The following is a 57671-nucleotide window of genomic DNA, read 5'->3' on the forward strand; positions in this document are numbered from 1 at the left end:
AAAGTTAAATTATAAATTTCGACACGCTGGTAGACTGTTGAGAAATGGAGCTGAATTTCGCATTCTTGCGAGTGGGAGCTGTACGATGGTACTGCCCCCGAGCAAAAGGCGAAAAACGCCAAAAACAGATTGAACTCGATGTTCAATCTGTTTTTATATCCCCTCAGTCACCTGCGGTGACAGCTCCCCTTTATTGCATAAAAGGGGCGCCAAATATATCTTCTTTTGGCGTGTTTCAGCCCACTTTATCGACAGTCTGACGGCACAGTCAATGGACTGTGCCGTTTTATAATTTGATGCAATAAAATAAGCTCTCTGCCTACATTCAGGAAGAGAGCTTTACTGTTATTCTATTCTGTTCTAAGTGCTTCGATAGGACTTAACTGTGCTGCCTTTCTTGCCGGATAAATACCGAAGAACAAGCCTACACCTGATGAGAACAGGAGTGCAAGAAGTATCAGCCAAATGCTTATCTTTGGCGTTATATCAATAATAGCACACGCGCCAAACGCACCGACGACGCCAAGGACGACGCCTATAAATCCGCCTATCAGGCAAAGGATTATCGATTCGGTTAGGAATTGCATTGTAATAACCCTTGTTTTTGCGCCGAGAGATTTACGAATACCTATTTCCCTTGTACGCTCTGTTACCGACACAAGCATAATGTTCATTACACCGATACCGCCAACAATAAGAGAAATTGCACCTACACCGGCAATGAAGATTGTAAGAACCTTCATAATAATATCCACAATTTCAATGTATGTTGCCATATTTTGAGCAGTATACATTCCGTTTTCATAATTACCGTGAACAGCCTTGAGATAGTTTACCGTTGCATTACCTACGGCGTCATAATCCTTGCCCTCCTCTGCAATTACAAAAACACTGGAGAGGTTGGCACTTGCACCTGTAATTTGAGTAAGAGTGGTACAAGGCATAAACAATGCAATAACAGGCTTGTCAGAGCCGTTTTGGAACATCTGTCCGATATTTCCGCCACCGCCGAGAGAGTTTGCCATTGCGTCAATATTTGCAACACCGCAAACCTTAATCTTCATAGATTTACCCGATGATGACACGGTTATGCTTTGACCTGTTGCATCCTCATATCCAAATACATTTCTCGCTGATTCAATACCCATAACAGCGCACGGAGCATTTGCAGCATATTCCTCGTCTGTAAAAAATCGTCCGTATTCACAGGTATTTGTCATTGCAAACTGAACATCACTGTTTACGCCAACCATCATTACGGTTGCCTCTGTTGCAGTTGCATCAATTGTAGCATTACCAAAGCCCATTAGCATTGGCGAGCAACGTTCAACACCCGACACCTTGGTTTTGATATTATCAACATCGTCAAGTGTAATATAGTCGTTATCAGTTGCCTGTGTTGCATCGACTGACACAAGCACCGCATTTGAGCCCATATCCTCAATAAGTCCAACGATATAGTCACGCACGCCGGTACCTGCACCGACTATCATAATAACAGAGGTGATACCGATAATAATTCCAAGCATGGTAAGAACGGAACGCAGCCAGTTTGCTTTTATACACTTTACAGCGATTTTTAAGCTTTCTGTAAAATTCACCTATATTACCTCTTATTTAATTTTATTTGTCACAACTCTTACCTTGAAGGTTTCTTCCTCATAATCGGTTTGAGGTGTAGCGACAATTTGCTGACCCACCGTCAAGCCTGATACAATCTCGTATGAGGTATCGGAGGTTGCGCCTGTTTGAATCTGTGTCTTTGTAACAGTTTCTTCCTCAGGGTCATAAACGTAAACGAATGTACCCTGCTTTTCAAGAACAATAGATTCAATAGGAACTGCCGGAACGTTGTTGAATGTACCTGTAACGATTTCTACATCGGCATCAAAGCCTACAATAATGTTTTCGTCAGGGTGGTCAACTATAATTTTACACTCAACACCTGCACCTGAATTTGTAAGTGATGACAAACCACTGATGCCTGCCATAGAGCCTACAGAATCAAGCATTGAAGTTTCAGAGCCTCCTGTTGCAGTTGGAGCAATAGATGCTACAAGACCGTCATATGTACCGTATGCAGTTTTAACGGTTGCGGTCATGCCCTCCTTAACCTTGTGAACATCATATTCACCAAGAGAAATTGTAACAACTCTTGTATTCATATTTTCAAGGGTTATACCTGTTTGAAGAGCAGTTGTCTGTGCACCGGAGGTAATATCACAGGTTGTAATAACGCCATTGAATTCTGCCTTCCAACCATCTGCAAGCTCGTCTCTTGCGTCCCTAACGGTTTCGTACGCATTTTTCGCAGCATTTGTTGCCTGTCTTTGAGCATTTACTGTTGAAGCAGACGCAGTAACGGTGTACACCTCTCTTTGAGCATAAAGAGCAGCAAGTTGAATTTGAGCAAATGCCTTGATGAATCCGTCCGACTCTGCAATGCCTTTGCCGACCTTTTTCCAATCAACAGACTTAACAGCGGCTTCTATCATCTGTACTGCCGCACCGCTGTCAATAAATTCTATCATACCCTGCTTGAACGCCTCGGTTACAGCCTTGCCGACAGCCTCCGCAATCTTATCTGCGCTGAGGTTGCCCACTGATATTTCGTACATAATTACATTGGCAACAATAGTAATCGTGTTTGTTAAAGAATCAACATCTTTTGCGATTTGGCTAAGGTCGTTTGCCAAGCCTGTTAAAAGAACTACGATTTGCTTTGAAGCTTCACCGAGATCCTTAAGTGAATCAAATACAGGTTGAAGCTGTTCAAGGGCTACCTCGAGCTTTGCCTCCGATTCATTAAAGCCTGCCTCGCGTTTTGCACCGCACACTGTACACGGTGTGTTCAACGCACTTGATTCAAAATTATGTACTTCCTTTAATACATAATGACACTTTGAACATTTATAGGTGTGCACACTGTTATCAAGCTTTTTAGGATTTTCATAAAGGTGTGATTCCTGAACCATTGCACCACACTTTTGGCAGGTTGCATAGTGATACGAAATACCGCTTTGACTATATGGTCCGCCGGGTACATGGTTGCATTTTTCTGTTACTGTGGTTGTGGTTGTAGTGGTTGTAAAAATGCCTCCCGAATTACTTGTTGTAGAGGTTGTGGTTGGAGCAGTTGTGGTTTGCTTCTTTGTGGTTTTTGTGGTGGAGGCCTTCTTTTTCTCTTCCTTTTCTATTTTCTTCAAGGTTTTTTCTGCCTTGGCTATACTTGAATTAATACTTTTAAGTTGCTTTGCCGCCTCTGCCTGATGTTGAACTGCCTCTTGATAAGAAGCATTGGAGCTTGTATATGCGGCATTGAGGCTTGCAACCTGCTGGTCAAGAGCACTTGTATCAAATGATGCAAGCAAATCTCCCTTCTTTACCTCATCGCCTACCTCGACATAAACCTTTTTTACCGTAGCAACAGAGCCGGGCTTGTATTCCTTTTTTACACCGGAGCTAACCTTACCTGTTGAAGAAACGGTTTGAACAATATTGTCGGTAGAAATGGTGTAAAGTGTTACATCAGTCCTCTTTCCCCTGCTTCCGATAACAATACCTGTTACGGCAATAGCTACTACGAGTATTACAGCAATTACTGCAGAAACAATTTTTTTGGTTTTACTCTTTTTTACAGTCGCCATAATCTAACCCCCCAAAATTAATTTGATACAAAAATGAGCGCACTGATACAGCTCATATTATTATTTCCAAATTAAGTATATTTCCATTTTGTATAATTGTCAATAACAAATTGTATTTTTTGTCAAAATTGATAAATTGTTCATAATTAGTTCAAGGCTTTCAAAGCTTTTTTGCCAATATCTTTTCTGTAATGAGCACCGTCAAACTTGATTTTTTCAACGCCTGCGTATGATTTTTCAAGTGCTTCCTGCAGGCTGTCGCCAAGAGCAGTAACACCCAACACTCTGCCGCCTGCGGTAACAAGCTTATCACCATCGAGCCTTGTGCCTGCGTGATATACGGTAACACCGTCAAGCTGACCTTCGGTTAAGCCTGTAATCTCTATCCCCTTTGGGTATGATTTTGGATAACCGCCCGAAGCCATAATAACGCATGAGCAGGCTCTGTCATCCCATTCGATATCCAAATCGGCAAGTGTTTCATCATTAATTGCCTCAAATATATCAACAATATCTGTCTTAAGTCTCGGAAGAACTACCTGTGTTTCAGGGTCACCGAAGCGACAGTTGTATTCAATTACCTTTGGACCCTTAGGAGTAATCATCAAGCCAAAATACAGGCAACCCTTAAAGGTTCTGCCCTCGCTGTTCATCGCCTCAATGGTAGGGACAAAAATCTTTTCCATACATTCCTCGGCAACAGCGTCTGTATAATACGGGTTTGGAGAAACCGTACCCATACCGCCTGTATTAAGTCCCTTATCACCGTCAAGAGCACGCTTATGGTCCATAGATGTAACCATAGGCTTTACGCACTTACCGTCGGTAAAGGCAAGAACGGAAACCTCCGGGCCTGTGAGAAATTCCTCAACAACAACATTGTTACCGGAGTCGCCGAAAATTTTATCCTCCATAATTTCCTTAACACCCGCAATAGCCTCGTCAAGCGTTTCGGGAATAATAACGCCCTTACCGAGAGCAAGACCGTCAGCCTTGATAACGGTAGGAAATTCATTCTTTTCCTTAATATAATCAATTACATCGGCAGGGTTGTTAAACACCTTGTATTCGGCAGTAGGGATATTATACTTTTCCATAAGATCCTTGGAAAACACCTTTGAGCCCTCAATAATTGCCGCATTTGCTCTCGGACCGAAGGTTGCAAAGCCTGCATCGTTGAGCGCATCTACCATACCGAGCACCAACGGGTCGTCAGGAGCAACCACAACAAAGTCTGCCTTGATTTCTCTTGCAAGATTTACAACGCCGTCGATATCCGTTGCACCTATATTAAAGCACTCTGCATCATATGAAATACCGCCGTTACCCGGACAGCATGCAATATAATCTACCTTTTCGGACTGCTTGATTTTCTTAATCAAAGCATGCTCTCTTCCGCCCGATCCTACTACCAATACTCTCATAACGTCCTCCGTATACGAATAATTAATTGTTCTTGTTTATAATTCTTGTTTCTTCCTCGCCTGTTGCAAGGTCAATATATCTTGTAAAAAGCGAAACCTTGTTGTCATCATTCAGATTTTCCCAAATCATAGAGGTGAATTCGTCAATACTCTCGTTGCCGATAGCAACAGGAGTGGGCTCACCCTCAAATGAAGGAATAGGATTGCCGTCGCACTTGTAGGTGTGAATAAAGTGGCCGAGCCCTGCCCTTGCGGGATATTCAAAGAAATATCTTACGCACTGCGGCTCACCGTTATTTGATTTGAGAATTGACATATTGTAATCGCCGTTTGCCGCAACCACACCGGAAATTCTCGGAGTGTAGTTTGGCTCATCAGGCTCAAATTCACGAGTTCTCAGTGCTTCAATATAAGTCTTGCCCTGTGCAAGAAAATCGTAAATTGTATCTGTTTGGTCGCCGTTTGTTACGATAGTTGTATCGTCAAGCTTTAGAACAGGGTTATAAATAATGAGGCTCGGGTCCTCCATTTTGCTTTCATCAAATGCCTTTGTTCGAATACCGCCCCTGTCATTAACCTCAAATATTCTGTTACGGGAATTAACCGAACGGCCCATAATAAAATATGCAATAACAGCTTTTTTGCCATCGGCAGTTTTACCCAAAACTATTCCGCGGCCGGGGTATGTATTTGTGTTAAGCTCGGTTGCTAAAGACTCTGTTTTCATATTACACCTCAAATAATCTCTGTTTTATTTCCGTTAATTTTTATTCTGCCCTCGCAAAACAGCGAAACGGCTTTTGGTAAAATTTCCCATTCTGCCTGACGCATAACACGGTATTGAAGGATGTCCTCATTATCGCCCTGCTCTACGGGAACGGCCTTTTGCAGAATAATAGCACCGCCGTCTGTGATTTCGTTTACAAAATGAGCAGTTGCACCCGTAACCTTTACACCGCTGTTAAGCACCGCAGTATGCACCCTTTTGCCGTAAAATCCGTCACCGCAAAACAAAGGGATAAGGCTCGGATGAATATTAATAATTCTGTTTTTATATTCGTTAATCAAATCCTCACCGAGGATTGACAAAAAGCCTGCAAGAACAATAAGGTCAATGTTTCTGCCCTCAAGTGCATCAAGCACTGCCCTGTCGTACTCTGCCTTACTGCCATAAGCCTTACGGCTGACAACGGTGCTTTCTATGCCCGCTTTTTTTGCTCTTTCAAGAGCATATGCTCCCTCGTTTGATGCAAGCACAAAGGTAATTTTTCCGTTTTTGATTTCGCCTCTGTCCTGCGCGTCAATAAGAGCCTGGAGGTTTGTTCCGCCACCGGAAACAAATACTGCTATATTTAGCATATTTCTACTCCCTTTTCGCCATCCTTAATTTCGCCGATAACTGTTGCCTGCTCGCCGTTTGCATTAAGAATTCTTACAGCCTCGTCAGCCTTGTCGGCATCAACTGCAAGCATAAGACCTGTACCCATATTAAAGGTGTTGTACATATCGTGCTCCGGAATATTGCCTGTTTTTTGGATAAGGTCAAAAATAGGAAGCTTGAAGCACTTGTCCTTTTCAATAACAGCAAGGGTGTTATCGTTGAGCATTCTCGGTACATTTTCGTAAAAGCCGCCGCCCGTAATGTGAGAGATAGCATTTACCCTAACGCTGTCCATAAGAGTGAGAAGAGGCTTAACATAAATTCTTGTAGGAGTAAGCAATGTCTCGCCGAGAGTTGTGCCAAGCTCATCATACTTAACGGCGATTGTCTGTGAATTAATATTAAAAACCTTACGGATAAGTGAAAAACCGTTTGAGTGAATGCCTGAAGAAGCGACACCGATAATTGCATCGCCTGCCTTAAGATGCTCGCCCGAAACAAGCTTGTCCTTCTCGCCTATACCTACTGTAAAGCCTGCAAGGTCATATTCCTCATCAGGCATCATACCCGGATGCTCTGCCGTTTCACCGCCGACAAGTGCACAGCCCGACTGAACACAGCCGTCCGCAACACCCTTGACGATTTGCTCAATCTTTTCAGGATAATTCTTGCCACAGGCAATGTAATCGAGGAAGAAAAGCGGCTTTGCACCTGAGCAGGCAACGTCGTTTACGCACATAGCAACACAGTCGATACCGATTGTGTCGTGCTTGTCCATAAGAAATGCAAGCTTAATTTTTGTGCCTACACCGTCTGTACCTGAAACAAGAACAGGATTTTTATATTCATTGGCAGGAATTTCGAACATTCCTCCGAAGCCGCCGATTCCGCCGAGAACACCTGCAATATTTGTTCTCTTTACGTGTGACTTAATGAGTTCTACCGATTTGTAGCCGGCTGTAACATCTACACCTGCTGCAGCATAGCTGTCGCTAAAGCTTTTTTCCATAACAATATCCTCCTAAACGGTTATATTTCCTTTAATTTTTCCTGAAGCGCCCTGTCCTTTTCCTCAACCTGCTTTGCCATATCCTTGCGCATTGCAACAAGCTTATCCATAAGCTCATCATCACCGACTGCCAAAATCTCCGCTGCGAGCAGAGCCGCATTTTTGGCAGCATTTACGCCGACTGTGGCAACAGGTATTCCGGGAGGCATCATAACGGTTGCAAGCATTGCATCCATACCGTCAAGCACCTTTGCAGAGCATGGGATGCCGATAACCGGAAGAGTTGTTGAAGCGGCCAAAACACCGCCGAGGTGAGCAGCCATACCCGCTGCTGCAATAATAACACCAAAGCCGTTATCTATTGCATTTTTTGAAAACTCGTGAGCAGCCTCGGGAGTACGGTGAGCAGACATAACTCTAACCTCTGTTTCTATTCCCAAATCCTTAAGCTGTTTTATGGCAGGGGTAACGATTGGCAAATCGCTGTCCGAGCCCATAATGATTGCAACCTTTTTCATAAAAATGTCCTTTCCGTATGTCGAATTTGGCTTACGACATATTTTTCCATATTAAATATTTATATTATAATATGTTCACCTTATTATTTCAAGTATTATATATTATAATATAAAAAATATTACGGAACATCAAAAATGCTCCGTAATACTATTAATGTATCAAAAATTATTTTTCTTCCTCTATATGCTCAAGCCCCATTGCAATTATCGTTCGCACATGCTCGTCGGCAAGAGAATAAAAAATCGACTTTCCCTCTCTCCTATTTTTTACAAGCTTGCTTTGCTTAAGTATCTTCAGCTGATGAGATATTGCCGATTGAGTCATATTTAGAGTTTCTGCAAGGTCGCAAACACAAACCTCTGCCTCAAACAGAACAAACAAAATCCTTATTCTTGTTGAATCGCCAAACACCTTAAAGAGCTCCGACAAATCGTACAGCTCTGTTTCGTCAGGCATATGAGCATTTACCTTTTCAAGCAGATTTTTATGTATGCAGGCTTCCTCACAGCACTCCGAAAGTCTGTCGTTTTTCTGCGTCATTATATCACTTCCGCATAAATGTATTATCTGTATTATACATAAAAAGCAAAGCAGAGTCAACAGCATCAATGTCTTGTGTCATCATCAAAGCACTCACAAAACCGTGCAGCAAACGCCGGCTCCTCATCTGCCGCATACAAATGGCTGATGTCGCCAAACTGCTGTGTACGGAATATTGCCGTGCCCTGCTCGCGTTCCTCTGTGATAAGTGTAGTTACAGATGTGGGCAGTGCTACAAAATTGTGCCACAGCACCATCGGAGAGCATCCGAAAATATGCGAAAGAATAACACATTCAACACCAAAATGGCAAAACAAAACTATCGTATCGTGGTTTGAATTAACAACCTCAAAATGATTGTTTTTATGTACATAGCCGTGCTTTTCAAGAAGCTTGTCAACTCCTTTGCAAACCTTTTTGTATCGTTTTTCAACATTTCCGCTTTGCATCAAATCGGTTTTCAGCCAAGCATTCGGTATGTAAAAATCAGGGTTATCGGTCCACTCTCGAGGCAGCTTATCCCATGCTCCCTTTAGCTTTCCGCCCTCCTTAACCTTGCCATCAAATTCCCTCGCCCACGTTAACGTCTTTGCCTTGCGGTCAAGCTTTTCAAGGGTTTTCGAAGCGGTGTCCTTTGCTCTGCCGAGCGGTGAGCAATAAAACTCCTTTACATCAAGCTTGATTAGCCTTTGTGACAAAAGCTCTGCCTCTCGCCAGCCCTTTTCGGTAAGAGAATCTATTGAATAATCAGGGTCGCCGTGACGCACAATAATAAACCTCAAAGCTCATCACCTCTTGGGGTGATTATATAACATTATTGAGTAATTGTAAATATCAAATTGCCCTACTGCTTCGCATTGAAAGCTTAATTCTGTCGGAAATCATTGCAATAAACTCACTGTTAGTCGGCTTACCTCTGTCGGACTGAATGGTATAGCCAAAGTATGATGAAAGCACATCAACATCGCCTCTGTCCCAAGCAACCTCAATAGCGTGACGAATTGCTCTTTCAACCCTTGATGATGTTGTTGAATACATCTTTGCTATTGTGGGATAAAGAAGCTTTGTAACCGACTCAAGCATTTCTCTGTCATTTATGCAAAGCTCAATCGCCGTACGCAGATACTGATAGCCCTTAATGTGAGCAGGAACTCCTATCTGTCGCATAATATCTGAAATTACAACATCCATATCTCTTGTAATAGTGCCTGATTTATTATCTCGCTTTATTCTCCACCTTGCAAGAGCCTCTACCCTCTTCGCAACAAGAGTCGGGCTGACAGGCTTGATAAAATAATAATCCGCTCCGGCATTGATAATTTGCTTTTCAAATTCCTCGCTGTCAATAGGTGAAAGCACAACAACAACCGGCTTTTGCGACACATTTTCGTTAATATGCTCAAGCACCTCAATGCCGTCAACTCCACTCATAAATATGTCCATAATTACAACATCAAAATGTTGCCCCTCGACAAGCTCCAAAACCCGTCTGCCATCTTTTTTGGCAAGGATTGATTCAAAGCCATACTGCTTTAATTCCTTTTGACACTCTACACCAAAGGACGCTGTATCGTCAGCAATCAAAACCTTCATTACATCATTCATTACATTTGCTCCTATCGTATTAAAGTTTTCTACAAGATGTGAATATTTTTCACATTCATTTTTCCAAATATTAGCATAAATGCAGATATAATGCAAGTATTTTTTGAAAATTAATGTGAAAATTTTTCACATTCGATTTCATTCGACAGTATGCAAAATAAAAGGACACCGTTTTTACTCAGTGTCCTCAGCGTGTTTCAGCCCACTTTATCAATAGCCTGATGCTTCTTCGTTTCTTATTTTTTCAACAATCTCCTTTTCCGTGTTTGCCGACCTTGCTTTTTTAAGATAGTACCTGTAATTCCGTACAACAAGGAAAATGCCGACGGCCAAAATCAACACCCCGATACCCATATTAATTTTCAAAATATCATTAAGGGTATCTGCAATAGCCATATTGTAAATATCAACATCGGTAAATCTTAAATAGCTTGTATATTTCATAAGCAAAGCAAACAACGGCAGAACCGTCAGCACTTCGCCGGATATAATAAGACTGATGCCTATATATTCATATTTTTTTCGTCTGCGGTATGAAATAAAATCAATGACAAATATTCCCGCAAAAAACGCGACAAACGACACAGCCATTGTTATTATTGGCTTGTTGGTATAGGCAATTGCAACAATGATGATGTACCTTGTGCTTTCGTCCCCGAGTGTGTTATTAAAAGCGTCTGCCGCAAGACAGGAATATTTATTCAGTTCATCGTCCGTTAGCTCAATTCCGCTTTTTGTGCAATAATCATCAAGGGCATTTCTGCAATACTTATACAGAAAATACGACTCCGAAAAATCGGTAGCGAAGCCCTTAACGGTATTATTTGCGGCAATATGCAGTACACTTTGCATATGCTTGTCCTTAAAGGCAGATGTAAACGCCTTTTTAGGCAAGCCTGTTTGCCGTGCAACATCACCCAAATCATTATATAATTCCTTTAACAGCTGACTGCTGTACTTTTCGTATCGAGCCTGAACAAAGCTGTTTGTTCTGAGCAGGCTCGTTGTGATTCCGACGGAAACAAACAGCACAACCGACACAGCCATCAGCACAGCAATAACATAGCAGATAATATCCGTTTTACGAACTCTATTAACCTTTGGTTTATTGTTCATATCCGTAATTACTCCTCAATTTGCTTTGCAATATAAAGTGTATAAATATACTCGTCACCGCCACCGAAATTTTTGTACGGGAGGCACATAATAAGAGAATTTTTCTTTTTATGCCGGGCTATTTCGTCATATTCCGACACGTATACTATATCTGCAATTCTGTACTTATAGCTTGGATTTTTATAAAACTCGATATTTACGGTATCACCAATCTCCGCCTTGTGAAGATTTCTAAACAATGCGTCGGTGTTTTTGCCCACAATAATCACGCACCCGTCATTCCAAGGCTCTGTTGAGGACGGAAGAAGCGATACACATTCGGTATTTTCCTTTTCGGAATCATAGGTTACGGCACAGCCAAGCGCAACATCCTCGGAGCTTATCCAGCCTACAAAGCGATTTAGAGTCAGTTCATCAAAGCTTTTATACTCCCTCAAATACAAGTCATAATCCTCCGGATTATACTTTGTAACAGCATGGGTTTTGTCAGTGCTGACAGGCATTGAAGCTATAATTTTAGGTACTGCGATTGTAGCCGCAACAATAAGAACAGCCAAAATCAATAGCGGTATTACCAAGGCTCTTTTGATATATGAACGCTTTAGCTTATTCATAGCAAACTCCAATCACAAATTTTTCAAAACAATTATACAATACCTTTGAAAAACAATCAAGTATAATAAAACAGCTCCCCTTTATTTACAAGGGGAGCCGAGTTTAACGACACTTTATTTTACTCTGCGTCGGGAGCATAGTAATCAACGAGCTTTGCAAGCTTGTTGTACTTTTCAATAGAATTCTCTGCAGCGATAGCGAAGAGCTCTTCTGCCTTGCCGGGGAACGATCTCTTAAGAGCAGAGTATCTTGTTTCACCCTCGATGAATTCTATATAGTTTGCAGACGGAGCCTTTGAATCCAAGCTGAACGGATTCTTGCCCTCTGCGATAAGAGCAGGATTGTAACGGAACAAGTTCCAATAGCCTGCTGCAACTGCCTTCTTCTGTTCCATCTGATTGAATGGCATCTTGATACCGTGGTTGATACAAGGAGCGTAGCAGATAACGATTGAAGGACCGTTGTATGCAGCTGCCTCCTGGAATGCCTTCAAGCACTGGTTAGCATTTGCACCCATAGCAACCTGTGCTACGTATACATAACCATAGGACATAGCGATTTGTGCCAAATCCTTCTTCTTAACTACCTTACCTGATGCAGCAAACTTTGCAACAGCACCTGTTGGAGTAGCCTTTGAAGCCTGTCCGCCTGTGTTTGAATAAACCTCTGTATCAAATACTACGATATTAACATCCTCGTGAGAAGCGATAACGTGGTCAAGACCGCCGAAGCCGATGTCGTATGCCCAACCGTCACCACCGAAGATGAACTGATATTTCTTTGCAGCATAATCTGCATCCTTGAGGAAGTCTGCGGCTGCATCTGCTGCTTCGCCTGTAAGGCTTGCTGACTTAAGTGCAGCGATAAGAGCCTTTGCATCAGCCTCATTCTTTTCTGCATCCTCGTAGGTTGCAAGCCAAGCATCAGCCTCGGCAATACCTGCCTTTGAAAGAATTTCTGCATCGGCAGCAAGTCTTTCTCTGATCTGCTTTTGAGCAAGGTACATACCGTAGCCGAACTCTGCATTATCCTCAAACAATGAGTTAGACCAAGCAGGACCGTGACCGTTCTTGTCTACTGTATATGGAGTAGAAGGTGCAGAACCGCCCCAGATTGATGAACAGCCTGTTGCGTTTGCAATGTACATCTTGTCACCGTAAAGCTGGGTAACAAGCTTTGCATAAGGTGTTTCACCACAGCCTGCACAAGCACCTGAGAACTCAAGATACGGCTTCTTGAACTGAACGCCGATAGTATTAGGAGTGAGAACCTCAGGCTTAACAGGGGTGTCAACAAGAGCATCAAATGACTTTTGAACACCAAGCTGTGAAGCGATTGGCTTCATTGTAAGTGACTTTGTAGGACAAACATTTGCACAAGAGCCACAGCCTGTACAGTCAAGAACTGATACGATAAGAGCATACTGATAATCAGTTCTCTTATGCTTAATCATAGTTGTTCCTTCAGGAGCAGCCTTTGCCTCATCCTCTGTCATAACGATAGGTCTGATAACTGCGTGAGGACAAACCATTGAGCAAAGGTTACACTGTGCACACCTTTCAGGGTTCCATTCAGGAACAGAGATAGCAATACCTCTCTTTTCAAATGCAGCAGAGCCCTGTGGATATACACCGTCTGCAGAATCAACAAATGCAGAAACAGGAAGATCGTCACCGTGAAGTCTGCCGACAGGATCAAGAATTTCCCTAACAAACTTCTTCATTTCAGGTCTGTCTGTGTCAACATTAAGCTTTCTTTCTTCATCAACAGCATCCTTCCATGAAGCAGGAACGTCAATCTTAACAACCTCCTTTGAGCCTCTGTCGATACCGTTGCAGTTTGCATTTACAATAGCCTCGCCCTTCTTTGAGAACTTTGCAACAACCTTTTCCTTCATATATCCGATTGCTTCATCAACAGGAAGAATTCCGCTGATTGTGAAGAATGCAGACTGAAGAATTGTAGAAGCTCTACCCGGAAGTCCAACCTCTTCTGCAATCTTGATACCGTTGATTGTGTAAAGGTTGATATTGTTTTCTGCAATATATCTCTTCATAGATGCAGGAAGCTGAGCATCAAGCTCCTCAGGTGACCAAATGCAGTTGAGAAGGAATGTACCGCCCGGCAAAAGATCCTGTACCATATCGTACTTTGTAACATATGAAGGATTATGGCAGGCAACAAAGTTAGCCTTATTAATCAAGTATGTTGATGTAATCGGTGAAGAACCGAAACGAAGGTGAGATACTGTGATACCGCCTGATTTCTTACTGTCGTAGAAGAAATAACCCTGTGCGTACATATCTGTATGGTCACCGATAATTTTGATAGAATCCTTATTAGCACCAACTGTACCGTCAGAGCCGAGACCCCAGAACTTACATGATGTAGTGCCGGCAGGAGTGGTATCCGGTGTTTCTGTAACAGGCAATGAAAGGTTTGTTACGTCATCCTCGATAGAAAGAACAAATGTCTTCTTTGGCTCAGGAGCTATCATATTAGCATAAACAGCGATAATGTGAGCAGGAAGAGTATCCTTTGAACCAAGACCGTAACGACCGCCGTATACAGGAACTGCATCAAACTTTGAGCCCTTAAGAGCAGCAACAACGTCAAGATACAAAGGCTCACCGAGAGCACCCGGCTCCTTTGTTCTGTCGATAACGGAAATGCTCTTAACGGTTTCAGGCAACGCGCCGATAAGGTGCTTAACAGAGAACGGTCTGTAAAGGTGAACGGAAATCATACCCACCTTTTCGCCTCTTGCGTTGAGGTAGTCAACTGTTTCCTTAATAGTGTCGCAAACAGAGCCCATTGCGATAAGTACACGCTCTGCATCCTCGGCACCGTAATAATTAAAGAGCTGATAGTTTGTGCCGATTTTTTCGTTTACCTTGTTCATATATGCCTCTGTTGCGGCAACAGCGTCGGCATAGTATTTGTTACAAGCCTCTCTGTGTTGGAAGAAAATATCGGAATTTTCTGCCGAACCGCGAAGAACAGGGCGTTCAGGATTCAAGGCTCTTGCTCTGAAATCTGCAACATCCTGCATATCAAGCATATCTCTGAGATCCTCATAATCCCAAATTTCAATCTTTTGTACCTCGTGTGATGTACGGAAGCCATCAAAGAAGTGCAAAAACGGAACACGGCACTTGAGTGTTGAAAGGTGAGCAACTGCACCGAGGTCCATAACCTCCTGAACATTTGCAGAGCAAAGCATTGCATAACCTGTCTGACGGCAAGCCATAACGTCTGAATGGTCACCGAAAATGTTAAGTGCGTGAGTTGATACGCAACGAGCAGAAACGTGAATTACGCTTGGAATAAGCTCACCTGCGATTTTGTACATATTGGGGATCATAAGAAGAAGACCCTGTGACGCTGTATAGGTTGTGGTTAAAGCACCTGCTGAAAGTGAGCCGTGTACCGCACCGGCAGCACCTGCCTCTGATTCAAGCTCTGCAACCTTTACAGTTTGACCGAATAGGTTTTTCACACCTCTTGCAGCCATTGCATCTGTTTCCTCAGCCATTGGTGAAGAAGGTGTAATAGGATAGATACCTGCAACCTCTGTGAACGCATAGCTCACGTGAGCAGCTGCACTGTTACCATCCATGGTTTTTTTAGCTCTTGCCATTGGAAATTCCCTCCATATAAAAAATTATATAATAGCAATTTGGGCATAGTTTACCCAAGTTATCTATATGATTATAACACTCATACTTTTCAAATTCAACACATATATTAAAAATTTATATTATATTTATTTAATTAGTTATCTTTTGCTTTCAGTCTTTGCTTAAATTCATTATCAATATCGTCAAGTGTTTTTTTTGATGTGAGTCCAAGCTCAACGGTAACAACACTGTCGTCATCAAGATATAGAATAACACGCGAATATCTGTCAACAAAATTCTTTTTTAGGCTCGCCTTGGTATCTCTGACGGCTTCAACCCTGCTAATGCGAGAATACTCAAACACGTTATTATCATCAACACCTGTAAACTCTACCCGATCATCACCAAAGCAAACACCTGTTTTGATTATCTCTTTAATCATAAGCACAACGATAGCTACCGCAACAAGCTCTACAAAAAGATACACGGCGGTTTTCCAATCGGGGTTCTGTATTATTTTGGTTACGGAATAATATCCGTTAAATGCAACTGCTATCAGCATTGCAAGGGTAACACCTGCCGTAATCGGCGACAGGCACCTAACAAACTTATTTTTCATCAGTAAACTCTTTTCGCAAATTTTTCTGCAATATTGCAGGATTTTGACACAAATTCTCTGCCGTTAAGATATTCCAATGCACCGGCATCGGTTGTAAAATTGAACCTCAGCTTATATGAATAAAGCTCCTGCTTAAGCCTGCCGTGCTTTGAACCGTATTTGCCGTCATTAACAAGCGGATGACCGATTGAAGCAAGGTGTGCCCTTATTTGATGTGTTCTGCCGGTCAACAGTTCAATTTCCACAAGCGATACATTATCGTAGCTGTCAAGCACTGTATACTTGGTTTTTACAAGCTTACTGCCGTCTGTTTGTGACTTAACAACACGTACCATATTTTTCTTGGTATCCTTAATCAAGTATCCCGTCAGCAAATCGCTTTTTTTATCAAAAAACCCTTCGGCAACGGTGATATAAATCTTGTCAATCTCTCTGTCCTTAATCTTTTGATTGAGGATTTTCAACGCCTGATAATTCTTTGCACCTATAACAATACCGCCGGTATTTCTGTCTATTCTGTTTGCAAGCGACGGAGTAAAGCTGTTTTCCTCATCCGGATTATACTCGCCCTTTTCGTACAGGTAGCGTTTCATAGAAGCAACAAGGGTATTTACATACTCCCTGCCGTCCGGATGGCATAGCTCCCCCTGTCTTTTATCCATAAGAATGATGTTTTCGTCCTCATATATAACAGACAAATTCTTTGGTGCAGACAAAAAATCATAATGTGTTTTTTTCTCTGAAAGCACATCGTCAGGCAGGTACAAGTCAACAACATCATTTTCATTCAGCACCTGCTCCGGTGCACAACGCTTACGGTTGACCTTAATATTCTTTTTTCTGATTTGCTTAAACATCATCGACTTTGGCAGAGTATCAAAATGCTTTTGCAAAAATTTATCAAGCCTTTGCCCTGCGTCGTTAGAATTAATGGTTACACTTTTCATACAAGGATTATATTATATTTGAAGCCCATAGTCAAATGTACAATCAAAAAATGTGCCGTAATGAAAGCAATCATCACGACACATAATTGTTTATTTATTGAATTATGCCATAAAGCTGCGGATAACAGCCTCACAATCCTTTTCGTCCATAATCTTAGGAACAGGATAAAGCGGATTACCCTCCTTAAGCGCACGCTTAACGAGAATAGGCATATCCTCCTCCTTAATCATATCGAACTTATCAGGGATATTCATAGCGGCGTTCATTCTGCGGATTTCGGCAATAAATGCCTTGCCCTTTTCTTCAACAGACATAGATGCATCCGTGATACCGATAATGTCGGCAAGCTTTGCAAGCTGAGGATATGCAGCATCTGCGTAGAAATCAAGAACATAAGGCAGGATTACGGCATTTGCCAAGCCGTGAGGTGTGCCGTACAATCCGCCGAGGTTATGTGCAATAGCATGAACATAGCCTACATAAGCATGGGTAAAGGCACGACCTGCATAATAAGAGCCCTTAAGCATATTGCCTCTTGCCTCAAGGTCCTTGCCGTTTGTGTAAGCCTTTTCAAGATTTTCATGAATAAGCTTAGCAGCAATTTCGGCCTCTCTGATAGTATCCTTTGTGTTGCTGTGGCCGATATAAGCCTCAACAGCATGAGTCATAGCATCCATACCTGTTGTCGAAGTGATGTGTGGTGGCAGACCTACGGTAAGTTCCGGGTCAAGCACAGCATACTTAGGACGAATACAAGTATCGTTGATTGCATTCTTCTCATGAGTTTCGGGATCGGTTACAACAGCAGCAACTGTTGTTTCTGAGCCTGTACCTGCAGTAGTCGGTACTGCAAAAAATGGTGGTAGCTTTTTATGTACCTTAAGCTGTCCGCGCATATCTCTTACCGACTGATTAGGCTTTACAACTCTTGCGCCGGCAGCCTTTGCGCAGTCCATAGGAGAACCGCCGCCGAATGCAATAATACCCTGACAGCCGTTTTGGATATACATATCCTTACATTCTTCAATGTTTGGAATAGTAGGATTTGGCTGAACACCGTCATAAACAACGTATTCTATGCCAACCTCATCAAGCTTGGCAAACATAGGGTCAAGCAGATGAAGCCCCATAAGACCCTTATCTGTTACAACAAGAACCTTATTAATGCCCTTGCCCTTGATGAATTCAGGCAATTTCAAAATAGAACCTGCAGCCTCAAGAAGCTCCGGCTCGGACCAATCCATAAAGCACATTGCAACCTTAAAAACATTTTGGTAAATTCTGTACCAAATTTTTTTCAAAGTCCAGAGCATTCCATTACCTCCTTATAAAAATTTACAAATATATTTTACAAAATATTAAAACAAATTGCAATAGCAAATGCTAAAAATATCCAACATACTTTTATTCTATTTCTATACCTCTGCGTTTTCGCTGTTCGGCAAGCTCTTGCTCCATCTTAACCTTTGCCTTACCGCTGATTTTATAGAAGAACATAGGAATAGCACAAAGAAGCAGGCTGACACCCGGGACGATTGAAACAAGCGAGAACATTGCAAAGCGCTGATTAAGTGCCAAATCCGTTGCAGCCATTATGACATCGTTTGACAGCATTTTTTCAGGCTGAATGCCGATAATCATATACATAACAACTATTCCCGATGTTGCAAAGGCATTGCCAAGCTTATTTACAAAGCCCTGGCACGCAGAGCCAAGTGCATTATCTCTAAAGCCTGTTTTAAGCTCCATATAATCAAGGCAGTCGCCTATCATTGCGTAGCTGATAACGTTAAGCACACCGAGCGGAATACATGACACAAGAATAAACGGTATGCAAACATACAAATTCATTGTAAACCAACCGATAAGGGTTGTGCCGATGCTTGCAACAAAGCCTGCAAGACAGGTTGTTATTACAATCTTTTTGTAATCAAAATGCTTCATAAGCACCGGCATAAACAGCATAGCGCCGAACATACCGACAATTGCACACACCTGAAAGATTGTTTTTACGCTCGAAACGCTTGCCTCAATAGCAGCCACACGTTCAACCTCATTTAACGTACTTAAATCCGGACCGATGTAAAATGAATATCTTGCAACGTGAACAGCGGCAGCCTGAACCATATAACGACCTGACGACAAAACACCCATAAGTATTACAAGCATCAGGGGCTTGCACTTAAAGATTCTTGAAAGCCTTGACGGTTCTCCCTTACCAGGCTTTACATCGGGAATTACCACTCTTTCTTTAACGTAAAAATACGACCTTGCGTAAAGAGCCAAGCCAATCACAACTGTAATAATGGCCATAATAAGATATTTTTTCTTGTTGTATTCAAGGCCGTCCGACGCACCCAAAATTCGTGGCAGTATCAAGCCGATAGCAAGGAAAAGCACCTCGGGCACCGCAGAGCCTACACCGTTAAACGTTCTGCCCATTGATATTGTTGAGCTTCGCTCCGCTGCGTTTGGTGTCATAACATTAGGCAGGCTCCAAAACGGGACATCTGCCATTGTGTAAATCATACCCCACAAAACATATACAATAGCAGAATATACTGCAAGCTCTGTTTTTGAAAGGTTGGGGCTTAAATACATAAGGATTGTAAGAACACCGATAGGAATTGATGCAAACAAAATGTAAGGCTTCATTTTGCCCCACTTTGTTGTGCGACGGTCAACAATAACACCCATAAGCGGGTCGTTAATTGCATCCCACACCCTTGCAAGAAGCATAAGCAACAGCACAAACATCGGTGCAAGCTGAAGAACATTAAGATAATAGTCGCTGATATAGCTTGACATCATAGCATAAATCATACCTTGGCCAAGAGCGCCTATGCTAAAGGCAAGCTTTTCTTTTTTTGGAATATAATTCTGTTCCATAATTTTTCCCCTTTTTCAGACAATAAACGTCCTATATTAGTAAGATAACATAAATATGTGGTATAAGTCAAACTATTATGCTATAATATTTACATAAAACAAAGGTTGGTGAAAAAATGAAAACCAAAATCATTGTGTCTGCCTGCCTGCTTGGCGAAAACTGCAAGTACAACGGCGGCAACAACAAATGCGATGACGTTATCGCGTTGGCAGAAAAATTTGAGATTATTCCCGTTTGTCCTGAATGCTTTGGCGGATTACCTATTCCGAGAGTACCGAGCGAAATCAAAGACGGCAGGGTGTATTCAAAAACAGGTGAAGATTTAACAGAGGCGTTTTTATCCGGTGCAGAGCAAACACTGTACATAGCCAAGGAAGCAAATGCTCCCTGCGCCGTGCTCAAGGAAAATTCGCCGTCCTGCGGATTCGGTAAAATATACGACGGAACCTTCAGCGGCAACAAAATCGACGGAAACGGAATAACCGCACAGCTGTTATACGACAACGAAATTCAGATTTTCGGTGAAAGTCAGGTAAAAAGATTAATCAATTTATATGAATGAGGTATTTGATGTGAAAAAGCTAATTACATTATTAATTTGTGTGAGTGTATTAAGCAGTATAGTTGTTCTTTCTGCCTGCTCAAAGCAAGCAGATACAACACAGACAGAGCAATCAACTGCCGTTCAGGTTCCCACCGACGAAGCAAAAATAAAAAACGCAGATGCCGTTTCATACATCGAAAGCTATTCCAACAAGGATCTTGGTCTGTCTGACGATGACAGAGCAAGGTGCAGCTTTATGGTGGCATCTGACGGAGAGGACATTAACGGCAAAAAATACGTTAAGGTTATTGCGGCAATAAAGCACGAGCATAAGGACGGCAACGGTAAATCAACCTTTACACTTGAAACAAAGGGTGAATATTTTATTAGCTTTGATTCAAGCGAGGTATTAAAAAAGAACGGCAACTCATACACAAAGCTGCCGCTTCAAACCTCAACAACGAAAGGGAATGATTAGGGATAAAAAAATAGATTTTGAGCCGGACAAGACCTACAGAAAATAAAAACAATAATAACAAATAATACCTGCTTTATTTTGTGAAAGCAGGTATTATTTTATTGCGTATTTTGTACTTATTCTTTCTATTTTTGTTATAAAAGGCATACCGAACAAAAACAGAAACACTGCCGTTGACACGCCGAAAACAAGATTGAACACGGCACCTGACGCATAAACCGACAAGGCGCCCTTTAGAGTAATGTTATTTCCGTAAACGGACAACACCGTTGACATATCAACTATAATTCCGTAAACAAACGAGGCAAGGAAGAATCCCACAACACTAAGCGTGTATCTGTTAACCTTAAGGCGTTGAAACACAAGTCCCGCAAGCAATCCGACAGTTCCCAATGCCACCATTTGAAACGGAGTCCAAATGCCCTGTCCAAAAATAAAATTTGACACAAAGGCGGAAAAAGCACCGATAATATATCCCCTTTGACTACCAAGACATACTGCAGAAGCAATAACAATTGCCGCAATTGGCTTAACCTGCGGAATCAGGTAAAATGCTGCTCTGCCCACAACCGCCAACGCAATCAGGGTAGCGGTTAAGGTTAAATCCCTTGCGGTTAGGCTTTTTGCCTCAAAAACTGCAAAAAGCGGAAGCATAGAGAGAACCAAAACAACTATTGATGAAATGTAATAATTGATGCTCTTTGCAAACAAGGTCTGCCAAATCAAAACAAACACAAGACTGCCGAGTACCGTAAAAAGCATTAACGCCTTTTTCATAGCACCCCACCGTCCCTTAAATCAATTTCGCCGGCATAGCCGTCAGCTAAACCGTTTGTGATTTTTGACACGCAGGTGGTGTAAAAGCTGAGCGATGAGAAAAACTCTCTCCTTGGCTTGGTTGTTACGATTTCGCCGTTAGACAAAAACGAAATGTAATCTCCGTACTCCCCTGCAAAATCTATATCATGAGTGGCAATAACAACGGTTTTTCCTAATGTGCAAAGCTCCTTTAATATCTGCGCCAGCTTTTCCTTGAGCTCGCTGTCAAGAGCCTTGGTAGGCTCGTCCAAAAGAATAATATCTGCCCCTATTTCAAGCACCTTGGCAAGTGCAAGACGCTGTGCCTGTCCGCCCGAAATATCATACGGGTGCTGTTCCTTTATGTCATCAATTTGCAAAAACTCCGTAATCTTTCCAAATGTTACCTCATCGGCACATTTATCTTTTGTAAACAAATCGAACGGGTTTTGGCAAAGCATAGCAACACGCCTGTCGCTCTTAATTTTACCGTGATGAGCCTTAAGAACTCCGCTAGCAACCTTAAGCAGAGTGGATTTACCGCTTGAATTTGCTCCGAGAATTACATTAACCCTTCCTTTATAAATGTCAAGGCTAAGGCGTTTGAGAACATCCTGATTTTTTTCATATGCAAACGATATATTTTTAATTCTCATATCGCAGGCTGTTTCATCAGGTATTGATGAAAGTGAGTTTAAGCCTTTGGCTTTTAATATTTTTCTGCACCCCGCAACAGTGTCCACACCGTCAAAAAGTCGCATAAATGCCGGCACAAAGCCTAATACCGAGCTATTACTCTGCCTTAAAAATTCAACTGCCTGCAAGGGCGCAAGCTTGGCAAGAACCTGTCCGTTATCAATAATCAAAATGCTGTCTGCATAAGGAAAAAGCTCCCCGGTCAAATGCTCCGAAATAACAACGGTTGTGCCGAAATCACGATGCAGACGCTTTATTACAGTTAAAAATCGTTGAGCAGAAACCGGGTCAAGCTGACAGGTTGGCTCATCGAGCACCAAAATATCCGGCTTCATTATCATAACGCCTGCAAGATTAAGTATCTGCTTTTCCCCTCCCGAAAGAGTTGAAATTTCGGCATCAAGCTTTTGAGACAGATTAAAATAGCTTGCAATTTCGGATACCGACAGTTCAATTTCATCCCTGCCGAAGCCCATATTTGTAAGCCCAAACGACAGCTCACTGCGCACTCTGTCCGTTACAATGTTTTCCTCTGTGTTTTGCGCAACGTAGCCAACCCTGCCGTTAATTTGCACCGTACCGCTGATGTCACCCACAGGTGCAATTTCCTTTTTCATAAGCTTCAGCAGGGTGGACTTGCCGGCACCCGACTTGCCGATAACAAGACAAAGCTCTCCCTCGTCAACGGAAAAGCTAACATCATTCAAAACAGGAGACTCACTGTTAGGATATGAAAAATTCAGTTTTTTGCATATGATATTTTCCATAATATCTCCTCCGTCAAATCAACTGCAACAGGCAACAGGCTTAAAAAGCAAAAAACCGCAAACGCCGTATAATCAAAGCTTTTTGAATAAATTGTCGGTTCAAAAATAAATGTTATTCTGTCGGTAATTTTTGCAAACGCAACACAGGCTATCGCAAGCACGCTGACTGCAATAAGAACCAAATCGGCAGGCGTAATTTTATATCTGTTATATCGCACCGCCTTGGGATTATATTCTCTTGCGGTCATTGAGTCTGCCGTTATGATACTGCTTTCAAGGCTATATGAAACAAGTGCGGACAGATTATTTATTGCAGTTTTTATTCTGCTATCCCGCCTATGTCCGCCGTTTAGTCCAAGCTGTGCGTCCTCTATTTCCTTAAGCTTTCTTGAAAACCTTGGAATAAAGCCGAGCACCATAGAAAAAAGAAGTGCGGTTTTGGGTGCAAATCTAAAAACATAAATCACCTTTTCGCTATCCGTTGTTCTGCTGAAAGCACCAAACCACAAAATCATTGTAGCCAAAGTAAAACCTTGATTTACACCGTAAAAAAGTGCCTCAAGCGTAAACTCGGTATTGCCTATAACAAAAAGAACATCCTCTCCGTAATGGGCAAAAAGCATATTGAATATACTTACAACAAGCACGACTGCTATTGTAAGCTTTAACGATGACAAAGTCTGCCTGCCCCTGCATTTTATTTCATACATTAGAACACCTAAAAATGAAACAGCAACAAAAAAAGGATTATATACGGACACAACAAGTGCAAACATTCCGATAAAATACAAAAAGTGAAATATCGGGTGCAATTTGCTGAATCTGTCCATATATAGTCCTTTCCGATAGAATTAATTACTTTATTCTTACTTCCTCTTTTGTTTGATATCTGTATCCGTAGTTGTCCAAAATGTGCATTTTGTTTAGTGCTACGGTTGTGCCCTTGCCTACACAAAGATTGGGCATAGGATAAACCTCAACATCAAGGCCTAATTCCTTTTTCAGCATCTCATCCATACCGTAAAGCTCTGATGAGCCGCCCGTCAAAATAACATGAGATACGGTAATATCGGCAACAAGCTGCGGCGAGGTGCGTTCAAACATAATCTGTGCCGCCGCCGCAATTTCACGAAGCAAAGGATGCAGGCACTCATATATTTCGTCCGACGTAACCTCAACAGTTCGAGGCAGTGATGTTACAGAGCTTCTGCCGTTTACCACCATTGTAATCGGTGTTTCTCTGGGAATTGCACCGCCGATTTGCTTTTTAACCTCCTCGGCTGTTCTGACGCCGACTAAAAGAGAGTGCTTTTCCTTTAGATACCTTACAATTTCCTCATCAAATGCATTGCCGGCAACCTTAACCGTTTCGCACTGACTCATTGAACCCTGACTGACAACAGCCATATCGGTTGTGCCGCCGCCGATATTGATAACAAATGCACCGTTTGGCTGTAACGGATCAATCCCTGCGCCGAAGGCGGCACACAGGGGCTCCTCAACCAAGCACACCGACCTTGCACCTGCCGAAATCAAAACAGAAATAATTGTTCTTTTTTCTACATCCGTTGCAAGTGCAGGAACAGAGGCAACTACCCTTGGCTTAAAAATACTTTTTTTAATTACTCTGCCTATAAAGTATTTTATCATCTGTGCAGTCATATTATATGAGCTGATAGCACCGTTGCGAAGTGGCTGCAAAACCGTAATGCCGTTTGGCTCTCTACCCTCAAGATGATATGCACGTCTGCCTGCGTATAAAATTTTTTCTGTTTCGGTATCATATGCAACGTAGCTTGGCTCGTTAATAACCACACCCTTGCCGGGCACGGTGATTACCACATTGCTTGTACCCATATCTATTCCAAGGTCATAACCAAACATTTTTACCACCTAATAAATTACTGCTTTTACTGAATATCTATTGTACAATAGCGCACCTAAAAAGTCAACAAATCATCATTGTCATCATTTTCAATAAAATATTTAAGTGCACTGTACCGTCTTGATTTTTTGTCGTTATTAACCATTTGCTGTATGCCCTGCTCGTTGCCCACAAGAACAAGAAGACTTTTTGCCCTTGTAAGCGCAGTATAAAAGAGATTTCTGTATGCAAGTCTTTCGGGCACGGCAAGCACGGGCATAACCACGGCGGCAAACTCACTGCCCTGTGATTTATGTACAGTCATAGCATAGGCAAGCTCAAGCTCCTTAACATTTTCTATACTGTACATTGCCTCCTTATCGTCAAACCTAACATTGATAACGTCATTCGCCTTATCAATTCTTGTAAGAACGCCTATGTCACCGTTGAATACACCCGTGCCGTTTTCGCCTATCTTAAACCACGGCACATCATAGTTATTCTTGATTTGCATAACTCTGTCACCCTCGCGCAGAGTGTAGCCCTTATAGCGAATTTCGTGCTTTTCATTTGACGGAGGATTAAGTGCCTCTTGCAATATGGCATTAATATTTTGGGTGCCAACCTCTCCCTTTCTGCTTGGGCAAAGCACCTGAATGTCGTTCATAGGGTCAAGCCCGTATCCTGCGGGGAGGCGTTTTGTTACAAGGTCAAGTATCTTGCGCGGAGCAAGGTATCTTGAGTTTTCCCTAAGTAAAAAGAAATCACTTTCCGCCGAATTGTCAAATTCAGGCATTTCGCCCTTAACAACACGGTGTGCATTAGTAATTATTCTGCTTTTCATTGCCTGACGAAAAACCTTGTCAAGCACAACAACAGGGATTACTCCGCTGTCTATCATATCTCTTAAAACATTGCCTGCGCCCACGGGCGGAAGCTGATCCTGATCGCCTACCATAATCAGCCTGCAATGAAGCGGTAGGGCATCAAGCAGTGCCGCAAACAAGGTGACATCCACCATAGACAGCTCATCAACAATAACTGCATCGCAATCAAGCGGATTTTTAAGGTTATGTACAAAGCTTTGACTTGCATCGTTTTCCTTAAATTCAACCTCAAGCAAGCGATGAATTGTGCTTGCCTCGTAGCCGGTCAGCTCCTCCATACGCTGTGCTGCTCTACCCGTCGGAGCGGCAAGGCAAACCTTTAATCCACGATTTTTCATCAGCTGAATTATACCCTTTACGGTTGTAGTTTTACCTGTACCCGGTCCGCCTGTAAGAATGAGCATACCCTTCGAAACAGCGTATTCAATAGCCTCTCTCTGCTTGTCGTCAAAGGTTATTGCACTGCTCTTTTCAAAGGCATAAATCTCACTCTGATGAATTTTGTTTTCGGCAGGCGGATATTCAACCATTATCCTAAAGCGGTCGGCAATTCCTCGCTCTGCGTGATATATTTCGGGCAGGAACAAAAAATCTCTGCCGTTTATCTTTCGCTGAACTACTGCCCTTTGCTCAATAGCATTATCAATAGCAATTTCAACATTATCATCGTCACAACCAAGAAGCTGTGAAGCAGGCTTTATCATCTTTTCACGCGGAATACAGGTATGTCCGTTGCCCAAATTGTGATGCAAAACATAGCACACACCGGCAATGGCTCTGTATTCAAACGGAGGCTTTTCGGTTAAATTATCTGCTATCTCCTCCGCCTTGTCAAAGGTTATTCCCGTTTGAGCACCGATAAGCGAATACGGATTTGCGCACAAAACATCAAGCGCATCGTCCTTTAGCAGATTATAGGTTTTGATAGCCTCGCTTTGAGACAGACCGAGATTTGTCAATCCTGTCAGCATTTCCCTTGCAGAAAACTGCGCCTTAAAGCTTGTGCATATTTCTCTTGCCTTGGCACTTGAAATTCCCTTTATTGTTGCCAGCCTTGCAGGATCGTTTTCAAGAACGTCAAAGGTTTGTGTGCCGAATTTTTCAACTATTTTTGTTGCGGTTGCTTCACGAATACCACGAATAATACCCGATGACAAAAACTTAAGTATTCCGCCAACATCGGCAGGCATTGTTTGCACAGCGGTCTGTGCCTTAAACTGTCTGCCAAACGATGGGTGCATCACCCAAACACCTCGGCACTCCACCTCTGCACCGACTGCAAGAGCGCCAAGCTCGCCGACAACGGTTACACCTTCCTCGCCCGTGTTGACCTCTGCAACACAAAAGCCTGTTGCCTCGTTGTAATAGGAAACATCCTCCACAGTGCCTATTAAGTTTTCCTGTGCTTCATTTTCCATAATGTTATCCTTAAAATATACTGCACATATTATAACACAATTTGCGCAAATAAAAAAGAGTAGATTAATGATAATCTACTCTTAATTATTTATGTTAGGTAATTACTCGTTGATTGAAACAACAACGCCTGAACCTACTGTTCTACCGCCTTCACGGATAGCGAAACGAAGACCTTCTTCGATAGCGATAGGAGTGATGAGCTCAACGTTCATATCAACGTTATCACCAGGCATACACATCTCAACACCATCAGGAAGTGTGATAACACCTGTAACGTCAGTTGTTCTGAAATAGAACTGTGGACGATAGTTGTTGAAGAATGGAGTATGACGGCCACCCTCGTCCTTTGAAAGAACGTAAACCTGACCTGTGAACTTTGTGTGTGGCTTGATTGAGCCGGGAGCTGCAAGAACCTGACCTCTCTTGATGTCAGATCTCTGAACACCACGAAGGAGGCAACCTACGTTGTCACCAGCCTCAGCGTAGTCGAGGATCTTACGGAACATCTCGATACCTGTGCAAACTGTTGACTTGATTTCATCCTCAAGACCAACCATTTCTACAACGTCGTTAGTCTTAAGCTGGCCTCTCTCTACTCTACCTGTTGCAACAGTACCACGACCTGTGATTGTGAATACGTCCTCTACAGGCATAAGGAAAGGAAGGTCTGCCTTACGGTCAGGAGTTGGGATGTATGAATCAACTGCATCCATAAGCTCCTGAATGCAAGCACATGCAGGATCGTCATTTGATGTAGCCTCAAGAGCCTTAAGAGCAGAACCCTTAATGATTGGGCACTCATCATCAAACTCGTACTCAGCAAGTGTTTCTCTGATTTCCATTTCAACAAGCTCAAGAAGCTCTGGGTCGTCAACTTGGTCAGTCTTGTTCATGAATACGATGATTGCAGGAACGCCTACCTGACGAGCAAGGAGAAGGTGCTCCTTAGTCTGAGCCATAGGACCGTCTGTTGAAGCGATTACAAGGATAGCACCGTCCATCTGTGCAGCACCTGTAATCATGTTCTTAATATAGTCAGCGTGACCCGGGCAGTCTACGTGAGCATAGTGACGCTTCTCTGTTTCATACTCAACGTGAGCAGTGTTGATTGTGATACCACGCTCTCTCTCTTCAGGAGCCTTATCGATATCAGCATAATCCTCGAACTTTGCGAAGCCCTTGTTTGCAAGATACTTTGTGATAGCAGCTGTAAGAGTTGTCTTACCGTGGTCAACGTGACCGATTGTACCAATGTTTACGTGTGGCTTGGTACGATTAAAATGTTCTTTTGCCATTGGAATTTCCTCCCTAAAATTTTAATTAAAAAATTTGTTAATAATATTTTACCAAAAACGATAGTAAATATCAAGTGTTTTTTTACATTAGTCTTTCTTAGCGCGTTCGCTGATGATTGATTCGGAGATTGACTTTGGAACTTGATCGTATCCGTCAGGCTCCATAGTGTACTGTCCACGGCCCTGAGTCTTTGAACGAAGGTCGTTAACATAACCGAACATCTCTGAAAGAGGTACTCTTGCATTAATCTGCTTTGCACCTGTTCTGTCTTCCATACCCTGAATCTGACCACGGCGAGAGTTCAAGTCACCGATAACATCACCCATATAATCCTCAGGAACAATAACTGTTACCTTCATCATAGGCTCAAGGATTACAGGAGTTGCCTTCTTTGCAGCATCCTTAAATGCCATAGAACCGGCAATCTTAAATGCCATTTCGGATGAGTCAACCTCATGGTATGATCCATCGTAAAGCTCAACGCGAACGTCCACAACAGGATAGCCTGCCAAAATACCGCTCTTCATTGCAGCCTGAATACCTGCGTCAACAGCCGGAATGTATTCCTTAGGAATAGCACCGCCGACGATTTGGTTTTCAAACTCGTAGCCCTTGCCGATACCGTTTTCATCAAGGTTAGGATAGATACGAATCTTACAGTGACCGTACTGACCGCTACCGCCTGACTGCTTCTTGTACTTTGTATCGGACATAGACTCGGCAGTAATTGTTTCCTTATAAGCTACCTGAGGTGCGCCTACGTTTGCCTCTACCTTAAATTCACGGAGCAAACGGTCAACGATGATTTCAAGGTGAAGCTCACCCATACCTGCGATGATTGTTTGTCCTGTTTCTTCATCGGTATAAGCCTTGAATGTTGGGTCTTCTTCTGCAAGCTTTGCAAGAGCAATACCCATCTTTTCCTGGCCTGCCTTTGTCTTTGGCTCAATAGCAACACGGATAACAGGATCCGGGAAGTTCATTGATTCAAGGACAATTGGGTGATTTTCATCGCAAAGTGTATCACCTGTTGTTGTGTTCTTAAGACCAACAGCAGCTGCAATGTCACCTGCGTAGCAGATAGGAATATCTTCTCTGTGGTTTGCGTGCATTTGAAGAATTCTACCCATTCTTTCCTTGCTGCCCTTTACAGAGTTGTAGCAAGGAGTACCGGCCTCAATTGTACCTGAATATACTCTGAAATAGCAAATCTTACCTACAAATGGGTCAGTTGCAATCTTGAATGCGAGAGCAGCAAACGGCTCGTCGTCTGATGAGTGACGGAATTCCTCCTCGTCTGTATCAGGATTGATACCCTTAATTGATTCTACGTCGGTTGGAGCCGGCATAAAGTCTACAATAGCATCAAGCAACGGCTGTACACCCATATTTCTGTAAGCTGTACCGCAGCATACAGGTACCATCTCGCCTGCGATTGTGCACTTACGGATATACTTCTTGATAGTGTCAACGGAGATTGCATCCTCGCCCTCTTCAAAGTATTTTTCCATAAGCTCTTCATCCTGCTCTGCGATAAACTCGATAAGCTGAGTTCTGTATTCAGCAGCCTTATCAGCTAATTCAGGACGAATTTCTCTTTCCTCGAATACAGAGCCTGCGTTGCTTGCAGGATCGATATATACGATTTCCTTGTTGTTGATAAGGTCAACAATACCTTCAAATGTATCCTCTCTGCCGATAGGAAGCTGGATTGGAAGTGCATTACACTTGAAGCGCTCTAATACCATATTAAGAACGTTGTAAAAATCAGCACCCATAATATCCATCTTGTTAACAAAGATCATACGAGGTACATTGTAATCATCAGCCTGACGCCATACGGTTTCAGACTGTGGCTCAACGCCGCCCTTTGCACAAAGAACGGTAACTGAACCGTCAAGTACACGCAGTGAACGCTGAACCTCTACTGTAAAGTCAACGTGGCCCGGTGTATCGATAATGTTAATTCTGTGGCCCTTCCAGAAGCAAGTTGTAGCAGCTGAGGTGATTGTAATACCTCTTTCCTGCTCCTGCTCCATCCAGTCCATTGTAGCGGCACCTTCGTGGGTTTCACCAATCTTGTGGTTGATACCGGTGTAGTAAAGAATACGCTCTGTTGTTGTAGTCTTACCGGCATCGATGTGTGCCATGATACCAATATTTCTTGTTTGTTCAAGAGAAACTTTTCTTGACATGATATCCTCCTGTCCGACTGATTAGTATCTGAAGTGTGCAAAAGCCTTGTTTGCTTCTGCCATCTTGTGAGTATCCTCACACTTCTTAACTGCACCGCCTGTTTTGTTTGCAGCATCCATAAGCTCTGCTGCAAGACGCTCCTTCATAGTTCTCTCACTTCTCTGTCTTGCATACAAGGTGATCCATCTAAGACCCAATGTTTGTCTTCTTTCCGGACGAACCTCTAAAGGAACTTGATATGTTGCACCGCCGACACGGCGAGCCTTAACTTCGAGAACCGGCATTACGTTCTCCATAGCAGCTTCAAAAGTCTCCAATGGGTCGTTGCCTGTCTTTTCTTGGATGATGTCGAACGCACCGTAAACGATTTTCTGTGCGACACCCTTCTTTCCATCAAGCATGATGTTGTTGATCAATCTTGTTACAACCTTTGAATTGTACATTGGATCAGGGAGTACATCACGCTTAGCGATCTGGCCTCTTCTTGGCATCTTCGCTTCCCTCCTTCATTAATATTGTAATATGAGTTCATAGGTACTCGGTTTTTCCGTGGAGCCAACAATCAGCCTTCTATATGAATAAATAAACTATTGTCGGGTTTCCTCGTTAAATGTCAGCTAAGATAATTAAGCCTTCTTAGCCTTTGGCTTCTTTGCACCGTACTTTGAACGGCTCTGCATTCTGCCTGTTACGCCCTGTGTGTCAAGTGTACCGCGGATGATGTGATAACGAACACCGGGAAGGTCTTTAACTCTTCCGCCACGTACCATAACAACAGAGTGCTCCTGAAGGTTGTGACCAACACCCGGAATGTAAGCAGAAACTTCCATACCGTTTGTAAGACGAACTCTGGCAATCTTACGAAGAGCTGAGTTAGGCTTCTTAGGTGTAGCTGTCTTAACCGCTGTGCATACACCGCGCTTTTGTGGTGATGCATTGTTTGTCATAACATTCTTCTTTGTGTTAAGACCCTTGATAAGAGCAGGAGTCTTTGACTTCTTCTCAAGTGACTTACGACCGGTCTTAACTAATTGGTTAAAGGTAGGCAATAGTTTATTCTCCTTTCTGATTATTTGTGTATTTCATATACAATATACACATTTCATACCTATAATAATAGGTATCAGATGTATATACAGCTTTGCCTACCGAGGCATAATTGCTTACGCCTCGATAGACGAATTTGACAAATTAAAGTGGTAAATCTTGTTAGATATGCACAAGATTGCCAACGCACAGATAAATATTATAACTTAATTGTTGCTATTTGTCAATAGCTGTTGTAATTGTTCCAAATCTTTTATTTCAATACCGCTTTCGGCAGAGAAATAGCTTGGAACAACATCAACCTTTCTGAATACGCTCATACCTGTACCTGCCGGAACAAGCTTACCGATAAGAACGTTTTCCTTAAGACCGATAAGAGGATCCGACTTGCCTCTGATAGCAGCGTCTGTCAGTACTCTTGTAGTTTCCTGGAATGAAGCCGCAGACAAGAATGAATCTGTTGCAAGAGAAGCCTTGGTGATACCCAAAAGCAACGGGATATATGTTGCCTTTTTAAGCTCGGTTTCACCTGCTGCAATTCTTGCATCAATCTTATCATTTGCCTCTGCAACTGCAGCAACATCAACGTTTGTGCCGGAGATAAGGTCAGTATCACCCGGCTCGTCAACGATACATTTTTTAAGCATTTGACGAACGATAACCTCAATGTGCTTATCGTTAATATCTACACCCTGTGTACGATATGCATACTGAACTTCCTTAATCAAGTAGTTGTATACAGCCTCTTCGCCAAGAATAGCAAGTACATCGTGAGGGTTCTTTGAGCCTAATGTAAGCTCGGTACCCTTTTCGATATGAGCACCCTCAACAATGTTTTCGCAAAGTCTGTATCCGTAAGGGATGAGGTACTTTTTCTCGTCGCCTGTTTCTTCATTGAATACAACAACGTGACGGGTTTTCTTAATCTCCTCAAATCTAACGGTACCGCTGATTTCGGAAAGAATAGCAAGCTGCTTTGGCTTTCTTGCCTCGAACAATTCCTCAACTCTCGGAAGACCCTGAGTAATGTCCTCACCGCCTGCAACACCACCGGTGTGGAAGGTTCTCATTGTAAGCTGTGTACCCGGCTCACCGATTGACTGAGCAGCGATAATACCAACTGCCTCACCAACCTGTACGGGCTCGTTAAATGCAAGGTTGGAGCCATAGCACTTGCGGCATACACCGTGGCGTGACTTACAGGTAATAAGAGAGCGAATCTTAACCTTCTTGATGCCCGCTGCAGCAATTCTTGCAGCATCGTCCTCGTTCATAATGCGGTCGGTGTCCATAAGAACCTCGCCGGTTTCAGGATGAACGATAGGCTCTGCGGCAAATCTGCCAACAAGTCTTTCCTCAAGTGACTCAAGAACACGGTTGCCGTCCATAATAGCATAAACCTCAATACCGTCGTGGCATCCGCAATCGTCATCACGAATGATAACATCCTGTGATACGTCTACAAGTCTTCTTGTAAGGTAACCAGAGTCAGCTGTACGAAGCGCAGTATCTGTAAGACCCTTACGTGCACCACGAGATGAAATGAAGTATTCCAAAATGTTAAGACCTTCACGGTAGTTAGCACGAATAGGAATTTCGATGGTAGCACCCGATGTATTGGCGATAAGACCTCTCATACCTGCCAGCTGACGAAGCTGTGATGTACTACCACGAGCACCTGAATCTACCATCATATGAATTGGGTTGTGGGTACCGTCAAAGTTATTTGTAAGCTCGTCGGATACCTTATTTGTACAGGTTTCCCAAGCCTTGACTACCTGTGAGTAACGCTCCTCATTTGTAATCAATCCGTAGTTGTAGTTAGTTGTAATTTCGTCAACCTTTGCTTCTGCCTCTGCCAAGAATTCCTTTTTCTTTTCAGGGATAAGTGCGTCGATAACGGCAACGGTGGTACCTGAAACCGTTGAATACTTGTAGCCCTGATTCTTGATGTCGTCAAGAACTCTTGATGCAATTGATACACCGTGAGTACGGATGCAGGCATCGGCAATCTTACCAAGACCGCCCTTCTTTACAACAAAGCTAACCTCGGGAACAAACTCGTTGCCCGGAACAGTTCTGTCTACAAAGCCAAGGTCCTGCGGAATAGGCTTGTTAAAGATTACACGGCCGATAGTAGTTGTAACGATACTGCTCTTCATCTCGCCGTTAATCTCGCCTGAAAATCTTATTTTACATTCAGCGTGAAGACCGAGTGAGCCCTCCTGATAAGCCATCATAGCCTCATCGACATCACGGAATATTCTGTACCTCTTAACCTCTTCGCCGTTGATAACCTCTGTGTACGGACAACCCGGCTCACCCTCCTTAATCATTGTAAGGTAGTAGGAACCGATAACCATATCCTGTGACGGAACGGCAACAGGCTTACCGTCAGACGGCTTCAAAAGATTGTTTGACGCAAGCATAAGCATTCTTGCCTCTGCCTGTGCCTCTGCTGACAACGGTACGTGAACAGCCATTTGGTCACCGTCGAAGTCGGCGTTAAATGCAGTACATGCAAGTGGGTGAAGCTTGATTGCTCTACCCTCAACCAATACAGGCTCAAATGCCTGAATACCAAGTCTGTGAAGTGTGGGGGCACGGTTGAGCATTACAGGGTGATCCTTAATTACAACCTCAAGAGCATCCCATACCTCCGAGCGATCTGCCTTTTCAACCATCTTACGCGCCTGCTTGATGTTTGAAGCAATGTTTGTTTCAACCAAGCGCTTCATAACAAACGGCTTGAACAATTCAATAGCCATTTCCTTAGGAAGACCGCACTGATACATCTTAAGCTCAGGGCCTACAACGATAACGGAACGGCCTGAATAGTCAACACGCTTACCAAGAAGGTTTTGACGGAAGCGTCCCTGCTTACCCTTAAGCATATCCGAAAGTGACTTAAGAGGTCTGTTATTTGGACCTGTAACAGGTCTGCCTCTACGGCCGTTATCGATGAGAGCATCAACAGATTCCTGAAGCATTCTCTTTTCGTTTCTGATAATGATGTCGGGAGCGTGAAGCTCGATAAGCCTCTTAAGACGGTTGTTTCTGTTGATAACACGTCTGTACAAATCGTTAAGGTCGGATGTGGCAAATCTGCCGCCGTCAAGCTGAACCATAGGACGAATATCCGGCGGAATTACAGGGATAACGTCAAGAATCATCCACTCAAGCTTGTTGCCGCTGTTAACGAAGGCATCAACAACATCAAGTCTTTTGAGGAGCTTTGCTCTCTTTTGACCTGTTGCACCCTCAAGCTCTGCGGTAAGCTCATCACGAAGCTCCTTGGCATCAATTTCTGCAAGAAGCTCTTTGATTGCCTCTGCGCCCATTCCTGCCTTAAAGTCATCCTCGTATCTTTCACGCATGTCCTGATACTCTTTTTCGGTAAGGGTTTGCTTCTTTTGAAGCGGAGTATCACCCGGATCGGTTACGATATAAAGTGCAAAGTAAAGCACCTTTTCAAGATTTCTTTGGTTAATATCAAGCACCTGACCGATACGGCTCGGGATGCCCTTAAAATACCAAATGTGTGATACAGGGGCGGCAAGCTCAATGTGGCCCATACGCTCTCTACGAACCTTGGCACGGGTAATCTCTACACCGCAACGCTCACAGACCTTACCCTTATAGCGAACTCTCTTGTACTTACCGCAATGACATTCCCAATCCTTCATAGGACCGAAAATTCTTTCGCAGAACAAGCCGCCTGCCTCAGGCTTTAGAGTTCTGTAATTTATTGTTTCAGGCTTTGTAACCTCACCGTAGGACCATCCGCGAATAGCCTCGGGAGAAGCAAGCCCAATCTTTATTGAACTAAATTCGTTAGTTGAATTATTATCCATTTGGAAGCACTCCTTTTCTGTAATATATTGGAAAGTAATCTAAATTCGAAAGTAAATATTAATTATTATTCTTCATAATAATCGTCGTCGCCAAATGAATCCATTGAAGCGAACAAATCATCTTCCTCATCTTGATTTGCTTCCGCGATTTCCTCACCGCTTTCGTCAAGCATACCATAGCCCTCTTGACCTTCAAAGTCATTAACCTCGGTAAATGCCTGATCATCTGTTACGGTTGGTATTCCGTCATCGTCAAGATCTTGCTTAAGAATAACCTCGTTGCCGTCGCTGTCATAAAGCTTGGTATCAAGTCCAAGTGCCTGAAGCTCCTTATAAAGCACCTTAAATGCCTCCGGAGTTCCTGCAGGCGGAATGTTCTCACCCTTAACGATAGCCTCGTATGTCTTAACACGGCCGACAACATCGTCCGACTTAACAGTAATGATTTCCTGCAAGGTGTAGGCAGCACCGTAAGCCTCAAGTGCCCAAACCTCCATCTCACCGAATCTCTGTCCGCCAAACTGAGCCTTACCGCCCAACGGCTGTTGAGTTACAAGGCTGTAAGGACCTGTTGAACGAGCGTGAATCTTATCATCTACAAGGTGATGAAGCTTGAGGTAATACATATAACCTACTGTTACACGGTTGTCAAACTTTTCACCTGTTCTGCCGTCTGTAAGCTGAACCTTACCGTCGTATACCTTGTTACCGTTTTCGTCTACGTAGTAGCCGATGTCTGCAAGCTCAAGGCAATCCCTAATATCGTTTTCGTGAGCACCGTCAAATACAGGAGTCATCATCTTCCAGCCAAGAGCCATAGCTGCATAGCCAAGGTGAACCTCAAGAACCTGACCGATGTTCATACGTGAAGGTACGCCCAACGGGTTAAGAACAATGTCAAGCGGACGACCGTCCGGAAGGAACGGCATATCCTCCTGCGGAAGAACACGTGATACAACACCCTTGTTTCCGTGACGACCTGCCATCTTATCGCCGGCCTGAATCTTCCTCTTCTGTGCGATGTAAACTCTAACAACCTTGTTTACACCCGGGTTGAGCTCATCGTGATTTGCTCTTGTAAATACCTTAACGTCAACAACAATACCGTATTCACCGTGAGGAACCTTCATAGAGGTATCACGAACCTCTCTTGCCTTTTCGCCAAAGATAGCGCGCAGCAATCTTTCCTCACTTGTAAGCTCTGTTTCGCCCTTTGGAGTAACCTTACCTACAAGAATATCACCCGAGCGAACCTCAGCACCGATACGGATGATACCGTCCTCGTCCAAATCCTTGAGTGCATCCTCACCGACGTTAGGAATATCTCTTGTAATATCCTCCGGACCGAGCTTTGTATCACGAGCCTCTACCTCATGCTCAATGATGTGGATAGAGGTGTAAACGTCATCTCTTACTATCTTTTCGTTGATAAGAACAGCGTCCTCGTAGTTATAACCCTCCCAGGTCATAAATCCGATAAGTGCATTCTTACCGATGGAAATTTCACCGTTGCAGGTAGCAGGACCGTCAGCGATAACCTGTCCGTCCTCAACCTCCTGATGAAGTGAAACGATTGGTCTTTGGTTGATGCAGGTGCCTTGGTTAGAGCCTGCATACTTTATGAGCTCGTACCTGTCAATCTCACCGTCCTTGGTCTTAATCTCAATAGTACGTGCATCAAGTGAAACTACTGTACCGCCGCGTTTTGCAATAACTACAACGCCTGAGTCGTAAGCAGCCTTGTATTCCATACCTGTGCCGACAACGGGAGCCTCTGTTTTAAGGAGAGGTACTGCCTGACGCTGCATGTTAGCACCCATAAGAGCACGGTTTGCGTCATCGTTTTCAAGGAACGGAATCATAGCAGTAGCAACAGATACAACCATCTTAGGCGAAACGTCCATATAGTCTACCTTTTCAGGCGGAACTGTAAGGAACTCGTCCTTGCAACGACAGGTTACTCTTGCGTTGGTAAATCTGCCGTTTTCGTCAAGAGGCTCGTTAGCCTGTGCTACAACATAATTATCTTCTACGTCGGCTGTCATATAAACAACCTCGTCGGTAACAACACCTGTTTCCTTATCTACCTTACGGTAAGGTGCCTCGATAAAGCCATACTCATTAAGACGGCTGTAACAAGCAAGATAAGAAATCAAGCCGATGTTCGGACCTTCCGGAGTTTCGATAGGACACATACGGCCATAGTGTGTGTAGTGTACGTCACGAACCTCGAAGCCTGCACGGTCTCTTGACAAACCGCCGGGACCGAGAGCCGAAAGTCTTCTCTTATGTGTTAATTCTGCAAGCGGGTTGTTCTGGTCCATAAACTGTGACAACGGTGATGAACCGAAGAACTCACGAATTGCGGCATTAACAGGACGGGTATTGATAATAGCCTGTGGAGTGATAGCATCGCTGTCATCCTGTGACTGAACATTCATACGCTCTCTGATAACCCTTTCCATACGGGTGAAGCCGATACGGAATTGGTTTTGGAGAAGCTCACCTACGGCACGAATTCTACGGTTGCCAAGGTGGTCAATATCGTCTGTTTTGCCTACGCCGTTTGCAAGGTTAAGCAAATATGAAACTGTTGCAAAAATATCATCAATGATAATGTGGTTTGGAATAAGGTCATCGTGGCGAAGCTTAATTTCTGCAACAAGAGCCTCTTGGTCGTCGCCGACCTTTTCCATAATCTCGGAAAGTACACGGTATGATACCTTCTCGTTAATTGCAAGCTCCTTCTTATCAACGGTTACATACTTGTCAATGTCAACCATACCGTTGGAAAGAACCTTAATCACCTTGCCTGACTCAAGCTTAAGAAGTACAGACATAACACCTGCGTTCTCAATCTCAAGTGCTTTCTCGGCAGTGATTTTTTCACCGGCATCTGCAAGGAGCTCACCCATAGGTGAAATAACAGGCTCTGCCAAAATCTGACCTGTAATCCTTTCCTCCAAGCCGAGCTTCTTGTTGTACTTGTATCTGCCGACTCTTGAAAGGTCATATCTCCTTGAATCAAAGAACAAGCCATCAAGATGTGCCCTTGCAGTATCTACTGTCGGTGGCTCGCCCGGACGAAGCTTCTTGTAAACCTCAAGAAGAGCCTCCTCCTCGTTCTTTGTTATGTCCTTCTCAATAGTAGCTTCCATTCTTTCGTCTTCGCCGAAATATTCGCGAAGCTGCTCATCAGAGCCAAGACCTAATGAGCGAAGGAAGGTGGTAATGTAGATTTTTCTGTTCTTGTCGATACGAACATAAAAAATATCGTTTGCATCTGTTTCGTACTCAAGCCAAGCACCGCGGTTTGGAATAACTGTATTTGTAAACAGCTCCTTACCGGTCTTGTCGTGGTCCATATTGTAGTACACACCCGGTGAACGAACAAGCTGAGACACGATACATCTTTCGGCGCCGTTAATAACAAAGGTGCCGGAATCTGTCATAAGAGGAAGGTCGCCGCAATAAATAACGCTGTCCTTAACCTCGCCTGTTTCGGTGTTTCTTAAACGAGCCTGCACCTTAAGAGCCTTGGAATAGGTGGTATCCCTTGCCTTACATTCCGCAATGCTGTACTTAGGCTCATCATCCATGCTGTAATCGATAAAATCGAGAACAAGCTTTTCGGAATTATCGGTTATTGAACCGATGTCCCTAAATACCTCCTTAAGACCTTCGTCAAGGAACCATTGGTAAGATTTCTTTTGCACTTCAATCAAGTTAGGCATTTGCATAACTTCATTGATTTTTGCAAAGCTCTTTCGTGTAGTTGTACCAAGCTGTACATCCTTCACATTTACCATAAAGGTATTCACTCCATTCGTTTCTTATTTGCAATACATAGACCGGCCGTGCTTGACAGCCATCAGCTGCCCGTCCTAATATATAGCTTATATAATAGCCTGACATAAGGACACATACTGCCAGTATATAATCGTGCTGATATTTTACACTAATAAAATATTAAAGTCAAGAAAAATTTTTATAAATTACAGATTTGTTAACAATTCCTCTGTTTAAGCGGGTTTCGGCACCGTTTTAATATTTTTTATCAACTGTGCCACGCGTTTTGTAGCAATGAACAAATCGGCGGAATTTTTATCAGCTATTTTCACCAATAACAAAATTCAAAAACTGTCAATAATTATGTATTGAAAATAGGTAATTTGTTTGTTATAATATATATACTATTTTTGAGGATACATATATTATAATGAAAAAATTCTTATCCATATTTATGTCTGCGTTGCTTTTGGTAAGCCTGCTTTCAGGCTGCGGCGGCAAGGAAAAAACAATAGATTTTATCTATCCCTTTTCCGCAAATGTTAACAGCTATGACCCACAGGTTGCAGCAACATCGGACGAATATTTAATTATAGAAAATACCTTTGAGGGATTAATAAGAATTAACGACGACGGCGAAATCAAGCCGGGTATGGCTGACAAATGGGAGGTTAGCAGTGACGGCTTGACATATACCTTCCACATCAGGCCGGGGATGAAATGGGATATAAACACTGAAAAATACACCTCCGGCGACAACAAGGGTGAATTTAAGGACAAGCGCCTTAAAATGCTTGGCAGAGAATTTAATCCCGACATTACAGCAAACGATTTTGTATTTGCTCTGCGCAGAGCTGTAAATCCTGTTACGGATTGCCCTATGTTTTCATCAGTATCATGCATAAAAAATGCAAGCAAGATACATTCGGGTGCTATGCCTGTATCACAGCTCGGTGCTGTTGCAAGCGACAATTACACCCTAACCATTACCCTTGAGCGCAGGGACGACACATTTATGCAAACGCTTGCATCGGCTGTTGCTATGCCGTGCAATGAGGAGTTCTTTAATGCCACAAAGGGCAGATACGGTTTAGAGGGCAGGTACACCCTATTCAACGGTCAATTCTATGTCAGCCAAATTCTTGAGGCATCATATCTTCTAAAGGCAAATGACAGATACACAGGTCCTTCACCTACCGAGGCAAAGGAGCTCACTCTTAAAATTGCCGACAGCAAGACCGAGTCAAACGATATTCTGACAAAGCTCCAAAGCGGATACTACGATGCCGCCTTCATCAGCGGTCATGACAGCAATGGCATTGATAAGAACAGCGGTGTTACATATACATCATACCAGGACACAACCTGGGCGTTTATACTCAATCCAAATGACGAAGCGCTCCAATCAAAAACAATGCGCAAGGCTTTTTGCGAAGGCTTCAGCAGGTCATCGGACTTTAATGCAGATTACCTGTCCCCTGCTCAAAACCTTATTCCGTCCTCCTGCGTCATCAACGGCAACAATGCAGTCAAGGCGATGGGAGCTACGGTTGAGCCTCAAAATCAGGATAAAAGCATTGCCGACTGGAAAAAGGCGTTAGACATTCTTGACACAACAGACATCAGCATAACTGTCATCACCCCTGATTATATGGAAACCACAGTGAAAATTCTTTTGCAGGGTATTCAGGCAGGTCTCGGCTCATATTTAACGGACAGCAATGGCAATGCTGTAAATCTTACGTTGAAGGTTGAGACTATGTACGAGGCGGACATAAGAAATGCAATCAGCACAAATACATATGACATTGCATTTTTACCGTTTAGAGCAACAAGCAACAATGCATCTGCTTTTTTAAGCAGTGTTATCGGCGACAGGAATGTTGAGTTTAACTCCGACAAGGCAACAAGTCTAATCAACAATGCGCAAGCACAAGGCACTCTTTCGGCAACAGCAAATATTCTTAAGCAAGCTGAAAAGACTATCCTTGCAAGCTACACCGTCTGCCCTGTTGTATATGAAGAAAGCTTTTATGCATCGGCAAAGGGTGTAAAGGGTATTCAATTCCATCCGGGAACGGGAAGGGTGAGCTTTGTAAATGCAACCAGAGAATAAGCATAACAGAATTCTATGCATCATGCTTTGGATACTGACCGTGCTTTGTATGGCGGCGATATTCTATTTTTCATCACAGCCTGCCGTTCAATCATCGGGCCAAAGCTCCGCTGTCACCCTGCTTTTGCAAAGGCTTTTACACACAGAAGCTATCACAAATCATATGGTGCGAAAGACAGCACATTTCATTGAGTTCGCAGGCTTAGGATTTTTAACAACCTGTTCGGTTTACCTTTCCTTTAACAAAATGTATCTTGGTGTTGTCATTGCGTCACTCTATGCCGCGACAGACGAAATTCACCAAATATTTGTTGACGGGCGAAGCTGTCAGCTAACGGATTGGATGCTTGACACAGTGGGGATTATCACCGGCGCACTTATTTTTTCAGCAATATTTTGTATTATCCAACGGATAAATAAACATAAAAATCAAACAAAGGGAGATATATAAAATGAACGTACTTACATTTGACACAGAAGAACAAATAGGAATTGCCGCAGGATACTATATGTGCGGTCAGGTTTTGCAAAAGCCCGACAGTGTATTAGGACTTGCAACAGGCTCTACTCCCCTCAAGCCCTATGCCCATATGATTAAGCTTTACAACGAGGGTGCAGTTGACTTTTCAAGGGTTAAAACCTTTAATCTTGACGAATACTGCAACCTTGATGTTAAGGACAAAAACAGCTATCACAGCTTTATGTATGAAAATCTTTTCAACCACATTAACATTCCGGATGAAAACATCAATTTCCTTAACGGCAATGCAGAAGATATGGATGCGGAATGTAAGGCTTATGAAGAAAAAATCAAAAAATGCGGAGGAATTGATATTCAGCTGCTTGGCATAGGCTCAAACGGTCATATCGCATTTAACGAGCCTGCCGACTCGTTCCAAAGATGGAGCCATGTTGTTAAGCTTAAGGAAAGCACAATTCAAGACAACTCCAGATTTTTTAATTCAATAGAAGAGGTACCTACCCACGCCGTTACCATGGGCATTGGCTCAATTATGCAGGCAAAGCGCATCCTTATCATTGCAATCGGCAAAAACAAGGCAAAAGCAATCAAGCAATTAATTGACGGCAACGTTACTCCTCAATGCCCCGCTTCCGTACTGCAATTCCACAAAGATGTTACCCTTATGCTTGACAAAGGAGCAGCATCATTAATCTAAATTTATACATAATTCAAGGTGAATAAAATGAAAAGAAAAACAACCGCAATAATATCTTTAGCTCTCGCAGTATCTATTGCCGCTTGCATTGCAGGCTGCTCTGCGAACAACAAAAAGCCCGACAGAGAATATGTTTCTGCCTCATCACAGGAGCAAACGGTTACCGATGAAAACGGTAACACCGTAACAACCGAAGGCACAAACGCATCAACTGCTGCCGCAGAAAACACAACAACTACTCAAAAGAGCAAAAAAGCAAAAAAGGTGAAGGAAAAACCCGCAAAGCCTTACTATGTTACAAATATATACGGTAAAAAAATCACCACAACAGCCGCTTATGTAAAGGTTACAAACAAAAAAGGTGAAGTTGTAACCGATAAAAAAGGCAATGCTGTAACTGAAAAAGTTACCGAAACCACAAAAAAAGGTGAAAAAACTACCAAGCATTACGAGGGCACAACAACTTATACAACAAAGCCTAAAAACGGAGTAATAGAACTTCCTGATGCTCCTGAAGATGATAACGAATTATCAGAATCTATGGCACTTATCAATCTTCAAGCTAACTATCCTGAAAAATGGATTAACATCTTCCCTAACTACGATCCAAACAACAACGGTGACTATGCTTATTTTGCTGTATTTACAAACCCTGATAAGCACACAATAACATCAGTAATCACTGTTGATTTGGTAACAGGCAGGGCAAATGAAAGAAACCTTAAAACAGATAAAGTTACAAGCATTAAAGTTTTATAAACAGGAGATAATACAATGGCAAACAAAGGAAAATTTTACATTACAACAGCCATAGCATATACTTCTCGCAAGCCACACATCGGCAACAGCTATGAAATTGTACTCACCGATGCAATCGCAAGATACAAAAGGCTTCAGGGCTACGATGTGTTTATGCTCACAGGCACAGACGAACACGGTCAAAAAATAGAAGAATATGCCAAAACAGCCGGCATAACACCGAAAGAATATGTTGACAAGGTGTCAGGCGAAATCCGTGGCATATGCGACCTTTTGAACACAAGCTATGACCGTTTTATTCGCACAACTGACGAACAGCACGAAAGAGTTGTGCAAAAAATATTCAAAAAGCTTTACGAGCAAGGTGACATTTACAAAGGACACTATGAGGGTATGTACTGCACCCCTTGTGAAAGCTTTTGGACAGAGAGTCAGCTTGTTGACGGAAAATGTCCGGACTGCGGCAGAGAAGTAAAGCCTGCAAAGGAAGAAGCGTATTTTCTCAAGCTTTCAAAATATCAAAAGCGACTTGAAGAATTTATTGAGCAAAACGAAAACTTTATTTATCCCGAAGCAAGAAAAAAAGAAATGCTCAACAACTTTATCAAGCCCGGCTTGCAAGACCTTTGCGTATCAAGAACAAGCTTTAAGTGGGGCATCCCTGTTGACTTTGATCCAAACCATGTTGTTTATGTTTGGATTGATGCTCTTTCAAACTACATCACAGCCATAGGATACGATCCTGACGGTTCATCTGATGAATACAAAAAATACTGGCCTGCCGATGTTCATATTATCGGCAAGGACATTGTGCGTTTTCACACAATCTACTGGCCTATTATGCTTATGGCTTTGGGTGAGCCGTTGCCAAAGCAGGTTTTCGGTCATCCTTGGCTTTTGTTCGGCGAGGACAAAATGAGCAAATCAAGGGGCAATGTTATCTATGCCGATGACCTTGTAAATCTTCTTGGTGTTGATGCGGTAAGATACTATCTTGTGTCCGAAATGCCATATGCATCTGACGGCTCAATCACATACGAAACAATAATTGAACGCTACAACTCTGACCTTGCAAACACCTTTGGCAACCTTGTAAACAGAACAATAGCAATGCAAAACAAATACTTTGACGGCGTTATTCAACCCGGAACTATTGCACAGCCTGTTGATGACGAGCTGAAGAGCTTTGCTCTCGACACCGTTAAAAAAGTTGAAAAATGCTTTGAAACATACAGAGTTGCGGATGCAGTTGAGGCTGTTTTGAACCTTGCTAAGCGTTCAAACAAATACATTGACGAAACAACTCCTTGGGCGCTTGCAAAGGATGAGGCATCTCTCCCTCGCCTCGGCACCGTGCTTTACAATTTACTTGAAGCAATCAGATACATTGCAATTCTGCTTTCTCCGTTTATGCCTGAAACAAGCGAAAAAATCTTTGCACAAATGAACTGTGACATCAAAAATTACGATTCACTTGCAAGCTTTGGGGCACTCAAATCAGGAGAAAAGGTTGGTAAGGCAGAGGCGCTTTTTGCAAGAATCGATGCAGAAAAGATGCTTGAGGAAATTGCCCAAAAGCAGGAGGCAGCAGCAAAGGAAGAGGAAAAGGCAAAGCCAAAAGAAATTGAAGGTCTTGCAGAAATTACCTTTGACGATTTTGCAAAGGTTGAATTAAGAGTTGCCGAAATTACAGAATGTGAGCCGATAAAAAAAGCAAAAAAGCTACTCAAAATTATGGTAAATGACGGTACCGCAGAGCCTCGCCAAATTGTATCGGGCATTGCTCCGTGGTACAAGCCGGAGGACCTTGTCGGCAAAAAGGTAATTATTGTTGCAAATTTGAAGCCTGCAAAGCTTTGCGGTGAAATGAGCAATGGTATGCTGTTGGCAGGTGACGTGTCTGACAACGACGTTAAGGTTGTGTTTGTAGATATGCCTGCAGGCACAAAAATCAGATAAATTAATGCTATAATCAAAAGGGGTTTTAGAATATGGCTACAACAAAAGTAAAAAAGACTGCAAAGCAAAAATGGGGCATTTTTTTGAAAGTAATCTTGGGAATTGTAATTGTAATTGCAATTCTTGCCGCAGTAATCGCCGCTATGAATATCGCATCCGTAAAATCAAGCAACAAATTGATTGCATCCATTTCGGCTATCGAATATGAAAATCAGCTAAAGCCTGAAATAGATGAAAAGGATGGCTACTATACCTTTACAACAGATAACGACCTAAAGGTTGTTCAGCTGTCCGACATACATATCGGAGCAGGCTTTATGAGCACTAAAAAGGATGCAATGGCTATCAATGCCGTTGAGGCAATGGTAAGTGCCGAAAAGCCGGATCTTGTTATCGTTACCGGTGATATTGGCTATCCCGTTCCCTTCCAGGCAGGAACCTTTAACAACAAAAACGCCGCAAAAATCTTTGCAAACCTTATGGAAAAAATGGAGGTTTATTGGTGCCTTACCTATGGTAATCACGACACCGAGGCTTACAGCTACTTTGACCGAAGCGACATCTCAAAGGTTTACGGTGACAGGGACAAATATCCTCATTGTCTGTTCCAAGAAGGTCCTGATGATGTTGACGGATACGGCAACTATGTAATAAAGGTTAAGGATACCGCAGGCAAAATCACACAGGCTTTCTTTATGATAGACTCTCATTCATACACGGACGGCGACTATTTTGGTGCATTGTGGAAATACGATTGCATACATGAAAACCAAATCCAATGGTATGAAAACCAAATTTTAAGCCTTACCGAGCAAAATAACGGTGAGACACCAAAATCTCTGATGTTCTGCCATATTCCGTTGATAGAGCTTCAGGATGCTTACAATGAATATAAAGACAACGGCTTCAAGGATACCGAAAATGTTCAGCTTGTCGACGGCTTGATTGGTGAAACCGGCAAGGTTGTATATTCAAGCGAACACAACAACGGTATGTTTGACAAAATGCTTGAGCTCGGCTCAACACAGGGTGCATTCTTCGGCCACGACCACACAAACAGCTTTTCAATGATGTACAAGGGTATTCAGCTTGGATATACATACACCATCGATTACCTTGCTTACATGGACATAAAAAGCTACGGCCTGCAACGTGGATGCACAGTATTCACCGTTCACCCTGACGGAACATATGACAGACAGCTTGAAAACTACTATCAGGATAAATATGAAACCATTAACGAAAAAGAAAAAGTAAAAATGGTTGATTACAATACTGACAGGGCTAAAGAAGAATAAACCGAATAAACACAAAAACACCTTGGACACGAAAGCATCCAAGGTGTTTTTATATATTAAGATAATTAAAACAGCTTCATAATTTCGTCAGCAAGCTCCTCAAGCTCTGCTGCATATACATCTGTAAATCTTGTTTTGATTGTAACGGTTTTATCAATAATATTGATGTTTGCCATCTTTTCAAAATGAGCCTTCATTGCTCTGATAGCACTCGGAGCCCAAGACGCATTTTCAACAAGAGCAACTGTCCTGTTCTGGAAAGCCTTATGCTCAAGATGATTAAGATAATCATCCATAGGAGTAAACACACCTGCATCATATGACGAAGCCATACAAAGCAATACGCTGTGGCGGAAGCCGTCCTCCACACATTCTGCAATATCATCACGGGTAAGGTCGGCAATAGCAACTCTCGGGCATCCCTTTTCTTCAAGAATTTCCTTCATCTTCTCTGCCGCCTGCCATGTGTTGCCGTGGATAGAAGCACAGGCAATGAACACACCCTGATTTTCAGGCTCGTATGATGACCATGTGTTGTAAAGACTCAATACCTCAGGAATTGTATCTGTAAGCACAGGTCCGTGCAATGGGCAAATTGTCTTAATTTCAAGGCCTGAGACTTTTTTAAGAAGTGCCTGAACCTGCTTGCCGTACTTGCCGACAATATTAAAGTAGTATCTTCTTGCCTCACAATTCCAAGCCTCGTCGGCATCAGTTGTGCCAAACTTGCCAAAGCCGTCGGCAGAGAACAAAATTTTCTCGCTGCTCTCATATGAAACCATTACCTCCGGCCAATGCACCATTGAAGCCATAACAAAGGTAAGTGTGTGAGTACCAAGCTCAAGTGTGTCGCCTTCCTTTACGGCAATCACTCTTGATGCATCAATGTCGCAAAACTGCGGAAGCATTCTGACAGCAACGGTTGAAACAACTATCTTCATTTCAGGGAACTTATCGGCAAGTGCCTGAATACCGAAGCTGTGATCAGGCTCAAGATGATGAACAACAATATAATCGGGAATTCTGTCACCAAGTGCCTCATCAATATTATTGAGCCAAGTGTCAACTGCTATCTTGTCAACGCTGTCCATAATGGCAACCTTCTCGTCCAAAATAACATATGAATTGTATGCCATTCCCTTTTCAAGCATATATTGACCTTCAAACAAATCTATATTGTAATCATTTACGCCAACATACTTTACAGCATCACTGATTTTAACCATAAGTAATTAATCTCCTTATCTCAAATTTATATACATATTATATATATTTTCTTCTGTCAATTCAATAGGATTTCGCTTCATAAGCATAGACATACTTTTTTGGGTAAGCTCCCTAATTTGCTCATCGGTTGTGCAACCGATTTGCGAAAGGTTGGTACGCATACCCATTCGACTTTTCATTGCCGCAATTTCATCGGCCATGGCATCGGGAGTATCAAAGCCGCAATCCCTTGCAAATGCAGTAATTCTGCCTTCCTCATCTGCGTGCTCGGCGTTGAATTTTACAAAGTAATCAAGAGTAAACGCGCACGCCTCGCCGTGAGGCACACCGTAGATATTTGTAAGAGGAAACGAGCAGGCATGAGAGCCTGTTGTTCTCGGATGACTGAATGCCACTCCGGCAACAATAGATGCCTCTGCCATTTTTTCTCTTGCCAAAAGATCATCCGGATGATTGTACGCACGTTCCAAATATTCAAAAACAAGCCTTGCCGCATACACAGAGCAAGCAGAACAAATAGGCTGATTTAGTGTTGCCCAATAGCTTTCTATCGCGTGAGACAAAACATCAAGACCGGTTGATGCAGTAATCTGCGGCGGAACGGTAAGGGTTAACACAGGGTCAATAACAGCAATTTTAGGATACATAGCAGGGTCATTCATAGGCTGCTTAAGATTTTTTGCCAAATCTGTTAAAACCGAAATGTTGGTTACCTCACTTGCAGTACCCGAGGTTGTTGTTACGGCAATCATAGGTATTGCCTCATCAGCCGAAATTGCTTTACCGCCGCTGTGATATGCCTCAATTTTGTCATCACCCTTTGCAATAGCACAGGCTGCTTTACAGCAATCCATAGGAGAACCACCGCCAAGCGCAACAGCAAAATCAGCGCCAATACTACGCATAACATCTACACAGGCGTTTACATTGTCTGTGGTGGGGTTTGGTCTGATGTCGGAAAAAACTGCCTTTATCTTTCCGCCGGAGAGCTTTACAAGCTTGTCTGCGAGGCCGTTGCCTGCAAAGGAATGGGAGCAAACCAGTACGCCAACCTCTCCCCCGATTTCACAAATATAATCATAAATCTGCTCGTGCCTGTTGTTGCCGAAAGCAAGCTTAACAGGCAAATTAAATTCCCAATTCATAACTAATAACTCCAAAAATATATCACAGAATATTTTACCACAAAAATCCAATAAGTAAATATATTTTTTGAAAAATAAAAAATAAAATAGTTCTTGACAAGTAAAATAAATTATAGTATACTTTTATAGCATTAAGAAAAAGCGTATCACTCCTTCGGGAGTTTTACATATACCGAGGTGTAACTCAGTTTGGCTAGAGTGCCTGCTTTGGGAGCAGGATGCCGCAGGTTCAAGTCCTGTCACCTCGACCATAAAGAGCAGATACCATTTTGGGTATCTGCTCTTTATTATTTATATAAGACAGGACTTGAACCTGAGAAGGTCTTAGCGTTAAAAAGCGGCTTAGATTCGATGTCTAAGCCGCTTTTACAATCCCTCCGAGTGCGATAAATCGCACCCACCTCCCTTTACACAAGAGAGGCTCAAATCGGTTTGTTTATTTTATATGGCGTGTTTCAGCCCACTTTATCGACAGTCTAAAACTTGGAGAAATCCAAGGCTTTTCTTTTGAACAATATGTTGTTATTTCTTCGTTGTAACAGCCTTTACCTTGCTCCAAGATGAGTAAATCTTTGTTGATTTGCCGTTAATCTTAACTGTCTTGTAGGTGCGAACTCTTACATAATACTTTTTCTTGCCATTGAGCTTTGTGATTTTCTTTGAAACGGTCTTGTTCTTTGATACGGTGTAGCTCTTTACACCCTTTGTGAACTTGCTGTTGGTTGCAATTTGTACCTGATAGCCTGTTGTTTGGCTTGTCTGCTTCTTCCACTTTGCTGTTAATCCCTTCGAAATTGCAGAGGGTGAAGAAATGCTTGTTGCCTTTGGCTTGATAGTAAAGTATACAGTGTTGGTGCCTGTGTAGTTGCCCTTGAACGTAATCTTTACTGCGTACTGACCAACATACTTTCTGCCGCTTGCGTATGATACTGTATAGTCTTTATTGTTAACAAGAGTCTTACCCTTGCTGTCCTTAACGACTACTGACGGTGTTTTAACCTTGCCGTCATAGGTGTATGATGTTGCAGAAAGCTTAATGTATGATGCCTTTGGTATTACTGTTGTGGAAACAACCTTTGAGCATACTGTGCAGGTGTTTACAACCTTGCCGTCTGCTGTTGGGGTTGCCTTTGTTACGGTTGGCTTTGTAGTGTGGGCAATCTTAGCAACCTCTTCCTGTCTTACCTCGTAATCACAACGTGAGCATTTATATCCTGCTGTCCAGCCAACACTGAAGCAGGTTGGATTTACTGCGTCTGCTGTCTTAACTAAATCATGACCGAGTGGGTCAAGCTCTTCTCTATAGTCTTCACCGCAGTTTAAGCAAAGATACAAATTATGTCCGCCGGTGGTACAGGTTGGAGTTTCGCCTGCTCTTAAGTCGTAGTCGTGATCGAGCTTTGAGCCTTCGTCCGTTACGGTTACAGGCTTATTACAGATGGTGCAGGTGCCTGTCTTTGTGCCGTCCCCGGTGCAGGTTGCGTTGTTGTCGCTTGTGTAGGTTGTAACATTGTGAGTTGTGTGAGGTGCCGAGGTTTCATATCCGCAGCCGGGGTATGTTGCAGCAACCTTTGTTATTTTAAAGCCGTAATAGTTGGTTGAACTGTCGGAATTGAAATTAAGCTTAATATAGTTGCCGTTTAGGGTATATGTTTGGCCTGCCGGTTCAGTGCCTTCATATTTTGCTATTTCGTTTCCGTCCCTGTCATAAACCTTGAGATAGTCGTAATTTTTTTCTGTCTTGAACTGATCGTCAAAGGTTATGGAAATGGTATCTGCACCGGGATATTCCAATACATATTCCTCTGAGGTGCTATTCTCGTAATTGTGCTTTGACTCCGGCAAATTCTCGGTAAATTCAACAGCAAAGCTGTCCTTGTTTGCACAGGAGGTGATTACGGAATTTGTTTCGCTGTCGTATTTGTCGCTTAGCTGATGGTTAGGTCTTTCTGTAATATCCTCATGCTTGGTTGCAGAGCAAACAGTACATTCGTAATCAGTGTAACCGTCTGCACCGCAGGTAGCAGGACGGATTGTCGTTACAACAAAATCATGACCGAGTGCAGAGTTTTCCTCTGTTCTGTTTGTGGTTTCACCGCAGGCACAGGTTGCAGTTTCAGTGCCGTTTTCGGTGCAGGTTGCATTGCCGTCGGATACATAGTCACCGTAGCTATGTGTGTGCGGGGTATCAGGCTCGGCTTCATCACAGCCTACCTTTTCGGCAACAACTCTTGTTATCTTAAAGCCATAATAGTTACCTGAATCGTCGGAATGGAATTTAAGCTTAATATAGTCGCCGTTTAGGGTATATGTTTGGCCTGCCGGTTCAGTGCCGGTATATTTTGCTATTTCGTTTCCGTCCCTGTCATAAACCATGAGATAGTCCCAATTTTTTTCTGTCTTGAACTGATCGTCAAAGGTTATGGAAATGGTATCTGCACCGGGATAGGAAAGCTCAAAATATGTGTCGGTTTTGCTTTGATAATCATGCTCCGACTCGGGAAGATTTTCTGTTTCCTCAATAACAAAGCCATGATTTTTGCACGGATGATGCTCGATGGTTTTGTCTTCGTTATAGGTGGTTACAAAATCGTGGTCAACCATATTGGTTTCGTTGCGGTTTTCCGTTGTGCCGCATACGGAGCAGGTGTATAAATCGTATCCCTTTGCATAGCAGGTAGGCTCAACGGTTTTTGTGAGTTGATAGCTATGCTCTGCACATAACGGCAAAAATGCTATTTTTGATTCTTCAATGCCGTAGTCCAACAAATTTTTGTGTGTTACAGAATTTTCATAAACATTGTAAACAACATTGCTGTTCATACCATAGAAGCAATCAGTAGCAGGAAATTTAGCGTCCAAGGCACAGATGTTGACTGTTGTTAAATTTGAACAATAACACAAACAACGACCTGAAAAGTTCTTTACACTTGCCGGGAAATCTATTGACTCAAGATTGTTACGGTAGGTAAAAGCAAAGCCTGCGATTTTTGTTGTACCATCGAGAACGGTATAGCTTGTGTCCGGTCTACCGCCGGGATAGCTGAACAATGTTGTGCCGTATTTGTACAAAACGCCGTCGATAGCAGAAAATATAGTGTTGCCCTCAGCTACAACAAAATTCTTGATAGGAATTTTATTGCCAAACAATGACTGAGTGCCGATATCAGTTAACGAAGCAGGGAGAGTAATTGTTTCATCCGCCCAAACGTCTGAATCAATTGAGCAATAGTCGCCAAGGCTTTTAACACCCTCGTTAATTACAAGGCTCTTTATTTTTGCACCTCTTATTGCATAGTTTTGCAAAGAAAGATTTGTGCCGTTAAGAACAAGCTTTTCAAGAGTAACATCCTTGTAAAACGCTTCCTGTTCAATTGATGATACGGTGCCGGGCACTGTAAATTCGGTTGCATCGCTATTAACATATTTTATAAGCTTTGTCTTATTCTTGTTGTAGAGAGTACCGTTATCGGCACAAAAGCTTTCATTGCCCTCGGCAACGGTAATGCCCTTGCCTGCTCCGCCGACAAAGGTAGCATAGCTCATTGCATAAACTTGTATTGTTGTAACAGATGCAGGGATGGAAAAGCTTTCAATATCATATACATAGTGGAATAAATAATTGCACAGAGATGTAATGCCCTCTTCAATTACAATGTGCTTTACGGTACAGTATTCGAACGGCGATACATTTTCACCTGTCCAACTATAACCTGTAATAGCACCCTCGCCCGAAATTGTCAGCGTTTCGGTGGTTGAATCGTAGGTAAAGGTTTGACCGCTCAAAAGCGTTCCCGATGCTTCGGGATACTTTACCTCTGCCTGTGCCGAAAACGGAACAGCCATTAGAGTTGTTGCCAGCATTACAAATGCCAGCAGGGTGGATAATACTTTTTTCATAATTTTCCTCCTTATATAATTATATAATTTATTTATCTACATTATATATTTTTTTCTAAATTAAAACTATTGAACTAATAGGCAAATTAGGGCTACTTTTATATGGGCCTTTGCTGAAAACAGGGCTACCTTTAACAAAAAAATGCCGATTATGAACCTTACGATTCACAATCGGCATAATAATAAACTATTTATTTATTCTTTCGCTTTTAACCTTTTCCAAAAGCTCCTTTCTGTTTTCAACCTCTAATTTTTTATAGATTGAAGCAGAATGTTTTTTTATTGTGCTTTCGGTAACAAACAATTCCTCGGCAATTTCCTTTCTCTTTTTACCCTCAAGGAGAAGCTTCATAACCTCTCTTTCTCTTTTTGAAAGCAAATCGGTTTGTGCAAATTCATCCGCAGCTGCTTGAGAATCCCTGCTATCAAAATACTCAACCGTCTTTATCGGCTTGGGTGGGGCATTTTATGCATCAATAAATTTTTTCACTATGCTGTAAAACATAATGAGCAGTATTTCCGAAATTACATACGAAACGGAAAGGAATTCAAACCTGGTTTTAAGAATAGACTCAACAAGCCATATTCCTATATTTATTGCAACCAAAAATGACAGGTACAATGACACATATACACTCCTGTTTTCCTTTCTTATAAAGGAATAAACAAGAATTCCTATCATTGCCACAAGATAAAGGATTACATATACCTTATATATTGGATGCAAAACACCGTATGTTTTAACAAGGACCGTTGCATTATTAACCTTTTCAATAGCAACATCAACGTAGTAAATATCCGAATACCAAGCGCTTGTGGCAATAACAAAAACTATTACACCTATGCAAAGCAAAAGTGCAACAACCTTATTAGGTATTTTCAGCTTACACATTGATGCGATAGTTAAAAACATAAAGACAGAAATATACACACTGCCTAAATACGCAACTGTATTTGATGTAATGGCTAATACTAAATTCGGCGACACCGACAAAGCAAAATACCCAATATTCGTTACTGCTACTGAAAGAAACAGCCACATAAGCCACTTATTTTCTTTTCTATATGAAACACTGCAAATTGCTAACAAGACTATTGAAGCAACGCAGGTTACTCCGTATAAAACCGACAAGTCTATTCTCCGTTCAAAATCAAAATGTAATTACGCGTAAAATATTATATCATATTATAATCTTAAAGTGCAAGAACTATATTTTTTATCTAATAAAACAAAAAAATCAGCCTTGACAGAACAGTAACAACTGCTTTGTCAAGGCCTTTATATTTGTGGTAACGGCAGCAATATATGCCTGCCTAAAAAATCAAATTAATCAACTTGTTTTTTCTTCTTTTTTACAAAAACGGATGTTGACGATACACCTACGCCGGAAGCAAATAGCATAGCAATCCAAAGAAGCATCATGCTGTTGTTACCGGTCTGCGGAGATTTTGTATCACTTGAAGATTCTGTATCGGTTTTTGCTACCTCTTTTGCATTAACAACAAATGTTGTGCTTGCAGAACCATCTTTCCATACAATGTCAAGGGTATGGCTTCCAACAGAAAGGGTATTAAGATAATCCGCCTTCAGTGTAACAATGGTAGAACCTTCCTTTACAGTATAGTTCTCAGCATCAATAAGGACTCCGTCAACCTTAACTCCAACGAACTTGGAAAATTCTCCGCTTCCTCTTACGGAAAGGCTTCCGTCAGAATTTTGTGTCCAACTGCTGTTTGCACCATCTAAAATTCTATAATCTGTTGGGGTTTGCTCAGGTGTAGGTGTAGGAGTAGGTGTTGGTGCTACATAATTTGGATTTGCGATACCGCAAACTGCGCATGTAGCATCAGTTGTGCTCATATTTGTGTGATTACATGTTACTGTTGCTTTGAATGAAGCATCGGACGTCGGGTCGTGGGTCATTGCTGCGATGAATATCTGCTCTCCTGCCTTGAGTTCAAAGACCATTGTCTCTTTTTCAGATTCAAAATAAAATTCATCTCTCGCAGTGTTTGATGCAACAACAAAATCATCAATACCATTCATATCACTGATAGTTGCGGTATAGGTTCCGTCCTTAGTAGCAGTAAAGCATGCTGTTGATATTTGATATGTGTCACTAAAGGTACAGGTTATGCTTTGGTTTAATTTAACATCGCTTACAAAAGACTCCTTGTGTCCGCAATCAACACAAACGCCTACCGGAGCATTATGCTCAGTCATTTCAACTTCTGCGTTTTCACCTTGGGCGTCGCAGATTGCACATTTTGTTTTTGCAAGTCCCTTTGAGGTGCAGGTTGGTGCTGTAATAATTTCATCTTTAACAAAGGAATGAGTACACTCCACACCTTCTTCCAAATCTATTGAAACAAATTTATTGCCTCTATTATTTGCATATGCCTCAGCGGTGGAGCCGGTGTGACCGTAAATTGTAACAGATTCATAAACAAAATAAATTGATAAAGTAGTATCTTTACCGTTAATTATGATTGCTTCAATATTTGGGTCAGAAAATGCATTACTGCCTATTTCAGTAACTGAGGCAGGAACATCAACACAATAAATACCGCAATCGGAAAAAGCACTATTGCCTATTGTTTCAAGTGTTGAGGGAAGCTTAACCGAGAAGAGCTTTTCACAATATCCAAATGCATAGTCATCTATTTCTTTTAGTCCTTCATTTAATTCAACCGAGCTGAGATTATAACAGCCTTCAAAAGCATCATAACCGATATATTCAACTGTTGAAGGAAGCTTTACTCCCGAAATCAAGGAAGCATAGAATGAATAATATTCAATTGATTTAACGCCTTCAGGAACAACGAAGGTGCCTGTTAATGACGGAAGAGTAAAGATAAGGACAGTTCCATCCTTTGAATAAACAACATTATCAACTGACTTATATGTTTCATTTGCATCTGCAATGCTGATTGATTTCAAATCATAGCAGCAAGCGAATACGGAGCCGTTGAAATCTTTAACGCTTGCGGGAATTGTTACCGATTCTACGGCAGTATTTCCGAAAGCCCAATCATATATATACTCAATACCTTCATTAAGTATTATTGTTTTAAGATTTATGCATTCACCAAATGCGCCTTGATTAATTGTCTTAACGGAGCTTGGAATTGTTATGGATTCAATTGCAGTACCGAAAAAAGCGTTTTTACCGATAGAACCAATACCTTCACCAAGTGTTACTGTTTTAAGATTTTTGCAGTCACGAAATGCTTGGTTATAAATTGTTTTAACAGAGCCTGGAATTGTTATGGATTCAATTGCAGTACCGGAAAAAGCGCAGTAACCGATAGAATCAATACCTTCACCAAGTGTTACTGATTTAAGATTTTTGCAGTCAAAAAATGCTTTTTCATAAATTGTTTTAACAGAGCTTGGAATTGTTATGGATTCAATTGCAGTACCGTAAAAAGCGCTTTTACCGATAGAATCAATACCTTCACCAAGTGTTACTGTTTTAAGATTTTTGCAGTCACAAAATGTATAATCATAAATTGCTTTAACAGAGCTTGGAATTGTAACGCTTGTTAAATATTCACAATCCTCAAAGGCACTTTTTTCAATATATGTTACGGGAATGCCATTTATTTCGCTGAGAATTGTTACATCGGTAGGAGTGTCGAACCTATATCCGCCAACATAATAAAAATCGTTTCCTGTGTCGGCATCGGTATCTTTAACATAGAAAACGCCGCTGTCAACATATGATTCTTTATAATCAATATGAACATTGAATAGCTCATCTACTGTTGACGGGCTATAATACCTAACTGCAAAGTAAACAGTTTCTCCCTCAGAGGCACAATAATCAATACGACAGTTATTTCCTTCACCGTCATCATCATCTTCCATAATTGGGTTATCAGTATTAATATCGCTTGACGAAAGAAGGTAACCACAGGTATCAATATCAATGCCACCTGTTGTGTAAAATGTAAACATACCGTCTTTCTGTACAGTAACCCTATAGAAAAGATATTCGCCGGCAACCGAAATTTTGACATTCTCATCTACAAAGGCTGTCGCGCTGTCTGCCGTAACCGTTGCTTTAATAGATGCACCGCAACGTGTACAATGTCCGTCAACATCAAATTCATGGCCCAATGAAGGCACATTGTGATCATAAATGCTTCTTGTTTCGTTACAAGCAGAGCATTCTTGATTAATTTTTCCGCCTTCGGTACAGGTTGCAGGTGTTCTGTCAACCTCTGCCCAATTGTGACCTTTTGCGGGTGCATCGGGGTCGTTTACTGTTTGAGTTGCTTCGCAAACAGAGCATTTTTGATTGATTTTTCCGCTTACGGTACAGGTTGCAGGTGTTCTGTCAACCTCTGTCCAATCATGACCTTTTGCATCCTCGGTAATCATTTTGTATGTAAGCGAGCAAACGCTACAGCTTTTTTCAACATAGCCGTAATTTGCACAATCTGCTTCACCAGTGCCGACAACTGTTGTTTCGTGAGCGCAATCGGTAAACGCAAATTCACTTAACTGCATACATC

At 42.3% G+C, this 57671-nt stretch carries 42 protein-coding genes and 1 tRNA gene (1 of these 43 only partly in view); 9 read left to right on the plus strand and 34 right to left on the minus strand.

Annotation, left to right across the window (positions count from 1 at the left end):
• Positions 1 to 350: 350 nt before the first annotated feature.
• The 17 genes from Q0P34_RS00290 to Q0P34_RS00370 form a co-directional block, all read right to left on the minus strand.
• The gene (locus tag Q0P34_RS00290) at positions 351 to 1601 is read right to left on the minus strand and encodes an ABC transporter permease (RefSeq protein WP_294951342.1); all 1251 of its coding nucleotides are present in this window, start codon (positions 1599 to 1601) and stop codon (positions 351 to 353) included.
• A gap of 12 nt (positions 1602 to 1613) precedes the next feature.
• Positions 1614 to 3647, minus strand: coding sequence for a biotin/lipoyl-binding protein (locus tag Q0P34_RS00295; RefSeq protein WP_294951344.1), 2034 nt, complete (start codon positions 3645 to 3647; stop codon positions 1614 to 1616).
• Between the two features lie 146 nt (positions 3648 to 3793).
• Positions 3794 to 5071 carry a phosphoribosylamine--glycine ligase gene (purD, locus tag Q0P34_RS00300; protein WP_294951346.1) on the minus strand — a complete coding sequence of 426 codons (1278 nt, stop codon included), beginning with the start codon at positions 5069 to 5071 and terminating at the stop codon, positions 3794 to 3796.
• Between the two features lie 22 nt (positions 5072 to 5093).
• Positions 5094 to 5798 carry an IMP cyclohydrolase gene (locus Q0P34_RS00305; RefSeq protein ID WP_294951348.1) on the minus strand — a complete coding sequence of 235 codons (705 nt, stop codon included), beginning with the start codon at positions 5796 to 5798 and terminating at the stop codon, positions 5094 to 5096.
• An 8-nt stretch (positions 5799 to 5806) separates the two neighbouring features.
• On the minus strand, positions 5807 to 6430 hold the full coding sequence (purN, locus tag Q0P34_RS00310) for a phosphoribosylglycinamide formyltransferase (protein WP_178667408.1): 624 nt from the start codon (positions 6428 to 6430) through the stop codon (positions 5807 to 5809).
• Positions 6424 to 7461: a phosphoribosylformylglycinamidine cyclo-ligase gene (gene purM, locus Q0P34_RS00315; RefSeq protein ID WP_294951351.1), complete on the minus strand. Its 1038-nt coding sequence runs from the start codon at positions 7459 to 7461 to the stop codon at positions 6424 to 6426. Before purM ends, purN begins: the two co-directional genes overlap by 7 nt.
• 20 nt (positions 7462 to 7481) lie before the next feature.
• Complete coding sequence (purE, locus tag Q0P34_RS00320; RefSeq protein WP_294951353.1) at positions 7482 to 7979, minus strand: 5-(carboxyamino)imidazole ribonucleotide mutase; 498 nt, start codon at positions 7977 to 7979, stop codon at positions 7482 to 7484.
• A 166-nt stretch (positions 7980 to 8145) separates the two neighbouring features.
• Entirely contained in the window at positions 8146 to 8520 is a 375-nt protein-coding gene (locus Q0P34_RS00325) for a metalloregulator ArsR/SmtB family transcription factor (protein WP_294951355.1), read from the minus strand.
• Between the two features lie 65 nt (positions 8521 to 8585).
• On the minus strand, positions 8586 to 9302 hold the full coding sequence (locus Q0P34_RS00330) for a histidine phosphatase family protein (protein ID WP_294951357.1): 717 nt from the start codon (positions 9300 to 9302) through the stop codon (positions 8586 to 8588).
• A gap of 52 nt (positions 9303 to 9354) precedes the next feature.
• Positions 9355 to 10125 carry a sporulation transcription factor Spo0A gene (spo0A, locus tag Q0P34_RS00335; protein WP_294951359.1) on the minus strand — a complete coding sequence of 257 codons (771 nt, stop codon included), beginning with the start codon at positions 10123 to 10125 and terminating at the stop codon, positions 9355 to 9357.
• A gap of 210 nt (positions 10126 to 10335) precedes the next feature.
• Positions 10336 to 11241 carry a hypothetical protein gene (locus tag Q0P34_RS00340; RefSeq protein ID WP_294951361.1) on the minus strand — a complete coding sequence of 302 codons (906 nt, stop codon included), beginning with the start codon at positions 11239 to 11241 and terminating at the stop codon, positions 10336 to 10338.
• 8 nt (positions 11242 to 11249) lie between these two features.
• Entirely contained in the window at positions 11250 to 11855 is a 606-nt protein-coding gene (locus Q0P34_RS00345) for a sortase (protein ID WP_294951363.1), read from the minus strand.
• A 119-nt stretch (positions 11856 to 11974) separates the two neighbouring features.
• Positions 11975 to 15496, minus strand: a complete 3522-nt coding sequence (gene nifJ, locus Q0P34_RS00350; protein ID WP_294951365.1) for a pyruvate:ferredoxin (flavodoxin) oxidoreductase — start codon at positions 15494 to 15496, stop codon at positions 11975 to 11977.
• Positions 15497 to 15630: 134 nt separating this feature from the next.
• The gene (locus Q0P34_RS00355; protein WP_294951367.1) at positions 15631 to 16095 is read right to left on the minus strand and encodes a hypothetical protein; all 465 of its coding nucleotides are present in this window, start codon (positions 16093 to 16095) and stop codon (positions 15631 to 15633) included.
• Positions 16095 to 17042, minus strand: a complete 948-nt coding sequence (locus Q0P34_RS00360) for an RluA family pseudouridine synthase (protein ID WP_294951369.1) — start codon at positions 17040 to 17042, stop codon at positions 16095 to 16097. The genes Q0P34_RS00355 and Q0P34_RS00360 overlap by 1 nt, the downstream gene beginning before the upstream one ends.
• Before the next feature lie 102 nt (positions 17043 to 17144).
• Positions 17145 to 18356, minus strand: coding sequence for an iron-containing alcohol dehydrogenase (locus tag Q0P34_RS00365; protein WP_294951371.1), 1212 nt, complete (start codon positions 18354 to 18356; stop codon positions 17145 to 17147).
• 91 nt (positions 18357 to 18447) lie between these two features.
• Positions 18448 to 19932, minus strand: a complete 1485-nt coding sequence (locus Q0P34_RS00370; RefSeq protein ID WP_294951373.1) for an MFS transporter — start codon at positions 19930 to 19932, stop codon at positions 18448 to 18450.
• Positions 19933 to 20048: 116 nt separating this feature from the next.
• On the opposite strand from Q0P34_RS00370, the gene Q0P34_RS00375 reads away from it, so the two are divergent.
• Positions 20049 to 20495 carry a DUF523 domain-containing protein gene (locus tag Q0P34_RS00375; protein WP_294951375.1) on the plus strand — a complete coding sequence of 149 codons (447 nt, stop codon included), beginning with the start codon at positions 20049 to 20051 and terminating at the stop codon, positions 20493 to 20495.
• 10 nt (positions 20496 to 20505) lie between these two features.
• Positions 20506 to 20955, plus strand: coding sequence for a hypothetical protein (locus Q0P34_RS00380; RefSeq protein WP_294951377.1), 450 nt, complete (start codon positions 20506 to 20508; stop codon positions 20953 to 20955).
• 93 nt (positions 20956 to 21048) lie between these two features.
• On the opposite strand, the gene Q0P34_RS00385 is transcribed toward Q0P34_RS00380, so the two are convergent.
• From Q0P34_RS00385 to rpoB, 11 genes are all read right to left on the minus strand, one after another.
• Positions 21049 to 21732, minus strand: a complete 684-nt coding sequence (locus tag Q0P34_RS00385) for an ECF transporter S component (protein WP_294951379.1) — start codon at positions 21730 to 21732, stop codon at positions 21049 to 21051.
• Complete coding sequence (locus tag Q0P34_RS00390; protein WP_294951381.1) at positions 21729 to 23216, minus strand: ABC transporter ATP-binding protein; 1488 nt, start codon at positions 23214 to 23216, stop codon at positions 21729 to 21731. Before Q0P34_RS00390 ends, Q0P34_RS00385 begins: the two co-directional genes overlap by 4 nt.
• On the minus strand, positions 23189 to 23926 hold the full coding sequence (locus Q0P34_RS00395) for an energy-coupling factor transporter transmembrane component T (protein ID WP_294951383.1): 738 nt from the start codon (positions 23924 to 23926) through the stop codon (positions 23189 to 23191). The genes Q0P34_RS00390 and Q0P34_RS00395 overlap by 28 nt, the downstream gene beginning before the upstream one ends.
• Positions 23927 to 24071: 145 nt before the next feature.
• Complete coding sequence (locus Q0P34_RS00400; RefSeq protein WP_294951385.1) at positions 24072 to 25100, minus strand: rod shape-determining protein; 1029 nt, start codon at positions 25098 to 25100, stop codon at positions 24072 to 24074.
• 56 nt (positions 25101 to 25156) lie between these two features.
• The gene (locus Q0P34_RS00405) at positions 25157 to 27385 is read right to left on the minus strand and encodes an ATP-dependent RecD-like DNA helicase (RefSeq protein ID WP_294951386.1); all 2229 of its coding nucleotides are present in this window, start codon (positions 27383 to 27385) and stop codon (positions 25157 to 25159) included.
• Positions 27386 to 27487: 102 nt separating this feature from the next.
• A complete protein-coding gene (tuf, locus tag Q0P34_RS00410; RefSeq protein ID WP_294951388.1) occupies positions 27488 to 28681 on the minus strand; it encodes an elongation factor Tu in 1194 nt (397 codons plus the stop codon).
• Between the two features lie 87 nt (positions 28682 to 28768).
• Positions 28769 to 30877, minus strand: a complete 2109-nt coding sequence (fusA, locus tag Q0P34_RS00415; protein WP_294951390.1) for an elongation factor G — start codon at positions 30875 to 30877, stop codon at positions 28769 to 28771.
• 21 nt (positions 30878 to 30898) lie between these two features.
• Entirely contained in the window at positions 30899 to 31369 is a 471-nt protein-coding gene (rpsG, locus tag Q0P34_RS00420) for a 30S ribosomal protein S7 (RefSeq protein ID WP_294836646.1), read from the minus strand.
• Between the two features lie 135 nt (positions 31370 to 31504).
• A complete protein-coding gene (gene rpsL, locus Q0P34_RS00425; protein WP_178667925.1) occupies positions 31505 to 31927 on the minus strand; it encodes a 30S ribosomal protein S12 in 423 nt (140 codons plus the stop codon).
• 204 nt (positions 31928 to 32131) lie between these two features.
• Positions 32132 to 35779 carry a DNA-directed RNA polymerase subunit beta' gene (gene rpoC / locus Q0P34_RS00430; protein ID WP_294951393.1) on the minus strand — a complete coding sequence of 1216 codons (3648 nt, stop codon included), beginning with the start codon at positions 35777 to 35779 and terminating at the stop codon, positions 32132 to 32134.
• Positions 35780 to 35844: 65 nt separating this feature from the next.
• Positions 35845 to 39588, minus strand: coding sequence for a DNA-directed RNA polymerase subunit beta (rpoB, locus tag Q0P34_RS00435; protein ID WP_294951395.1), 3744 nt, complete (start codon positions 39586 to 39588; stop codon positions 35845 to 35847).
• Positions 39589 to 39998: 410 nt separating this feature from the next.
• Here rpoB and Q0P34_RS00440 point away from each other — a divergent pair, with 410 nt between their 5' ends.
• From Q0P34_RS00440 to Q0P34_RS00465, 6 genes are read left to right on the plus strand one after another with little or no spacing between them, the layout of a single operon-like run.
• A complete protein-coding gene (locus tag Q0P34_RS00440; protein WP_294951397.1) occupies positions 39999 to 41684 on the plus strand; it encodes an ABC transporter substrate-binding protein in 1686 nt (561 codons plus the stop codon).
• Entirely contained in the window at positions 41668 to 42135 is a 468-nt protein-coding gene (locus Q0P34_RS00445; protein WP_294951399.1) for a VanZ family protein, read from the plus strand. Before Q0P34_RS00440 ends, Q0P34_RS00445 begins: the two co-directional genes overlap by 17 nt.
• A 1-nt stretch (position 42136) precedes the next feature.
• Positions 42137 to 42862: a glucosamine-6-phosphate deaminase gene (gene nagB, locus Q0P34_RS00450; protein ID WP_294951401.1), complete on the plus strand. Its 726-nt coding sequence runs from the start codon at positions 42137 to 42139 to the stop codon at positions 42860 to 42862.
• 27 nt (positions 42863 to 42889) lie between these two features.
• Complete coding sequence (locus Q0P34_RS00455) at positions 42890 to 43621, plus strand: hypothetical protein (protein ID WP_294951403.1); 732 nt, start codon at positions 42890 to 42892, stop codon at positions 43619 to 43621.
• 15 nt (positions 43622 to 43636) lie between these two features.
• Positions 43637 to 45580, plus strand: a complete 1944-nt coding sequence (gene metG / locus Q0P34_RS00460; protein WP_294951405.1) for a methionine--tRNA ligase — start codon at positions 43637 to 43639, stop codon at positions 45578 to 45580.
• A gap of 32 nt (positions 45581 to 45612) precedes the next feature.
• Positions 45613 to 46878 carry a metallophosphoesterase gene (locus Q0P34_RS00465; protein WP_294951406.1) on the plus strand — a complete coding sequence of 422 codons (1266 nt, stop codon included), beginning with the start codon at positions 45613 to 45615 and terminating at the stop codon, positions 46876 to 46878.
• Between the two features lie 65 nt (positions 46879 to 46943).
• Here the strand turns inward: Q0P34_RS00465 and Q0P34_RS00470 are convergent, their stop codons facing one another.
• Both Q0P34_RS00470 and Q0P34_RS00475 read right to left on the minus strand, forming a co-directional pair.
• On the minus strand, positions 46944 to 48104 hold the full coding sequence (locus Q0P34_RS00470; RefSeq protein WP_294951408.1) for an FprA family A-type flavoprotein: 1161 nt from the start codon (positions 48102 to 48104) through the stop codon (positions 46944 to 46946).
• Positions 48105 to 48119: 15 nt separating this feature from the next.
• Positions 48120 to 49250: an iron-containing alcohol dehydrogenase family protein gene (locus Q0P34_RS00475; protein WP_294951410.1), complete on the minus strand. Its 1131-nt coding sequence runs from the start codon at positions 49248 to 49250 to the stop codon at positions 48120 to 48122.
• 173 nt (positions 49251 to 49423) lie between these two features.
• Between Q0P34_RS00475 and Q0P34_RS00480 the strand changes: the two genes are divergently transcribed.
• Positions 49424 to 49501: transfer RNA gene (locus Q0P34_RS00480), tRNA-Pro, on the plus strand.
• 271 nt (positions 49502 to 49772) lie between these two features.
• Here the strand turns inward: Q0P34_RS00480 and Q0P34_RS00485 are convergent.
• The 4 genes from Q0P34_RS00485 to Q0P34_RS00500 all read right to left on the minus strand — a co-directional run.
• Positions 49773 to 53150: a leucine-rich repeat protein gene (locus Q0P34_RS00485; protein WP_294951412.1), complete on the minus strand. Its 3378-nt coding sequence runs from the start codon at positions 53148 to 53150 to the stop codon at positions 49773 to 49775.
• Positions 53151 to 53337: 187 nt separating this feature from the next.
• Positions 53338 to 53529 (minus strand): LuxR C-terminal-related transcriptional regulator, encoded by a 192-nt coding sequence (locus Q0P34_RS00490; protein WP_294951414.1) that lies wholly within the window; start codon positions 53527 to 53529, stop codon positions 53338 to 53340.
• Between the two features lie 87 nt (positions 53530 to 53616).
• Positions 53617 to 54282, minus strand: a complete 666-nt coding sequence (locus Q0P34_RS00495) for a histidine kinase N-terminal 7TM domain-containing protein (protein WP_366783398.1) — start codon at positions 54280 to 54282, stop codon at positions 53617 to 53619.
• A 195-nt stretch (positions 54283 to 54477) separates the two neighbouring features.
• A protein-coding gene (locus Q0P34_RS00500; protein ID WP_294951416.1) for a leucine-rich repeat protein crosses the window boundary here: on the minus strand, positions 54478 to 57671 show its 3' portion. 511 nt of this gene lie beyond the right edge of the window; 3194 of the gene's 3705 nt are visible here — the last part of the coding sequence; the start codon falls outside the window, past its right edge; the stop codon is at positions 54478 to 54480.

It is taken from the genome of uncultured Eubacterium sp. (genome assembly GCF_945980375.1).
GTDB lineage: Bacteria > Bacillota > Clostridia > Oscillospirales > Acutalibacteraceae > Eubacterium_R.

Coding starts and splice junctions, on each gene's coding strand:
- Q0P34_RS00440 (WP_294951397.1), top strand. CDS start 39,999: ATGAAAAAATTCTTATCCATATTTATGTCTGCGTTGCTTTTGGTAAGC.
- spo0A (WP_294951359.1), bottom strand. CDS start 10,125: ATGAATGATGTAATGAAGGTTTTGATTGCTGACGATACAGCGTCCTTT.
- purN (WP_178667408.1), bottom strand. CDS start 6,430: ATGCTAAATATAGCAGTATTTGTTTCCGGTGGCGGAACAAACCTCCAG.
- Q0P34_RS00340 (WP_294951361.1), bottom strand. CDS start 11,241: ATGAACAATAAACCAAAGGTTAATAGAGTTCGTAAAACGGATATTATC.
- Q0P34_RS00325 (WP_294951355.1), bottom strand. CDS start 8,520: ATGACGCAGAAAAACGACAGACTTTCGGAGTGCTGTGAGGAAGCCTGC.
- Q0P34_RS00455 (WP_294951403.1), top strand. CDS start 42,890: ATGAAAAGAAAAACAACCGCAATAATATCTTTAGCTCTCGCAGTATCT.
- Q0P34_RS00295 (WP_294951344.1), bottom strand. CDS start 3,647: ATGGCGACTGTAAAAAAGAGTAAAACCAAAAAAATTGTTTCTGCAGTA.
- Q0P34_RS00375 (WP_294951375.1), top strand. CDS start 20,049: ATGAAAACCAAAATCATTGTGTCTGCCTGCCTGCTTGGCGAAAACTGC.
- Q0P34_RS00395 (WP_294951383.1), bottom strand. CDS start 23,926: ATGTATGAAATAAAATGCAGGGGCAGGCAGACTTTGTCATCGTTAAAG.
- Q0P34_RS00365 (WP_294951371.1), bottom strand. CDS start 18,356: ATGCTCTGGACTTTGAAAAAAATTTGGTACAGAATTTACCAAAATGTT.
- Q0P34_RS00470 (WP_294951408.1), bottom strand. CDS start 48,104: ATGGTTAAAATCAGTGATGCTGTAAAGTATGTTGGCGTAAATGATTAC.
- metG (WP_294951405.1), top strand. CDS start 43,637: ATGGCAAACAAAGGAAAATTTTACATTACAACAGCCATAGCATATACT.
- Q0P34_RS00465 (WP_294951406.1), top strand. CDS start 45,613: ATGGCTACAACAAAAGTAAAAAAGACTGCAAAGCAAAAATGGGGCATT.
- nifJ (WP_294951365.1), bottom strand. CDS start 15,496: ATGGCAAGAGCTAAAAAAACCATGGATGGTAACAGTGCAGCTGCTCAC.
- fusA (WP_294951390.1), bottom strand. CDS start 30,877: ATGTCAAGAAAAGTTTCTCTTGAACAAACAAGAAATATTGGTATCATG.
- rpsG (WP_294836646.1), bottom strand. CDS start 31,369: ATGCCAAGAAGAGGCCAGATCGCTAAGCGTGATGTACTCCCTGATCCA.
- Q0P34_RS00405 (WP_294951386.1), bottom strand. CDS start 27,385: ATGGAAAATGAAGCACAGGAAAACTTAATAGGCACTGTGGAGGATGTT.
- tuf (WP_294951388.1), bottom strand. CDS start 28,681: ATGGCAAAAGAACATTTTAATCGTACCAAGCCACACGTAAACATTGGT.
- nagB (WP_294951401.1), top strand. CDS start 42,137: ATGAACGTACTTACATTTGACACAGAAGAACAAATAGGAATTGCCGCA.
- purM (WP_294951351.1), bottom strand. CDS start 7,461: ATGGAAAAAAGCTTTAGCGACAGCTATGCTGCAGCAGGTGTAGATGTT.
- Q0P34_RS00445 (WP_294951399.1), top strand. CDS start 41,668: ATGCAACCAGAGAATAAGCATAACAGAATTCTATGCATCATGCTTTGG.
- purE (WP_294951353.1), bottom strand. CDS start 7,979: ATGAAAAAGGTTGCAATCATTATGGGCTCGGACAGCGATTTGCCAATC.
- purD (WP_294951346.1), bottom strand. CDS start 5,071: ATGAGAGTATTGGTAGTAGGATCGGGCGGAAGAGAGCATGCTTTGATT.
- Q0P34_RS00360 (WP_294951369.1), bottom strand. CDS start 17,042: ATGAAAAGTGTAACCATTAATTCTAACGACGCAGGGCAAAGGCTTGAT.
- Q0P34_RS00305 (WP_294951348.1), bottom strand. CDS start 5,798: ATGAAAACAGAGTCTTTAGCAACCGAGCTTAACACAAATACATACCCC.
- Q0P34_RS00385 (WP_294951379.1), bottom strand. CDS start 21,732: ATGAAAAAGGCGTTAATGCTTTTTACGGTACTCGGCAGTCTTGTGTTT.
- Q0P34_RS00390 (WP_294951381.1), bottom strand. CDS start 23,216: ATGGAAAATATCATATGCAAAAAACTGAATTTTTCATATCCTAACAGT.
- Q0P34_RS00485 (WP_294951412.1), bottom strand. CDS start 53,150: ATGAAAAAAGTATTATCCACCCTGCTGGCATTTGTAATGCTGGCAACA.
- Q0P34_RS00345 (WP_294951363.1), bottom strand. CDS start 11,855: ATGAATAAGCTAAAGCGTTCATATATCAAAAGAGCCTTGGTAATACCG.
- rpoC (WP_294951393.1), bottom strand. CDS start 35,779: ATGGATAATAATTCAACTAACGAATTTAGTTCAATAAAGATTGGGCTT.
- Q0P34_RS00475 (WP_294951410.1), bottom strand. CDS start 49,250: ATGAATTGGGAATTTAATTTGCCTGTTAAGCTTGCTTTCGGCAACAAC.
- Q0P34_RS00370 (WP_294951373.1), bottom strand. CDS start 19,932: ATGGAACAGAATTATATTCCAAAAAAAGAAAAGCTTGCCTTTAGCATA.
- Q0P34_RS00400 (WP_294951385.1), bottom strand. CDS start 25,100: ATGTTTGGTTATGACCTTGGAATAGATATGGGTACAAGCAATGTGGTA.
- Q0P34_RS00355 (WP_294951367.1), bottom strand. CDS start 16,095: ATGAAAAATAAGTTTGTTAGGTGCCTGTCGCCGATTACGGCAGGTGTT.
- rpoB (WP_294951395.1), bottom strand. CDS start 39,588: ATGGTAAATGTGAAGGATGTACAGCTTGGTACAACTACACGAAAGAGC.